Annotated in this window: 36 protein-coding genes and 1 pseudogene (1 of these 37 running past the window's edge); 18 read left to right on the top strand and 19 right to left on the bottom strand. The window is 63.8% G+C overall.

Annotated features, from left to right (window positions below):
* On the top strand, positions 1-270 hold a 270-nt coding region (locus V7116_RS06835; protein ID WP_324391147.1), incomplete at its 5' end, for a citrate/2-methylcitrate synthase.
* A gap of 180 nt (positions 271-450) precedes the next feature.
* Here the strand turns inward: V7116_RS06835 and V7116_RS06840 are convergent.
* The 7 genes from V7116_RS06840 to V7116_RS06870 form a co-directional block, all read right to left on the bottom strand.
* Positions 451-1,461, bottom strand: a complete 1,011-nt coding sequence (locus V7116_RS06840) for a sugar phosphate isomerase/epimerase family protein (RefSeq protein WP_324391148.1) — start codon at positions 1,459-1,461, stop codon at positions 451-453.
* 260 nt (positions 1,462-1,721) lie between these two features.
* Positions 1,722-2,804 (bottom strand): Gfo/Idh/MocA family protein, encoded by a 1,083-nt coding sequence (locus V7116_RS06845; RefSeq protein ID WP_324391149.1) that lies wholly within the window; start codon positions 2,802-2,804, stop codon positions 1,722-1,724.
* Positions 2,805-2,846: 42 nt separating this feature from the next.
* The gene (locus V7116_RS06850) at positions 2,847-3,821 is read right to left on the bottom strand and encodes an ABC transporter permease (protein WP_324391150.1); all 975 of its coding nucleotides are present in this window, start codon (positions 3,819-3,821) and stop codon (positions 2,847-2,849) included.
* The gene (locus tag V7116_RS06855; protein WP_324391151.1) at positions 3,818-4,786 is read right to left on the bottom strand and encodes an ABC transporter permease; all 969 of its coding nucleotides are present in this window, start codon (positions 4,784-4,786) and stop codon (positions 3,818-3,820) included. Before V7116_RS06855 ends, V7116_RS06850 begins: the two co-directional genes overlap by 4 nt.
* On the bottom strand, positions 4,773-6,278 hold the full coding sequence (locus V7116_RS06860) for a sugar ABC transporter ATP-binding protein (protein ID WP_324391152.1): 1,506 nt from the start codon (positions 6,276-6,278) through the stop codon (positions 4,773-4,775). The genes V7116_RS06855 and V7116_RS06860 overlap by 14 nt, the downstream gene beginning before the upstream one ends.
* 4 nt (positions 6,279-6,282) lie before the next feature.
* Positions 6,283-8,400, bottom strand: coding sequence for a substrate-binding domain-containing protein (locus V7116_RS06865; RefSeq protein ID WP_324391153.1), 2,118 nt, complete (start codon positions 8,398-8,400; stop codon positions 6,283-6,285).
* Positions 8,401-8,494: 94 nt separating this feature from the next.
* Positions 8,495-9,733, bottom strand: a complete 1,239-nt coding sequence (locus V7116_RS06870; protein ID WP_324391154.1) for an ROK family transcriptional regulator — start codon at positions 9,731-9,733, stop codon at positions 8,495-8,497.
* A gap of 542 nt (positions 9,734-10,275) precedes the next feature.
* On the opposite strand from V7116_RS06870, the gene V7116_RS06875 reads away from it, so the two are divergent.
* Together V7116_RS06875 and V7116_RS06880 are read left to right on the top strand one after the other, a co-directional pair.
* Entirely contained in the window at positions 10,276-25,707 is a 15,432-nt protein-coding gene (locus tag V7116_RS06875) for a DUF7948 domain-containing protein (protein WP_324391155.1), read from the top strand.
* Between the two features lie 127 nt (positions 25,708-25,834).
* Positions 25,835-27,346, top strand: coding sequence for a M1 family metallopeptidase (locus V7116_RS06880; protein ID WP_324391156.1), 1,512 nt, complete (start codon positions 25,835-25,837; stop codon positions 27,344-27,346).
* 76 nt (positions 27,347-27,422) lie between these two features.
* Here V7116_RS06880 and V7116_RS06885 read toward each other — a convergent pair whose 3' ends face one another.
* A complete protein-coding gene (locus tag V7116_RS06885; protein ID WP_324391157.1) occupies positions 27,423-27,668 on the bottom strand; it encodes a hypothetical protein in 246 nt (81 codons plus the stop codon).
* Positions 27,669-27,856: 188 nt separating this feature from the next.
* Positions 27,857-30,511, bottom strand: coding sequence for a LuxR C-terminal-related transcriptional regulator (locus V7116_RS06890; protein ID WP_324391158.1), 2,655 nt, complete (start codon positions 30,509-30,511; stop codon positions 27,857-27,859).
* A 334-nt stretch (positions 30,512-30,845) separates the two neighbouring features.
* On the opposite strand from V7116_RS06890, the gene V7116_RS06895 reads away from it, so the two are divergent.
* Positions 30,846-33,956 carry an alpha-mannosidase gene (locus tag V7116_RS06895; protein WP_324391159.1) on the top strand — a complete coding sequence of 1,037 codons (3,111 nt, stop codon included), beginning with the start codon at positions 30,846-30,848 and terminating at the stop codon, positions 33,954-33,956.
* Positions 33,957-34,093: 137 nt separating this feature from the next.
* On the opposite strand, the gene V7116_RS06900 is transcribed toward V7116_RS06895, so the two are convergent.
* Positions 34,094-35,020, bottom strand: coding sequence for a DUF5996 family protein (locus tag V7116_RS06900; RefSeq protein ID WP_324391160.1), 927 nt, complete (start codon positions 35,018-35,020; stop codon positions 34,094-34,096).
* Between the two features lie 64 nt (positions 35,021-35,084).
* Positions 35,085-35,378 carry a ubiquitin carboxyl-terminal hydrolase 14 gene (locus V7116_RS06905; RefSeq protein WP_324391161.1) on the bottom strand — a complete coding sequence of 98 codons (294 nt, stop codon included), beginning with the start codon at positions 35,376-35,378 and terminating at the stop codon, positions 35,085-35,087.
* Between the two features lie 169 nt (positions 35,379-35,547).
* On the opposite strand from V7116_RS06905, the gene V7116_RS06910 reads away from it, so the two are divergent.
* Positions 35,548-35,865, top strand: a complete 318-nt coding sequence (locus tag V7116_RS06910) for a putative quinol monooxygenase (RefSeq protein ID WP_324391162.1) — start codon at positions 35,548-35,550, stop codon at positions 35,863-35,865.
* A 119-nt stretch (positions 35,866-35,984) separates the two neighbouring features.
* On the opposite strand, the gene V7116_RS06915 is transcribed toward V7116_RS06910, so the two are convergent.
* The 4 genes from V7116_RS06915 to V7116_RS06930 form a co-directional block, all read right to left on the bottom strand.
* Positions 35,985-36,968, bottom strand: a complete 984-nt coding sequence (locus V7116_RS06915) for an SDR family oxidoreductase (protein WP_324391163.1) — start codon at positions 36,966-36,968, stop codon at positions 35,985-35,987.
* A gap of 75 nt (positions 36,969-37,043) precedes the next feature.
* The gene (locus tag V7116_RS06920; RefSeq protein WP_324391164.1) at positions 37,044-38,162 is read right to left on the bottom strand and encodes a serine hydrolase; all 1,119 of its coding nucleotides are present in this window, start codon (positions 38,160-38,162) and stop codon (positions 37,044-37,046) included.
* Positions 38,163-38,354: 192 nt separating this feature from the next.
* Entirely contained in the window at positions 38,355-39,050 is a 696-nt protein-coding gene (locus tag V7116_RS06925; RefSeq protein WP_324391165.1) for an SDR family oxidoreductase, read from the bottom strand.
* A 135-nt stretch (positions 39,051-39,185) separates the two neighbouring features.
* The gene (locus tag V7116_RS06930) at positions 39,186-39,812 is read right to left on the bottom strand and encodes a metalloregulator ArsR/SmtB family transcription factor (protein ID WP_324391166.1); all 627 of its coding nucleotides are present in this window, start codon (positions 39,810-39,812) and stop codon (positions 39,186-39,188) included.
* Between the two features lie 170 nt (positions 39,813-39,982).
* Here V7116_RS06930 and V7116_RS06935 point away from each other — a divergent pair, with 170 nt between their 5' ends.
* The 12 genes and pseudogenes from V7116_RS06935 (at position 39,983) to V7116_RS06990 (ending at position 52,006) form a co-directional block, all read left to right on the top strand.
* Positions 39,983-40,222 carry a hypothetical protein gene (locus V7116_RS06935; RefSeq protein ID WP_324391167.1) on the top strand — a complete coding sequence of 80 codons (240 nt, stop codon included), beginning with the start codon at positions 39,983-39,985 and terminating at the stop codon, positions 40,220-40,222.
* A 192-nt stretch (positions 40,223-40,414) separates the two neighbouring features.
* Positions 40,415-41,632, top strand: a complete 1,218-nt coding sequence (locus V7116_RS06940; RefSeq protein WP_324391168.1) for a response regulator — start codon at positions 40,415-40,417, stop codon at positions 41,630-41,632.
* 509 nt (positions 41,633-42,141) lie between these two features.
* Positions 42,142-42,501, top strand: a pseudogene (locus V7116_RS06945) (histidine kinase dimerization/phospho-acceptor domain-containing protein); the annotation flags it as partial.
* A gap of 172 nt (positions 42,502-42,673) precedes the next feature.
* A complete protein-coding gene (locus V7116_RS06950) occupies positions 42,674-43,756 on the top strand; it encodes an ATP-binding protein (RefSeq protein WP_324391169.1) in 1,083 nt (360 codons plus the stop codon).
* 348 nt (positions 43,757-44,104) lie between these two features.
* Entirely contained in the window at positions 44,105-45,544 is a 1,440-nt protein-coding gene (locus V7116_RS06955) for an extracellular solute-binding protein (protein WP_324391170.1), read from the top strand.
* Between the two features lie 110 nt (positions 45,545-45,654).
* A complete protein-coding gene (locus V7116_RS06960) occupies positions 45,655-46,533 on the top strand; it encodes a carbohydrate ABC transporter permease (RefSeq protein ID WP_324391171.1) in 879 nt (292 codons plus the stop codon).
* 29 nt (positions 46,534-46,562) lie between these two features.
* The gene (locus V7116_RS06965) at positions 46,563-47,405 is read left to right on the top strand and encodes a carbohydrate ABC transporter permease (protein ID WP_349258461.1); all 843 of its coding nucleotides are present in this window, start codon (positions 46,563-46,565) and stop codon (positions 47,403-47,405) included.
* Positions 47,406-47,409: 4 nt separating this feature from the next.
* Positions 47,410-47,694 carry a DUF2160 family membrane protein gene (locus V7116_RS06970; RefSeq protein WP_324391173.1) on the top strand — a complete coding sequence of 95 codons (285 nt, stop codon included), beginning with the start codon at positions 47,410-47,412 and terminating at the stop codon, positions 47,692-47,694.
* Between the two features lie 59 nt (positions 47,695-47,753).
* A complete protein-coding gene (locus V7116_RS06975; RefSeq protein ID WP_349258459.1) occupies positions 47,754-48,791 on the top strand; it encodes an NAD(P)-dependent alcohol dehydrogenase in 1,038 nt (345 codons plus the stop codon).
* Positions 48,792-48,806: 15 nt separating this feature from the next.
* The gene (locus V7116_RS06980; protein ID WP_324391175.1) at positions 48,807-49,904 is read left to right on the top strand and encodes a zinc-binding dehydrogenase; all 1,098 of its coding nucleotides are present in this window, start codon (positions 48,807-48,809) and stop codon (positions 49,902-49,904) included.
* Positions 49,905-49,938: 34 nt separating this feature from the next.
* Positions 49,939-50,952, top strand: coding sequence for a zinc-dependent alcohol dehydrogenase family protein (locus V7116_RS06985; RefSeq protein WP_324391176.1), 1,014 nt, complete (start codon positions 49,939-49,941; stop codon positions 50,950-50,952).
* Between the two features lie 247 nt (positions 50,953-51,199).
* Positions 51,200-52,006 (top strand): SDR family NAD(P)-dependent oxidoreductase, encoded by an 807-nt coding sequence (locus V7116_RS06990; protein WP_324391177.1) that lies wholly within the window; start codon positions 51,200-51,202, stop codon positions 52,004-52,006.
* An 80-nt stretch (positions 52,007-52,086) separates the two neighbouring features.
* Here the strand turns inward: V7116_RS06990 and hcp are convergent, their stop codons facing one another.
* From hcp to V7116_RS07005, 3 genes are all read right to left on the bottom strand, one after another.
* Positions 52,087-53,745 (bottom strand): hydroxylamine reductase, encoded by a 1,659-nt coding sequence (gene hcp, locus V7116_RS06995; protein WP_324391178.1) that lies wholly within the window; start codon positions 53,743-53,745, stop codon positions 52,087-52,089.
* A gap of 21 nt (positions 53,746-53,766) precedes the next feature.
* Entirely contained in the window at positions 53,767-53,994 is a 228-nt protein-coding gene (locus V7116_RS07000) for an ATP-binding protein (RefSeq protein WP_324391179.1), read from the bottom strand.
* 117 nt (positions 53,995-54,111) lie between these two features.
* A complete protein-coding gene (locus tag V7116_RS07005; protein WP_324391180.1) occupies positions 54,112-54,765 on the bottom strand; it encodes a Crp/Fnr family transcriptional regulator in 654 nt (217 codons plus the stop codon).
* A gap of 334 nt (positions 54,766-55,099) precedes the next feature.
* Here V7116_RS07005 and V7116_RS07010 point away from each other — a divergent pair, with 334 nt between their 5' ends.
* Positions 55,100-56,275, top strand: a complete 1,176-nt coding sequence (locus V7116_RS07010) for a sensor histidine kinase (protein WP_324391181.1) — start codon at positions 55,100-55,102, stop codon at positions 56,273-56,275.
* A gap of 10 nt (positions 56,276-56,285) precedes the next feature.
* Here V7116_RS07010 and V7116_RS07015 read toward each other — a convergent pair whose 3' ends face one another.
* On the bottom strand, positions 56,286-57,671 hold the final stretch of the coding sequence (locus V7116_RS07015) for a serine/threonine-protein kinase (protein ID WP_324391182.1). It continues 1,734 nt past the right edge of the window; 1,386 of the gene's 3,120 nt are visible here — the last part of the coding sequence; its start codon lies off the right edge, out of view; it ends in the stop codon at positions 56,286-56,288.

A 57,671-nucleotide genomic window follows, 5' to 3' on the forward strand; every position in this document is an offset into this window, starting at 1 on the left:
GGGCAGGGTGTCGCGGCGGTGCACGCGCTGGCGGCGGCGCTCGAACGGCAGACCGGGCGCGCGCTGCCCATCAACGTGGACGGCGCGATCGCCGCGCTGCTGATCGATCTCGACCTGCCGCCGGAGATCGCCAACGCCTTTTTCATTATGGCGCGCGTGCCGGGCCTGATCGCCCAGATCCACGAAGAACAGACGCGCGAGCGACCCATGCGCGCCATCCACCCCACCGATCACGGCTACGACGGCCCGCCCCCGCGCGCGCTGGAGTAACTGCGGGCGGCTGCGCCGCGCCGATGCGTTACAAAATGCAGGGCGGGTTAGGAACCCGCCCCCACACAATCCTCGGTAATTTTGCTTGTCTCCCCTCTCCAACCTGGATTGGAGAGGGGCCGGGGGTGAGGTCGCGGTGATCCCTTAAACCGCATTAACCTGCCCGTTTTTGGCTGTCCGCTACCGCCCTTGCTGCTTGGCGAACGCCGCGTCGAACGCCACGGCGGACGGCGTGAAATCGGCCTTGCGCACGAACTCGACCGCCTCCGCTGCGCCGTGCTCGCGGTCCATACCGCTGTCTTCCCACTCTACCGAGAGCGGCCCGGCGTATCCGATCCGGTTCAGCGCGCGGATCAGCCGGTCGATGTCCAGGTCGCCATGCCCCAGCGAGACGAAATCCCACGCGCGCCGCGCGTCGCCAAAGTTCAGGTGACTGCCCAGGATGCTGTTACGTCCATCCAGGTGTACGCGCGAGTCTTTGACGTGGACGTGGAAGATACGGCCCGGGAAGCGTTCGATGAACGCCACCGGATCGAACATCTGCGGGATGAAGTGGCTGGGGTCGAAGTTGAACCCAAACGCCCCATGCCCGCCGACCGCGTCCAGTGCCATGTCCGCCGTCACGATGTCGAACGCGATTTCGGTCGGGTGCACTTCCAGCGCGAACCTGACGCCCTGCGTCTCGAACGCGTCCAGGATCGGCAGCCAGCGATCCGCGAACTCGCGGTAGCCCGCCGCGATCATCGCGTCCGAGGTCGGCGGGAAGCGGTACAGCATATGCCACACCGGGCTGCCTGTGAAGCCCGTCACCACGGATACGCCAAAGCGTTTGGCGGCTTCGGCGGTGCGTTTCATCTCGTCCGCGGCGCGGCGGCGCACGCCTTCGGGATCGCCGTCGCCCCACAACCGGTCCGGCAGAATCTCGCGGTGGCGCGCGTCGATCAGCGCGTCGGCCACGCACTGCCCAACGAGGTGATTGCTGATGGCGAAGCACTTCAGCCCGTAGCGATCCAGCAGGTCGCGCTGTGCCTGGACGTAACCGTCCTCGTTCAGCGCCCGCTCGACGTCGAAGTGATCGCCCGAACAGGCGATTTCGAGGCCGTCATAGCCCCAGCTGGCGGCCTTCTGCGCCAGCGTTTCCAGCGGCAGATCGGCCCATTGGCCGGTGAATAACGTGATCGGTCGAGACATATCTCGCTCCTTGCTGCATTCAGCGAACAGCGGTTAGCCGTTAGCGATTAGCCCATGCAACGATTCAAGCCACGCCACGCCAACCGGAGCCTGCGCAGACCCCCTCACCCCTGGCCCCTCTTCAATCGGATTGGAGAGGGGAAAAGGGGCCGGGGGTTAAGGGGTGAGGTGAACGTGCTCACGCTTATCCCACCCCCTGATAATCACCAAACGCTCTTGCGCTCACTAACAACCAACAACTGAAAACTAAAAACTGTCTTTTACGCATTCAGCCACAGATCGACCGGCTTATCGACCTCCGGCGGGGTATACGGCCACTCGATGCGCCGCCCCTCGCCCGCCGACTGGTACGCCGCGTAGATGATGCGCAGCACTTCCAGGCCGTCCTCGCCGGTTTCCGTGGGTTCTTCCTTGCCCTGCACCACGTTCACGAAATGGCGCATCTCCTGCGGGAAGCCGTGCGTCCATTCCTCCTCGAAGCCAGTGAACGTCCAGCCCATCGTGCTGTCGGCCTTTTCGACCGCGTAGCCATAACCGACCTTGCTGTGCGTCCGTAGGCCCACGCCTTGCACCAGATCCGCGCGCGTGTTGCCCAGCGTGCCGTAGATCTCGCAGCGGTCGTCGATGCCGCCCGTCTTCGCCCAGCTATTTTCGGCCATGGCGATTGCGCCGTTCTCGAACTCGATCACGACGATGCTGTGATCCTCGCCCAGCGTCTTTTCCGAGTGCATGAAGCGCCCCAGCGTCGCCTGCACGCTCTTGACGCGCGGACGGTCCAGGATCCAGCGCGCGAACTCGATGCTGTGGCAGCCCATGTCCAGCAGCACGCCGCCGCCGGAGCGATTCACGTCCCAGAACCAGGGCGAATGCGGACCGTCGTGTTCCTCGCTTTGTTTCACCAGGAACACCTTGCCCAGCGCGCCTTCCTGAATCAGCTTCTTGGCCCGCACGTACTTGGGCGCGAAGCACAGCATCTCGCCGTACACCAGCTTGACGCCCGCCGCATGGACCGCCGCCATCATGCGCTCGCCTTCCGGCAGGCTGCGCGCTAGCGGCTTTTCGCACAGAATGTGTTTGCCCGCCTGCGCCGCCGCCACGACGACTTCTTCGTGCAGGTCGTTGGGGATGCCCACCGTCACCGCGTCGATGTCGTCGCGCTTCAGGATCGCCTCGTAATTATCGTAAGCATCGGGGATGCCGTGCTCGTCCGCGAACTGGCGCGCAACTTCCGTGGTCAGACTCGCCACGGCCACCACATCTGCTTCCGGCACGAGATGCAGGCTGTTCACGTGCAGGTTCGAGATGAAGCCGCTCCCGATGACGCCGATACGAACCTTATCCATTGTTGAATCTCCTTAGCTCGCAAAAAATTCTCTATCGTGCGTTTACTGCCGCAAGCTGGTCTGCCGCCCATAGATGGAAATCAGCGCCAGCAGAATGATGCCCACGATGATGAGTTGGTACGCCTCGTCCAGCTCCATCGCGCGCAGCAGGCTGTCGATCAGCGTCAGCACCAGCGCGCCGGACATCGTGCCCCAATAGCTGCCCATGCCGCCCGACAGCAGCGTGCCGCCGACCACCACCGCCGCGATGGACGGGAACAGGTAGCTGTTGCCCAACTGCAAAAACACCGTCTGCGAAAAACCGAGCAGGATGAACCCGCCGAAGCCCGCCAGAAGCCCGCTGAGCATGTATGTCGCCACCACGATGAACTGCACGCGCACGCCCGAAAGCCGCGCCGCCGTGCGGTTCGTGCCGATGGCGAACAGGTACTTGCCGTACGTGGTCCGGTTGAGCACCAGCCACATCGCCACGCCCAGCGCCAGCCAGATGAAGATCACGCCGGGGATGCCCAGCACCAGCGGGCTGGCGATCCATTTCGCCATCAGGCGCGGAGTCGCCCCCAGCATCTCGCCCTGCGTGACGACCAGTACCGTACCCTGCACTACGCCTGTCATGCCCAGTGTCATCACCAGCGGCGGGATGCGCAGCAGCGACACCCCCAGCCCGTTCAGCAGGCCGATCAGCAGACCGGAGCCGCACGCCAGCAGCAGTCCCAGCGGGATCAAGTTATTGTCGCCGTCCGTGAAGCGGAACGTGAGCATCGCGCCCAGCGTGACCACCGCGCCCACGGAGAGATCGATGCCCTCGCCGCCGCTGATGATCACCAGCGTCTGCCCCGCCGCGATGATGCCCAGGAACGCCGCCAGCCGCACGATGTTCGTCGCCTGGTCCAGGTTGACGAAGTTCGGCTTAACCAGCCCGCCCGCGAAGAACAGCACCACCGCGAGCAGCAGCGCGATCAGCGGGGGATTCAACGTGCGTCGCACGCGTAGAATACGGTCGCTGCTGGCGTTCATTTGTTCACCACCCGCCGTATCAAACCGACCAGCCCCGGCCCCGCCAGCGCCGCGATGATGATCAGCGCGTTCACCAGCGTTTGGGACCACGTCGGCACGTCGGCAAAAAAGATCACGTTGCGAATGACGCGCAGGATCATCACGCCGATGATGGCTCCGGCGATGCCGCCTTTGCCGCCGCTCAGGCGCGTCCCGCCCAGCACCACCGCCACGATCGAGTCGAGCGTCATGTTATCACCGATGTTCGCCTGCCCGGACCCGGTCGAGAACGTCAGTGCGGACGCGGCCAGCCCCGCAAACACCCCGGCCCAGATGTACGTCGTCAGCCGGATGATCTTGACCGGCACGCCGGTCGTATAGGCCGCCTTGTCGTTGCTGCCCGTCGCAAACAGGAACTGCGCGTAGCGCGTCGAGCGCAGCAGCATCCAGACCAGAATCAGGATGCCGATCACGTAAAAGGCCAGCGGGATGCCGTTGGGCGTGCCCGCATAGAAGCGGCGCAGCTCGGTCGGGATCTGCCCGCCGGGACGCGGCAGCAGCACCAGCGCGACGCCGGAGAAAATGAAGCTGGTCGCGTAGGTCGTGACGATCGGCTGGAGCCGCAGCACGGCCACCATCACGCCGTTCAGCGTGCCCGCCAGCGCCCCGACCCCACACGCCGCCAGCACCGCCAGCACGATATCGGTACTGCTCGACTCGGCGTCGATCAACTTGACCAGCACCGCGACGAGCATCGACACCATCGTGCCGACCGACAGATCGATCCCGCCCCCGATGATCACCACCGACTGTCCCACCGCCAGCACGATCAGCGGCAGCAGCGTGCGCATCGAGTTGTTCAGAATCCGCAGCTCGAACAGGTTATCCTGCAGCGAATAGTTCACGCTCAGCAGGATCGCCAGCAGGAGCAGTGAAAACAAATAGGTGTTGCGCGCGAAGAAATAGCGCGCTCTAGTGTTTACCATGACCCGTCCCCAGACTGGCCGCCACCAAATTCGAGCGCGTCAAACGGTCGCCGCTGAGTTCGTCGCGCACCAGCCCATCTTGCAGAACCAGCACGCGGTTGCACAGGCCCAGCAGCTCGTCGTCGTCGCTGCTGTAGAACAGGATCGCCGTACCCTGCTGCGTGAGCTGCTTCAGCAGGGCGTAAAACTCGCCCTTCGCGCCCACGTCCACGCCCTTGGTGGGATCGTTAAGCAGCAGCAGCTTCGGTTCGCGCAGCAGCCACTTGCCGATCACGACCTTCTGTGCGTTGCCGCCGCTCAGGCTGCTGGCGGGCGCGTCCAGCGTCGAATACACCAGCGAGAGATCCTCCGCCGCGCTCGACGCCGCGCCGCGTGCCGCCTGTACGTCGTGAATGAGTCCGAAGCGCCGCCACGACGGCAGCAGGAAGTTTTCGAGGATCGAGCGCGACAGCATCAGCCCTTCCGAGCCGCGATCGCCGGGCACGAACGCTACCTCGCTGCGCATCGCGTCGCGCGGGTGGCGGAAGCGGATCCTGCGCCCGGCCAGCGTCACCGTGCCGGTATAGGGCAGCGCGCCGAACAGCGCCAGCAGCAGATCCGTCTGCCCCTGACCTTGCAGCCCGCCCAGCCCCAACAACTCGCCGTCGCGCAGCGTCAGATCGACCCCGCGCACCCGTCCCGCGTGCAGCCCGCTCACCTCCAGCCTGACCGGTGCGGACACCTCGACCGGCGTCATGCGGATGTCGCCCGGCGACGATGCGCCCTCGATCATCATCTGCACGATCTCGCCCTCGCTGGTCGCGCCGATGTCCACTGTGCCGACTGTCTGCCCGTTGCGCATAACCGTTACGCGATCCGCCACACGGAAGATCTCCTCCATGCGGTGCGTGATCAGCACGATCGCCATGCCGTCCCGCTTCCACTCGCCGATCAGGTCGAACAGGCGATCCACCTGCGCGCTGTCCAGGCTGGCCGTCGCTTCGTCGAAGATCACGAGGCGCGGCTGGTTGCTGATCGCCTTCAGGATTTCCACGATCTGCCGCTCGTCGGGCGGCAGCGTATTGACGAACGTATCCGGCTGCAGCCGGGGCGATACCGTGCCCTCGAACAGCGCCAGCAGATCGCGCGTGCGCCGCCGTATCTCGCCCCCACGCACGCCCAGGCCCGCCCGCAGCGGTTCGTGCGACAGCCAGATGTTTTCGGCCACGGTCATATCGGGCACGAGGCTCAGTTCCTGGTACACCGCCGTGATGCCGAGTTTTTTGGCTGCTTGCGGGCTGGCAAAGTGCACTTCCTTGCCATCGAGGAGGAGCTGCCCCTCATTAGGGGCAGCCACTCCCGTGATGACCTTGCTGAGCGTACTCTTGCCGCTGCCATTCGCGCCGACAAGCGTGACGACCTCACCGGAGGTGATGCTCAGGCTCCCGTCGCGGACGGCGATCACGCCGCCGTAGCGTTTGACAATGTGGTTGGCAAAGAGTGTCAGCGCCATGCGATTACTCCATGAAGGCGGCAGCCTGTTCCTGGGTGATGAAGCCGTCCAGGGTGTAGGACGCCGGGAAGCCGCCGTACTGCGCGTAGTAACTGGCGAAGTCTTCCGCCGTCACCGCGTAGGGGATCGGCACGTACAGCGAGTTGCCGAACGGCCCCGCCAACTGCGCCGCATCCACTGTGCCGCCGCAGAGCTGTTCCATCGCCACGCGCACGCCGTCCGCGCCCACGCCCGGCGGATTCACCACGCCGATCGAGCGGAAGTCCGGCTGCTCGGCCAGCACTTCGTTCCAGAGCTGCAGGTAGCCGCTGCGCGCCTCACCGCTGACCACCGGCCATACGTCCGGGTTGGCCGTACGGACCGCCGTCAGCACGCCGAACGCCATGCCGTCCTGCGTCCACACGCCGTCGATGTTGGGCAGGCTCGCCAGGAAGTCGCTCATGACCTGCTGGCCCGTCGCCTGATCCCAGCCGCCGCTCTCACGCCCGACGATGTTGATGCCGGGGTACTGGTCGAAGATCTCCATCGCGCCGGACATGCGCGCTTCGTTCGCCGGATGGCCCACGAAGCCCTCGATCAGCACGATGTCGCCTTCACCGCCGAGTTCCCGCACCAGCCAGCGCGCGCTGATCCGCGCCCATTCCGTCTGGTCGATCACCACATTGGTCACGCCCTGCGCGCCGATCTCCTGGTCCACCGCGATCACCACGATGCCCTGTGCTGCCGCGTCTTCCAGGTCGAAGTTCAGCGCCGACTGGTCGCCGGGGTTGATAATGATCGCGTCCACGCCGCGATTCACGAGGTTCTGGATCTGCTGCTGCTGGCCCGCCACATCCGTGTCGGCGCTTTCGACCACCAGCTCGACCTCGATCCCCGCCGCGTTATATTCCGCGACCACCCCCTCGATGTTCTGGATCATCTGCGTGCGCCACTCGCTTCCGACGAAGCTGTTCGACACGCCGATCGTGAATGGCCCGGAACACATTCCGGCCAGTTCGGCCAGCCGCGTGCCGGACGAGAAAGTCGAGCTGCTGATCACCGGGCCGTCATCGTCCGCCATGAACGCCGACGCCTGTTCCTGGGTGATGAAGCCGTCCAGGGTGTAGCTGGCCGGGAAGCCGCCGTACTGCGCGTAGTAACTGGCGAAATCTTCCGCCGTCACCGCGTAGGGGATCGGCACGTACAGCGAGTTGCCGAACGGCCCCGCCAACTGCGCCGCATCCACTGTGCCGCCGCAGAGCTGTTCCATCGCCACGCGCACGCCGTCCGCGCCCACGCCCGGCGGATTCACCACGCCGATCGAGCGGAAGTCCGGCTGCTCGGCCAGCACTTCGTTCCAGAGCTGCAGGTAGCCGCTGCGCGCCTCACCGCTGACCACCGGCCATACGTCCGGGTTGGCCGTACGGACCGCCGTCAGCACGCCGAACGCCATGCCGTCCTGCGTCCACACGCCGTCGATGTTGGGCAGGCTCGCCAGGAAGTCGCTCATGACCTGCTGGCCCGTCGCCTGATCCCAGCCGCCGCTCTCACGCCCGACGATGTTGATGCCGGGGTACTGGTCGAAGATCTCCATCGCGCCGGACATGCGCGCTTCGTTCGCCGGATGGCCCACGAAGCCCTCGATCAGCACGATGTCGCCTTCACCGCCGAGTTCCCGCACCAGCCAGCGCGCGCTGATCCGCGCCCATTCCGTCTGGTCGATCACCACATTGGTCACGCCCTGCGCGCCGATCTCCTGGTCCACCGCGATCACCACGATGCCCTGTGCTGCCGCGTCTTCCAGGTCGAAGTTCAGCGCCGACTGGTCGCCGGGGTTGATAATGATCGCGTCCACGCCGCGATTCACGAGGTTCTGGATCTGCTGCTGCTGGCCCGCCACATCCGTGTCGGCGCTTTCGACCACCAGCTCGACCTCGATCCCCGCCGCGTTATATTCCGCGACCACCCCCTCGATGTTCTGAATCATCTGCGTGCGCCATTCGCTTCCGACGAAGCTGTTCGACACGCCGATCGTGAATGGCCCCGTGCAGCTTGGCTGCGCGGCGGCGCTGTCAATGCCGCTAAACGTGAATACGGTGGAAAGGAGTAGGACTAATGCGAGCAAGAGGTGTAATTTACGCATGATTCGTTCTCCTAAATAGTTATCGGTGTTAAGTGGGGAACATTCCAGGCAGTTCGCCGTGATTACTTCCCGAATAGAACCTCCTTCGTGGCTGCTAAAGTTTGCCGACAAAGATATGTTCAATCGCCAGTGCGACCGCGCCGATGACTCCGGCGTCTTCGCCCATAGGGGAGTAGTCGATCCGCAGGTGTTGGGTTGAAAGTGGCAGCGAGCGCGACAGGATGCCGCGCCGGATCGTCGAAAGAAACTGCGTCCCGATGTTGGCGACGCCGCCGCCGATGAGGATCAGGCTGGGGTTAAAAAAGTTCACGACACCGGCCAGCACTTCACCGATCAGCGTGCCGCTGGTTTTAATAAGTTCCATGGCGACCTTGTCGCCCGCGTGCGCCGCCATGCCGATGTGCTCCGCCGTCAGCGACGTCACCCCGGCGGCCAGATATTCGGCCAGGATCGGGCTGCGACCGCTCTGCGCGGCCTGCATCGCCTGCCGTGCCAGGGCGCTGCCGGAGGCCATCGCCTCGACGCAGCCGACGTTGCCGCAGTGACAGATCGGGCCGTTGCGGTCAGCCTGGATGTGCCCGATGTCGCCCGCGCAGCCGTTGCTGCCGCGATAAATCCCGCCGTCCACGATGATCCCCGCGCCGATGCCCGTGCCCACCTTCACGAAGATGAAGTTATCGACGCCTTTGCCCACGCCGGAGCGCAGCTCGCCCAGCGCCATCACGTTGACGTCGTTATCGACCACCACCGTCGCCAGCGGAAACGTCTCTTGAATCTTGGTGCGGATTGGGTAACGTTCCCAACCGGGCATGATCGGCGGCATACTCAGCACGCCGTTGAGGAAATCGACCGGGCCGGGCACGCCGATGCCGATCGAGCGCACCTTGTCGTTGGGGATTTTCGCCTGCTGGATCAGGTCCTGCATGATGGTCGCCACGCGGTCCAACACCGGATCCGGCCCCTGCTTCACGTCGATAGGTTCCCGGTGACGCAGCAGAAGCTCGCCGCGAAAATCGGCCAGGGCGATGTCTACGCTCGTCGCGCCCATATCCACGCCGATCACGTATGCGAAGCTGGCGTTGAAGTCGAGGATGCGCGCCGGGCGTCCGCCGGTTGATTCGGCGTCTGCGATTTCTCGAATGATGGTGCGGTCGATCAGGTCTTTCACGAGGCCGGTGATCGTCGCGCGGGAATAACCGAGCTGCCGGGCGAGGTCGCTGCGCGACAGGCCGCCCGTCGAGCGCATCAAGTCCACGACTTTATACTGCTGCAGGGGCAGCGTGAGGCTGTTGCGATAGAAAGTGAGTGCGGACAGCGGATCGTGATGGTTCATAAGGTTACAAGTTTTAAGGCGGACCAAACAACTCTAAGCGAACTTATTTTTAAGAATACGTTGGTTTGAATGTAATTTAGCATACTTTGTTCACTTTTTGTAAAAAGATTCCGTTGACTTAGAGTTGTCAGCGTCAATAATCCGCACTGGCGCAAGACCGCCGATCAGCGTAGACTTCTCACTACCGCACGACAATCGGGGTGTTTTCCGCACTGATAGGCGAAAGCACCGTCCTTCTTTATCCATATAATAAGGCTCTGACCGTAGGGTCATTTTGCCAGCCGGCCAATGGTAGTACGTTAGTCACGAAACCGACGGCACGGCTGCAAATGGCGATACAATACAATATCGACAATAGTATTTAATTCTTCCTTTATTCCGCCGACTATAACGCGAGCGGGTTGAAAGATGCGCTCAATCGGCTTGCCAACTCGACCATGAGCGGCATGAAGCGGGGGACTCAGATGTTGAAGCGATCTTATGGTTTCATGATACTCGTTGTTTGCGCGCTTGTTCTTGGCCTTGCGTCCGGGCCACAGTTTTTGAACAACGCAGCGCAGCCCGTATCAGCAGCGGCCAGCGATGCCGGCCAGCGTATCGCCACCAACGAGGCGGCACGCGATGCCTATGGGGTGCTCCCACTCGCTTTTGAGCCGAACGTCGGGCAGGTAGGCGCAGACGCCGAATTCATCGCGTCTGGCGCGGGCTACAGCCTCGCCCTTTCCGGCGGCCAGAGCGTGTTGGTGCTCCAGCAGGCAGCCGGAGCCGATCCGGCAGTGGTCACGATGCGGCTGGTGAATGGCAGCGCCGACGCGCAGGCTTCCGCGGAAGCCCTGCTGCCGGGCGTCAGCCACTACTTCATCGGCAGCGATCCGGCGCAGTGGTATACGGACATCGCACACTACGGTCAGGTCCGCTATACCGGCGTCTATCCCGGCATCGACCTGCTCTACTACGGCAACCAGCGCCAGCTCCAGTATGACTTTATCGTCGCGCCGGGAGCGTCGCCCGACGCCATCCGACTCGGCTTCGACGGCATCACAGGGCTGCACCTGGACGCAAACGGCGATCTCGTGCTGCAAGTGGGCAGCGGGGTCTTGAGACACAAAGCCCCATACACCTACCAGAACCTGAACGGCAAACGGATCTCAGTGGAGAGCCGTTTTGTGCTGTTAAGCGATGGTGAAGTCGGCCTTGTTGTGGGCGAATACGACCACACCCAGCCGCTGATCATCGACCCGACCCTGGTCTACAGCACCTACCTGGGCGGCTCGCTGAACGACAGCGCGCGCAGTATTGCCGTCGATGGCACGGGCGCAGCCTACATCACCGGCTACACCACCAGCACGAACTTCCCCGGCGCGTCCGGTACGCCGCCCGCGGGTCAGAACATTTTCGTGACGAAGCTCGACCCGGCGGGCGCACTCGTGTACACCACCATCATCGGCGGTACAAGCAACGACACTGGGACGAGTATTGACGTCGATGCCGCGGGCAACGCGTACGTCGCGGGCTACACCAGCTCGACCGACTTCCCCAACACGGGCGCCTATCAGGCTGCGTCGGGCGGCGGCAGAGATGCGATCTTCGTCCGCCTCAGCGCGGCGGGCGTGCTGAACTACGGCACGTACCTCGGTGGCGCGGGCACGGATGAAGCCGCCGACATCGCCTATGACGGAACGGCAGCGTACCTTGTCGGTACGACGACCTCGACGTCTTTCGCAGGCCAGACCCGCGCATCCGCCACGCCGAGCGATGCATATGTGGTGCGGATCGCTCCTGGCAGCGCCCCCACGTATGTCACGATCCTGGGCGGCACGGATCAGGAAATCGGGTTTGGCATCGCCGTGGATGGCGCAGGCAGCGCCTACGTCACCGGCTCGACGCTCTCTTCGAACTTCCCCACCACCATTGCGGGCAACGCCTCGCATGGCGATTTTGACGTCTTCATCACCAAGCTCGATGCCGCCGGTACGTGGACCGGCGCGGGAGCGTACAGCCGCCTCTGGGGTGGCAGTCAGGCCGATGACGGCTTCGGCATCGCCGTTGACGCGTCGGGCAGCGCCTACGTCGTCGGTACGACGATCTCGAGCGATGCTTACTCGTCGGGCGCGCTGACCTACGACACGACGCTAGCCGGGTCGAGCGATGCCTTCCTGCTCAAGCTCAATGCTAGCGGCAGCACGGTCCTTTACAACACCTATCTCGGCGGCGTCTCGGGCGACATGGCCGAAGATGTCGCCGTCGATACGCTGGGCAACGCCTACATCGTTGGTATGACCAACACGCTCGGCTCCACGCCCAGCTTCCCGCAGAAGAATCCGCTGGTGCTGTCGCCCAACGTACAGCGCGGCGCGGATGACGCCTTCGTCACCAAGATCGATACGACCCTGGGCGGCACGCAGTCGCTGGCCGAAAGCACGACCTACGGCGGCGCGGGTGCCGATCACGGCTACGGGATCGATGTCGATGCCAGCGGCAACATGTACATCGCGGGCGAGACCTCCTCCACGCTGATCGACCTGCTGGCCCCCGCCGATGGCAGCGCGACGCCGCCGGAAGGTTTCGTCGCCAAGTTGAGCGTGCCGCGGCAGGTGATCATCACCCGCACGTCAGGCTCGGTGGATGTGCGTGAAGCCACGCCTTCGACCAGTCTCGACCAGGACACCTATGTCGTAACCCTCAGTGCCCGGCCCGCCTCGGACGTGGTCATTGACCTGTCCACCGGGACGCAGCTTGAAATCAGTACGAACGGCTCAACGTTCGGCACCACCGCGACCGTAACCCTGACTTCCTCCAACTGGAGTTCAGGCGCGCAGGTGTGGGTGCGCGCCGTGGACGATGCGGCGATCGAAGGTCCGCACACGTCCACCATCACGCACACCATCAACGCGGCGGCCACGGACGACAGCTACGACGCGGCGACCTTCCAGGTAGACGCGCAGCCGCCGGTTGCGGGCCCGCTGGACCTGACCGTTTCGATCACCGACAACGATCTGGCCGCGGTCATCATCAACCCGACCAATCCGACGGTCGCTGAGCCGAACGGCTCGCAGAACGTCACCGTCACGCTGGGCAGCCAGCCCGCTGCTGGCACGGATGTCACCGTAACCTTCACGGCCCCGGTGAGCAATCCGGCCTGCGAAGTCACCGCACCCGGCACCGCCGTGCTCGACAGCACGAACTGGAACACCGGCGCGAGCATCACCGTGACGGCCATCGACGACAGCGCGATCAACCCGAACGGGTTCCGTGACTGCCTGCTGACTACCTCGCTGACCAGCGCCGACCCGAACTACTCAAGCATCGATCCCGACGACGTAACGGTCACCGTCACCGACAATGACGGCCCCGGCATCGACGTGCTGCCCACCACGGTCAGCGTGATCGAGCCGAACGAAACCGCGACCTTCATCATCCGTCTGCGCAGCCAGCCTGCCGCCAACGTGACCGTGCCGCTGACCACTGACCCGACCAGCGCCTGCTCGGTCAGCCCGGCATCCGCCGTGATCTCGAGCACCGGCACCGCGTGGCAGACCGGCGTCTCCGTCACGGTAACCGCCGTCGATGACAACAGTGTCAACACCCCGGATCGCACCTGTACCGTCATCACGGGTGATCCGGCCAGCCCCGACGTGAACTATAACGCCCTCGTGGCGGCGGATGTCGCTGACGTGACTGTGACCGTAGTCGATAACGACACGGCGGGCATCGTCGTCAGCCCCACCAGCATCACGGTGAGCGAATCGGGCACGTCCAGCAGCTTCACCGTCTCACTGACCAGTCGGCCCACCAATCCGGTGACGGTCCCGCTGTCCACCAGCAATACCCAGTGCGCCGCGCCGACCGAGGTGATCATCCCGGCGGCGAGCTGGCAGGCGGGCGTCGGCGTCACGGTCACCGCCGTCAATGACGACATCGACGATGGCGATCAGCCCTGCACGGTCATCACCGGCGATCCGACCAGCACCGATCCGGACTACGCCGATCCCGCGCTCAACCCGGATGACGTGGACGTGACCGTCGAAGACGACGACACGTCTGGCTTCACCGCCTATCCGCCCACCGTCACCGTGGACGAGCCGAACGGCAGCGCGTCCTTCAATATCCAGCTCAACACGGAGCCGACCGCCGACGTAACGGTCAGCTTCTCCTCGACCGATACCACCGCCTGCACGGTCAGTCCCTCGACGGCAACGTTCACCGCTGCCGACTGGGACACGCCGCAGTCGATCACCGTGACCGCCGTTGACGACGACGCGGTGAACGATCCGGCCCGCACGTGCACCGTGGCGATCGATCCCGACACGACCACGGCGGACGCCACCTACAACGGTCTGGACCCGGACGACATCACCGTGACGGTGACCGACGACGACCAGCCGGGCTTCACCGTAAGCCCCACGGCGATCTTCCTCGTGGAATCGGGCAGCGGCTCGACCGATGACTTCACGGTCCGCCTCAACAGCCAGCCCTCGGTGGATGTCACGATCGCTGTGACCCCGTCCGACACGAGCATCTGCACCATCAGCGCCGCGTCGCTGACCTTCACGAACGCGACCTGGGATACGCCGCAGATCGTCACCGTGACCGCCGTCGATGACGCCGCGGTAAACGGTGCGCCGCGCGTGTGCCAGGTAGTTCTCGATCCGCCCACCCTGCCGACCGATCCCGCTTACGAATCGCTCGATCCGGAAGACGTGACCGTCACCGTGACCGACGACGAAGCGGCGAGCGTCACCTTGAGCCGCACCACGCTCACCGTGACCGAAGGCCAGCCGGGTGCGCCGTTCACCGTGCGCCTGAACACGCAGCCGACCGGCGACGTGACCATCAGCCTCGCGCCGGTGGGCAGCGACTGCACGGTGAGCACGAACACGCTCACCTTCACCGACACGACCTGGAACGTGGCCCAGTCTGTGACCGTAACCGCAGTGGACGACTCGTCCATCGAGCCGACCGAAACCTGCATGATTACGACCACGGCAGCCAGCACCCTTGACACGACCTACAACGGCATCGCCGTGCCGGACGTGACGGTCACCGTGCTCGACAACGACACGCCGGGCATCATCCTGCCCTCCGCGCTGACGATTGCCGAGCCGAACCTGGGCGGCAGCTTCAACGTTCATCTGGCGACCCAGCCCACCAACACCGTCACCCTGGCGATGCACTCGTCCGATACGACGATCTGCACCGTCCCGGCCACGGTCACCATCCCCGTGGGAAGCTGGCAGACCGGCGTCCTGGTCCCGGTGACCCCGGTGGACGACTCGCTGATCAACTCGCCCGCGCGGACCTGTACCGTCATCACGGACGGCGCAACCAGCCCGGACGGCAACTACAACAATATCCCCGGCAGCGAAATCGGTGACGTGACGGTAACCGTCACGGACAACGACAGCGCCGGTGTGACGCTGAACAAGACCGACCTGACCGTGGTCGAGCCGACCGGCTCCACGACCTTCACCGTCGTGCTGACCAGCCGCCCGACCGCCGATGTGAGCTTCAACATCTCGACGGGCGCTGACTGCACCGCGAGCCTGTCCACGCTCACCATCGCGCCCGCGTCCTGGAACACGCCCCAGACGGTGACGATCCAGGCCGTGAACGACAGCATCATCAATGCGGGCGGCCAGCGCACCTGTACCGTAACGACCTCGACCACCACCAGCACGGACGGCAACTTCAACAGCCTGCCGGTGAGCGATGTCACGGTGCACGTCATCGACGACGACGTGGCGACGATCAACGTTCAGCCCGCGTCCGTCACGGTCAGCGAACCCGCCAACACCACCACCTTCACCGTCACCCTCGGCAGCCAGCCGATCGGCGCGGTGAGCGTAGGCATCACGTCGTCCGACACCACCGCCTGCACCGTCAGCCCGGCCAACGTCAGCCTCGACGACACGACCTGGCAGACCGGCGCGCAGGTCACGGTGACGGCAGTCGATAACAACATCCTGGATAACCCGGCGCGCACCTGCACCATTCAGACCGCCGCCGCCACCAGCACCGACACGAATTTCGCGGGCATCGATCCTATCGATGTCGCCGTGACGGTGCTCGACAACGAAGCCGCCTCGGTGATCATCCCGATCACCGAACTGACCATCAGCGAGCCGAACGGCTCCGCCACGTTCACCATCCAGTTGGGCAGCCAGCCGACTGCGCCCGTCACCATCGCGCTCAGCCGCTCGGACTCGTCCGAGTGCTCGCTCGGCCCGATCGGCGTGCCCACGACCTCCATCACCATCCAGCCCGCCGAATGGACGGGCAAGACGGTGTTAGTCCGCGCTGAAGACGACGTGCTGATCGACGGGCCGCAAACCTGTACCGTCATGACCGGCACGACCACCAGCACCGACGTGGCCTACAACGGCCTGACCGTGGATAACGTCGTGGTCACGTTGAACGACAACGACGCCGCCGGGCTGGCCGCCAACGCGACGACCCTGGGCGTCATGGAACCCAACGGCTCGACGCAGTTCTACATCCAGCCGCTGACCCAGCTCACCGAAGACGTAACGGTCCCGCTCGAAACGGACGATCCGACGGTCTGTACCGTCAGCCCGACCGACGTGGTGATCCCGGCCTCGGCGTGGGCCTCCGGTGTACCGGTCACCGTCACCGCCGTGGACGACGAAATCCTGAACGCGGGCGGCACCCGGACCTGCGTGGTTCGTTCGGCTGGCCCCTCGACCAGCCCTGACACGAACTACGAAGGGCTGACGATCGGCGACATCACCGTGACGGTGTACGACAACGACCTCGCGCAAGTGATCGTCGATCCGACCGATATCATCGTCTTCGAGCCGAACTCGACCAACACCTTCACCGTCCGGCTGGCGAGCCTGCCCACGGGCAACGTCTCGATCCCGCTGTCGACCAGTCCGGCATCAGGCACCTGCACCATCTCGGCCACCAGCATCGAGCTGAACCCGACGAACTGGCAGACGGGCCAGACGGTCACTGTGACCGCCGTGGACAATGCCACGACCGACGCGGGCGGCCAGCGGCTCTGCACAGTTGCGACCGGCGATCCGTCCGGCGAAGACGCGAACTACGCGGCGCTCGGCGCAGGCGATGTGGATGACGTGGCGGTTACGGTCATCGACAACGAAACGCCGCAGGTCGTCGTGAGCCGCAGCACGGTCACGATGAGCGAGAACAACGCGACCGCGACCTTCACCATCCGGCTGACGAACACCCCCACCGCCAACGTGACGGTTGGACTGAGTTCGTCCGATACCTCAAGCTGCACCGTGTCGCCCTCGACCGTGACGCTCACCCCGACCGATTGGGACGGGTCCGGCGCGGCCTCCCTGGTGACGATTACCTCGGTGGATAACTCCATCGACGATCAGCCCAACCGGAGCTGCACCATCATCACCGGCAACACGAGCAGCACCGACTCGAACTACTCGAACAAGGTCGTGGGCGACGTCACCGTGACCCTGACCGATGACGATGTGGCCGCGTTCGTTGTGGCGCCGACCACCATCAACATCAACGAAGGCAGCCCGGACACGACCTTCACCGTCGCGTTGGGCAGCCGCCCGACCGCCGACGTCCAGGTGACCGCAACCTCGCCCGATCCGACGCTGTGCAGCGTCAGCCCGGCGAGCACGATCATCACGCCCGCGAGCTGGCAGACTGCCGCCACCTTCACCGTCACCGTGCCCGATAACAGTACGTTCGACGGCACGCGGCACTGCCTCATCGACGTGGCGCGCACCAGCATCGACCCGGTTTACAACACCCTGGCGATCTCCGACGTGCTGGTGATCGTCAGCGACGACGAAACCGCCGACATCCTGGTAGCTCCCACGTCGCTGTCGCTCTCCGAGCCGTCCGAGAGCGGGACGTTCACCATCAGCCTGACCAGCCAGCCGACCGCCGGTGTGACCATCAACATGTTCTCGATGGACACCACCGAGTGCACCGTCTCGCCGAGCGCAGTCACGCTCGACGACACGACCTGGACCGGCCAGTCCGTGACCGTCACCGCCGTCGATGACTCGCTCGTGGATGGTCCGCAGACCTGCACCATCCAGCTTCAGAGCGCGATCAGCACCGATCCGAACTACAACGGCGACAACCCGCCGCAGGTCAGCGCGACCATCGCCGACGACGACGCGGCAGGTATCACCGTCAGCGCGCCCACTCCTGCAACTGTGAGCGAGTCGGGTACGCAGGCGACCTTCACCATCGCCCTGACCAGCCAGCCGACGGCGTTCGTCAACATCGCCGTGACTTCCTCGACGCCCGACGAATGTACGGTCGTCAGCACCAGCCCGGCCCACCTCGACGCGACCAACTGGCAGACCGGCATCACCATCACGGTGCGCGGCGCCAATGACACCGAAGTGGACGGCACGCAGACCTGTACCATCACGACGGGAGACGCGGTCAGTACCGACACGGTCTACAACGGCATGACGGTCGCTGACGTGACGCTCAGCGTCACTGACAATGACACGGCGGGCGTTGTGGTCGATCCGACGACCCTGACGATCGATGAAGGCAGCACGGGATCGTTCAACATGCGCCTGACCGCGCAGCCGACCCAGCCGGTGACCATCGCCCTGGCGACCTCTAACAGCCAGTGCGCGCTGGACACGGGTGTGTCCTCCGTCACGCTGACCGGCACCAACTGGATGACCGGCGTCTTCGTCAACGTCAACGGCGTCAGCGATGGCGTGGTGGACGGCAACCAGACCTGTACCGTCACGACCGGAACGGTCGTCAGCGGCGATCCGAACTTCAGCGGCAACCCCGCCGATGTGGTGGTCACCGTTAACGACACGGACACGAGCGGCACGCCCGGCACCATCACCCCCGCGCCCGCCAGCCTGACGATCACCGAAGGCGGCAGCGCCAGCTTCAACTTGGTCATCGGCAGCGCGCCCACCGCCAACGTCACCGTCCCGCTGGGCCTGACCGGCGATCCGGCCTGCTCGCTGGGCGGCGTCACCTCGGTGCAGTTTACGCCGAGCGGCGCGACCAACCTGCCGGTTACGGTTCAGGTCGCAGACGACTTCATCTCGAACCCCGGCGGACGGACGTGCAGCGTTGTCGTTGGCGCGACAACCAGCACCGATCCTACTTATAACGGAGTCAACCCGGCGGACGTAACCGTGACGATCAACGACAACGAAGTGCCAGGCGGCACGGACGTACAGATTGATAAGACGGCGAGCACTGCCACTGCCGATCCGGGCAACCCGGTGACGTACACCATCGTCGTGACCAACAACGGACCTTCCGACGCGACCAACGTCACCGTGAGCGACGTGCTGCCCGCAGGCGTGACCTACACGAGCAGCACCGCCACCACCGGCACCTACAACTCCGGCACGGGCGCATGGCCGATCGGTGGCCTGACGGCGGGCAGCAGCGCGACGCTCACCATCCAGACGTCGGTTGCAACCGGTGCCTCGGGGACCATCACCAATACGGCGTCGGTCACGCTCACCGAAACCGATACGAACACGGCCAACAACTCCGACACGGCGGCCTTTGCGACCAGTGGCGGCAGCACCACGCTGACCATCACCAAGCAGGGCATCGACGTGAACGGCGACATCCTGGAAGAAGGCGACACCGTCGCCTGGATCATCTGCGTCACCAACGCCTCGGCGTCTACGGTGAGCGGCGCGGTCGTCACCGACACGATCGACACGTCCGTGCTCAACGCACCGGCGACGCTCTACACCGGCGTCCTGTCGGCGTGCCCCTCGACGGCCACGACGACCGGGCTGACGTCCCAGACGAATACTATGGGCGCGAACCTCACCGTTACGCTGCCCGACATCCCCGCCGGACAGGTCGGCGTGTTGTACTTCGAATCCGTCGTCCCACCGGGCATCACCGCCATCCCGACCACCGGCTACGCGGGCCTCGGCTTCGGCATGGTCCTGCCGCTGCTGGGCCTGGGTGGCCTCAACCGCCGCCGCGCGCGCCGCTGGCTGAGCCTGCTGATCGTGCTGGCGCTGTTCGGTGGCCTGCTTCTGGCCCCGGATGGTAAGCTGTTCGCGCAGGGTGGCGAAGAGGGCAGCGACCCCACCGCCACCCCCGAGCTGCCGTTCACCGAGCCGACAGCCCAACCACCAGCAGCGGAGCCAACCGCCCTGCCCCCGGCGGAAGAACCTCCGGCAGAACAGCCGCCCGCGGACGAACCGCCTGCGGAAGAATCCCCGGCTGCCGTTTCCACGGAAATGGCGACCGAAGCGGTAGACGAGCCGCTGGTCACCGAGGAGCCAACCCTCGAAACCGCGACGAGCAGCCCGACGCCGGTGCCTGTCGAGCCGGGCAGCCAGATGGAAATCTGGGTCGGCTTCGAGCTTTCCGAGCAAACCGGCACCTGGAACGGCTTCTGGGCCGAGTACGACTGGCCGCAGGCGTCGCAGGGCACTTACCTCTACTCGGTCGATGGCGATGCTTCCCTGACCTACGGCTTCACGGGCAAGGGCCTGCGCCTGACCTACCTGCGCGCGCCTAACCTCGGCATCTTCGACGTGTACGTTGACGACCAGTTGGTCGATACCATCGACGCATACAGCGACCAGATGGAAGTCAAGACCAGCCAGGACTATCTGTTCGGGCTTGGCGCGCACATGCTGCGCGTTCAGAACAAGGGCACAGCCAACGAAGCCTCGCAGGGCACGATGATCGCCCTCGACACGGTAACCGTGCTCCAGGTGCTGCCGAGCGCGCCCACAGCCACGCCGACAACGACGCCGACCCCGCTCCCGCCCGTGGAGGGCGAAACCCAGGCGCCTGCTGAAACGCTCGCCCCTGGCGAGACGGTGGAACCCACGACCGCGCTGGGCCTGATGACCTTCACGCCCGTGCCGACCGTCGTGCCGCCGACCAGCACCCCGACGGTCGAACCGTCGCCCACCCTGCTGCCGGATCTGGCCGAAGGCTGGTCGCGCTACGAGATCAGCTCGACGACGGTCCAGTTCGGCGGCCTGTGGGAAGAAATCCAGTCGTCCTTTGTCTCGTCCGGCAACTACGTCTACTCGCAGGACGGTCAGGCGAACGTCACCTTCCGCTTTGAAGGCGACTCCTTCCGCCTGCACTACCTGCTGTTCTGGAACTTCGGTTTCTTCCAGATCTACGCCGACGATCAGTTGATCGCCACGGTGGACAGCTACAGCGCCCAGAGCGAGCTGCTGACCACCGCCGAGTACAATCTGGCCTCTGGCCAGCACACCATCCGCATCCAGAACTCAGGCGGCGCGAACGAGCTGTCGCAGGGCCACATCATCGCCCTCGACGCGATCGACGTGCGCGGCACGCTGATCGCCCCGTCGCCCGCTACCCCTACGCCCACCCAGACCGACGAAGGCATGGTCGTTGTGCCGCCGACGGAAGTGGTCACCGAACCGGCAGTCACTGAGCCAGCCGGTGAGCCGATCACGCCTACGGCCACGTTCACCAGCACGCCGATGAGCGGCATCGATCTGGAAGATTCGGGCGTGCCGGAAGGCGGCTGGACGCGCTACGAAGTCGGCAGCGAGCAGGTCGCGCTGAGCGGCCTGTGGCAGTCGGTCGACTCCCCGAGCGTCTCCGGCGGTGCGTACTACTACTCCGAAGGTGCCGACGCCAGCGCGACGCTGAACTTCACCGGCGACGCGGCGCGCGTGAGCTACCTGCTGTACTGGAACTTCGGCATCTTCCAGATCTCCATCGACGGTGAGCCTGTCGCCATGGTTGACAGCTACCGTGAAGACGTGGCCGACGCGCTGAGCGCGACCTTCCACCTCGACGCCGGGCCGCACACGCTGACTATCCAGAACACCGGCCAGACCAACGCGTCTAGTGAGGGCGTGGTGCTGGCTCTGGACTACATCGACGTGCACGACGTCGTGGTCACCGATATCCCGAACCCCTCCGCGCCGCCCACCGAAGAAGTGGCGGGCGACGTGACACCGGAAGCGACTCTCGAAGCCACGGCAGAGGTCACCGCTGAAGTGACGGCAGAAGTCACCGCCGAGGCGACCGCGGAAGCCACGGCGGAGGTCACGCCGGAAGCGACCGAAGCCCTCGACCTGTTGCAAATCAGCGGCACGATCTGGATCGACGCGGACGCGGACAACCAGATCGGCGCAGGCGACCTGCCCGCCGTGGGCTACACGGTGAATCTGTACGTTGATGATGGCGACGTTGCCTTCGACCCGGCGCTCGACCTGTTGGCCGACACCCTGGTCACAGGCGACGACGGCCAGTATCTCTTCGACGTAGCGGAAGGCATCTACTGGATCGACCTGCCCGATTCGACCAATCCCATCTGGCAGCCGCTCCTGGTGTTCGCCCCCGGTGGCGAAGACATCCTTGAGCCGCTCGCCGGTACGCCCGAACAAGAGGCCGCACCGGGCGATCTGGTCGGTCTGGTCTTCAACGACAACGACGGTAACCGCCAGTGGGGCGGCGACATCGAATCGGGTATCCGCAACGTGGACGTTTACCTCTACGCGGATAACGGCGACGGGGCTTTCGACCGCGCCACCGATACCGAAGTCGGGCACTCCGTCGTCGGCCCGGACGGCCAGTACGACTTCCCGAACATGGAACCGGGCGTTTACTGGATCTGGCTCGACGAAAGCACCCTGCCTGCCAACTACATGGACACGGTTGCCACCGGTAACCACGGCAGCCAGAACCCGTCCCAGATCGTGATCGAGTCGGTCCCGGCGGGCGCGGACACCGCGACCCCGGTCCCGGCAGCGACCGAAGAAGCGGGTCCGATGGTGCTGCAAGTCGCCACCGCCGAGCCTGAAGGCGACGGCGCGGCGACCGGGCCGCAGGTCCTTGAAGGCCCGAGCTTCGCCTACACGGTGGACACCGACCACGACACGTCCCCGGACGGCGTGGAAGGCATCGGCGACCGCAACGACAACGGCACGCCCAACTATCTCGACCCGTTTGACCCGAGCGGTATCGTCTACGTGGGCGCGACGGGTGATCCGGTTGCCAACGCCCAGATCCGCCTTGTTTACTACCAGGGCGCGACCGCAGTCCTGGCCGATACCATCCAGGCCAACCCGCAGCTCACGGGCACCGACGGCAGCTACCGCTTCGACATCACGAGCGGCACGACCGACGGCGTTCCCGCCAGCGGCACACGCGAGTTCGTGTTGGAGCTGGTTCCTCCGCTGCCGACCGGGTACGACTTCCCGTCGGTGGATTACCCGCCGCAGGCTGGTGCGTTCGATGCCAGCCCGGTCGTGGGCAGCGGCCAGATCTCGGCGTCCAGCACGCCGCCGACCAGCCCGACCGATCCGCACGACTTCTACATGAACTTCATCATCGAGGCTGGTGACGACGCGATTGTGAACAACCACATCGCCATGGACGAGACCCTCGTGGCAGCCGCCATCACCACGATCAGCAACACCGCGTGCGTCAGCATCGGCGGTGTGGATCAGGGCTGCGCGACGGGTAATCTGGCCTACAACTCGGCGGTCACGTTCACCTTCACGCCCGTCAATCTGAGCCAGTCGGTGACGGCAGGCGCATCGTACACCTACACGCACACGCTGACCAACAACGGCACCGACCCCGACCAGTACATCATCGACGTGGTCGGCAGCACGGCGGGCTGGACCCAGACCGTCACGGTCAGCAGCGGCGGTACGGCGCTGACGACGCTCACCTCCGGCAGCGCGCCCTACACCACGCCGAGCGTGGCCGCGGGCGGCTCGCTGACCATCAGCTACCACGTGGTGGTTCCGGCGGCGTCCGGCAGTGTCACGGATGTCACAACCATCACAGCGACCAGCGTCGCGGGGACCAACCTGACCTCGTCGGTGACCGACACGACCACCGCCGTACCGACCACGGGCGGCTGCCTCCAGGGGCAGGTGTTCGCGGACGACAACGGCAACGGCACGCTCGACGCAGGTGAAGCCGTCTTCGGCAACACGCTGGTTTACATCTACAGCGGCGGCACGCTGATCACGACCGCGACGACCGACGCCTCGGGCAACTACAACGTCGCCAGCCTGTCCGCCGGGAACTACACGCTCCAGGTGAGCCAGGTGACTCTCAGCGGCGCGATCCTCTTCGACCCCGGCACGCAGCTCAAGACGGTGACGGTCGGCGTCAGCGGCGGCTGCGCGAGCGGCACGATGGGTCTGGTCATCACAGACCCGGCGGTCCTCAAGTCGGCGTCCGTAAGCCAGGCCGCGCCGGGTGAACAAGCCACCTTCTACATCTCGGTGAGCAACCCGTACGCGTCGACCATCAACAACGTCGTGATCGTAGACCCGCTCAACAGCACGTTCGTCTACGTCTCGTCCACGCAGTCGCAGGGCACGTCCGCCTTCGACGCCACGACGAACTCGGTCACCTTCAGCCTGGGCTCTATCGCCCCCGGCACGACGGTCTCGATGAGCATCACCGTCAGCATCGCCACGACCGCCGCGCCCGGCAGCACGATCAACAACGTGGCGCAGATGAACTACGCGGGCGGCGCAGCCCAGACGTCGGCAGCCGCGTCGGTAGCCATCATCGCGCGCGTGACCAGCGTCACGCCGACGCCCACGGTCGCGCCGACCGCCACGGCAACCGGTCCGCTGACGGTCGCGGGTGGCAGCGGCTACGGCAGTGGTCCGAGCCTCCTGCCCAGCACCGGCGATCAGCCTCATTTTGACCTGGTGCTGCCCACCCGCGCCGCTGGCGACGGGAACGGCTCCGGCGCGCGGACCGTCGCAATGGTGCTGGCCCTGATCGTCCTGGGCGTCTGCATCCTCTGGGGCGCTCTGCAGGTCCTGGCCGAATATCGCAGCGACCGCCTTGCGGAAATCCTGCCCAAGCCCCGCCGCTGGATGGTGGGTCTGGTCAGCCTTGTGGCCGTCGCATCCCTCGTCATCGTCGGGGTGCTGCTGGTCACGGGTGGATCGGACGACAACCAGCCCGCGAACCAGGGCGACGAACAGGTTTCTCAGCAGCCGCAGCAGTCTCAGCCCTCCGATCAGGCGCAGCAGCCGGACGGCGCGGAATCCGCGCCCGACTACAGCGCGCCCGTCGGGACCTGGGCCGATCTGCCGGTCGCGTGGGAAAATGATCAGGGTGAATCCGGTGCGGATAAGGTGGGGCACTTTGCCCCACCCGATATCCCGGCCCAGCGCCTCATCATCCCGCGCATCGGCATCGATACCACCCTGGTGGATGCGCCGGTCGTCGGCCACACCTGGGACGTTTCGACCTTCACCAACGAAATCGCGCATCTCGACGGAACGGCCTATGCGGGCACGGTGGGTAACGCCGTGTTCGCCGGGCACATCTATCACGGAACCGGCCCCGGCCCGTTCCGCAATCTCAACCAGCTTGAAGTCGGTGACCTGATCGTCGCGCGCGGCAAGGGTGTGGAATACACCTATGTCGTGTCCTCGGTCCGCGAAGTGGACCCCGACGCGGTAGAAGTCACCTATCCGAGCAATCAGGCGATGGTCACGCTGCTGACCTGCGCGGACTGGGACAGCGACACCTGGACCTACGGCCAGCGCCTCGTCGTGCGCGCGAAGTTCCAGAGCTGGCGCAAAACCGGTGACGAACAGCTCACCGCGCCGCCCGCCGGAAGCTGGACCCGCTACGAAGTCGGCCAGAGCGGCACGAAGATGAGCGGCGACTGGGAAAAGGGCCTCTCCGAATACACGTCGAGCGGCGACTACTACTTCAGCACCGAGAAAAACGCGAGCGTCACGCTGAAGTTCGACGGCGAGAAGGTGCGCCTGCACTATCTCGACTACTGGAACTTCGGCACGTTTGAAGTCAGCATCGACGGTGAGACCGTCGCCACGATCGACAGCTTCAACAACGTGAGCCGCATCGAGCAAAGCGATATCTTTTTCGTGGAGCCGGGCGAGCATACGCTGAAGATCAAGGCGACCGGCACGGCCAACGCCTCGTCGCAGGGGCATGCCGTCGCCATCGACTCGATCGACGTCTACGCGTCGAAGTAATCTCCGCAGCAAGCAGTACAACAGGGGGCGTGCCAAGTGTGACACGCCCCCTGTTTTTGTTTCCCCCGGCGAGGCACCTATAATGGAATAGCTTGAACGGCGTGGCGCGCGTGAGGAGGCTCAAGGGATGGTGCGGCGCAGTCTAGGGGTTTGGGTCGCGCTCGTGTGCGTGGTGACGCTGCTCGCCGCCGGTCCGCGCCCGGCAGCCGGACAGGGTGGCAGCGCGGCGGACTGGACGGCGGATTTTCACCCGGCGATGCTGCCCGCCTACGAGGGCGACATGAAGTTTTACAGCGCCGCCCCACGTTACGCCATCGCGCTAAATATCGCACCCGGCGAGGATGAAACGCTTGTCAGCGGCCAGCAAACCGTCCTCTACACCAACAGTCTCTCGCAGCCGCTCGACACGATCGTGTTCCGCCTCTATCCCAACCTGAACAGCTACGGCGCGCAGATGTCCGTAGGCGAGATCACCACCGACGGCGGCGCGGCGATCAAACCCGCCCTGGACGACACGCGCACCGTCCTCACCGTGACGCTGCCCGCCGCGCTGCAGCCGGGCGCGCAGATCACATTGACCATGCCGTTTGCCATCACGATCGCCAACGACTCGCGCGACCTGTACGGGCAGTTCGGCGTGCTGGGCGGCATCCTCGCCCTGCCCAACGCCTACCCCGTCCTGTCCGTTTACGAGCCGGGCAAAGGCTGGTGGCAGGAGATCGATCACCCGCGCGGCGATGCCGTATTCAGCGAAACGGCCTTCTACGACGTGCGCGTTACCGCCCCCGCCGATCTGATCCTGGCCGCCAGCGGCTCCGAGATCGACCTCACCGCCAACGACGACGGTACGCTGACGCACCGCTTTGTCGCGCCGCTCATGCGCGATTTTTCGCTGTCGGCCAGCGCGCGCTACGTCACCCTGACCGGCGAGCAGGACGGCGTGCTGATCCGCCTGCTGTACGATCCCGCCCCCGACGGCGCACTGGCCGCCACGCAGCACGGGATGCAGATCGCCCGCGACGCGCTGCGCATCTTCAACGAGGTATTCGGCCCGTACCCCTTCGCGGAACTGGACATCGCGCAGACGCCCAACTCGGCGGGCGGGCTGGAATACCCCGGCCTGATCGTCCTCAACGGCGATGTGTGGGCGGCGGATACGGACTATTTCACGTTCCTGATCGTGCATGAGGTCGCGCACCAATGGTGGTACAGTCTCGTTGGCAACGACCAGATCCGCCATCCGTGGATCGATGAAGCGATGGCGCAGTATTCCGTCGCGCAGTACATCCTGGCGACCGAAGGCCAGGACGCCTACGATGCCGCGCTGGAAAGCTTCCGCACGCAGTACGAGCTGTTCGCGGAGACGGCGGGCGACAACCCGATCGGCCTGCCCGTCTCCGCCTATCCCGATCAGGAAACGTATTGGGCCCTCATCTACCAGAAGGGGCCTGCGTTTTTTGCCATGCTCGAAGACCGCTACGGCCACGACGCCATGATCTCGTCGCTGCGCACCCTCTTTGCCACCCACCGCTACGGCATCGCCACGCCGGAAAGCGTGCAGTCCACCTTCGAGCAGACGCTCGGCGTCGATCTGGACGCGGCATTCGCGGAATGGGTAGGTGGCTTTCCGGTCGGCTGAGATGGGAATCAAAAGCGGGCGAGCCAAGATTGCTCGCCCGCTCGCCTGGTTTACAAAGGCCCCGCCTTGCGGCCCGTTACGCGTCCGCGTTACGCAGCATCGGCGAACAGCCCGCCGTGCCGCACAGAGAATTTGCTTCCGCGCGGGAAGCGCTCGTTTTTACGGCAGCAGGCTCAGCGGTGAGCCGCTCGCGGCGCGCACCCGTCGTGCCGCTGGTAAATACCTCGCCGGTGAGCATCATAGACACCGGCTGCTGAAGCTCACCATCCACCATTTTCAGCCACTGCCCCGCCTTGCGATCCAGTTTATCCAGCATTTTCATCGTCCGTCCTCGCTGCCAGTCAATGATGACACCATCATAGATCGCGGGCGGTGGTAGCCGGATCACCCCAAAGTGGTAACTTGAATGTTTTACGGGGGGTATTCCAAAGTCGGGTTTCCCTCTCTCCAACTTGATCGGAAAGGGGGATGCAATGCAGGGGCTGAGGTCTGCCCCTGCGTTTCGTTCCCTTACAGCAAATTGAACTTTGCCGCTTGCGCCAACGCCTGCGTACGGCTGTTGACGTCGAGCTTGCCGTAGATGTTGCGCGTGTGCACCTTGACCGTACCGACCGACAGCGACAGGCGCTCCGCGATCTCGCGGTTGGACAGCCCCTGCCCGATCAGGTCCAGCACTTCCAGTTCGCGCGGGCTGAGGGGTTCCACCAGCGGCTGGTTCGCAGGCTCCATTACGCGCACGCTGTCCGCCTCGCCCAACAGCATTCGGACCGTGCTTTCGAGATCCAGGTGGCTGCCCCGCTCCTGGGCCGCCTGGAAGGCGGCGGCCCCCAGATGCGTTTCCAGATCGGCGCGCAGGCGGTTCAGCAGCGCCCAGTGGTGAAGCCACCCGTTGGTCCACTCCGGCTGGCCGAACGCCAGTCCCAGCAGTTCGGCGGCGGAGTCGTACGCACCCTCGTGTGCCCGTGCCGCCGCTTCGAGCGCCAGGATCACCGACGCCGGACCGGGATCGTCGCGTCGCTCCCAGCACAGCGACGGGTAGCTGGCGCGCATCGCCTCGTACTGGCCCAGGCCGCACATCGCCGCCGCACGTCCCCAAAGCGCAGCCACGTCGTTGTAGCCGAAAAACGGCTCCAGCGAGATGGCATAGTTTTGCAGCGCGAGTTCTTCTCCGCAAAGGTAATCTTCTTCCATCACGCTGTGCATGAAGGCCAGAATCCCCGTAGAGAGCATCTTGGCGTCCAGGCTGCTCGTTTCGTGCGCCAGCTCGTACATTTCCTCGGCCAGCGCGCGCGCTTCGTCCAGGTTGCCTTTCAGCATTTCCAGCGCCGCCATTTTGAACAGCGCCTGCAAAATACCTTTCAGGCTGCCGATCTCGCGCATCAGCGCCAGTCCCTCGCGGATGTACTGCTCGCACGTCTGGTAATCCAGATCGGTCAGCATCGCCTCGGAGAGGTTGAGCATGATCCACGCAATCCCGTTGCGATCCCCGATCTCGCGCCGCAGTTCGAGATTGCGCAAAAGAATTTCCGTGCCTTTGACTCTGTGGCCGTCATAGATCGAGGACGACCCCTGCCATACGTACGCTTCCGCCATGTAGAACGGATCGTTCAGCGTCTCCTGAATCTCGTAACTTGCCCGGAAAAACGCATCAGACTCGGCTTGAGCGTCACAGCAGCCCAGGTTCGATTCCCACACGCTGACGATGCCCGCTGTCAGCAGGCAGAACCCGGTTTCGGCACGGTCTCCCCGCTCGCGGGCGGCGCGCAAGCAGTCATCGATCTCGGCGCGCGGATCGATGTCGATCCGCATGTTTCCCAGCATGATCAGGCGCACCAGCCGCGCGCGAACGCGATCCCGCGCCCGCACCTGTTCCGCGCCCGTTTCCGGGGCCAGATGTGCGATCGTCGCGCGGAGCAGCTTCACGACCTCGTGATAGCGCCCGCGCATATCCGCGAAAAAGTGCAGCGACTCCACTGCGCGGTCCTGCGCCGCAACATAGCCCTGTTCCTCGGCCAAGTGCCACGCGTGGCGCACGTTTTTGAAATCGGCCTCGATCAGATTCAGGGCATTGATCTGCCCGTGAGACTTGATATCCGGCTCAAGCTTGTGCAGCATGCCGAGGTAGTAGTCGACGTACGCGCGCTGCACCGTCACTGTCTGGCCGGAGGCATCCAGCTGTTCCGCGCCATACTGCCGCAGAAGCTCGTGCACGCTGTACCGGCCCGTCTCGCTCAGCCGCACCAGCGACTTATCGACCAGCCCGGCCAGCCCGTTCAGCGACGCCCCCGCGACCACTTCCGCCGCTTCGCGCGTGAAGCCGCCGCGAAAGACCGACAGCTTGCGGAAGATGTCGCGCTCGTCGTCGTGCAGCAGCTCCCACGAGTGGCTGAACACCGAGCGAATGCTGCGATGCCGCTCCGGCAGGTTGCGCGAGCGCGTCGCCAGGATATCCATGCTGCGCCGGATCTCCTGCACGATGCCGTCCGGCTGAAGGGTCTTCAACCAGCCCGCCGCCAGTTCGATCGCCAGCGGCATGCCTTCCACCAACCGGCAGATCTCGGTCACGACCGGGCCATCTTCCGCCAGATCGAAGTCCCCGCGCACCCGCTGCGCGCGGTCCACGAACAACTGCACGGCGCTGTAACTTTCGAGCGGCTTGCCGTTCCCGCGTTCGGGATAGACCAGCCCCACGATCTGCCGCACCCATTCTTCCTGCAAATTGAGCGCCTCGCGCGACGTGGCAAGGATCTTCAGGCCGGTCGTCGCCTCCAAAATGTCGGAGACGAGGTCCACGCCGTCGAGCAGGTGCTCGAAGTTATCCATCACCAGCAGCATGCGCTTCGACTGTTTGTCGCGCAGATAGCTGAAGAACTGCTCGCGAGGATCTTTTGCCTCCGCCTGGAAGCGAAACGGGGTCGCGTCCGCGATAGCCGCCAGGATATCATCGGCGCGGCTCAACGCGGCCAGCGGCACGAAATACACGCCGTCGGGAAACACGTCGCTGAGGCGCTCGGCAGCTTCGATCGCCAGACGCGTTTTACCGATGCCACCCGGCCCCACCAGCGTCAACAAGCGGCAGGACGGGGTTGCCAACAGCGCGCCAATCTCGTCAATTTCCTGTGCGCGACCGACAAACGAAGTCGGCGGCAGTGCAAAACGGTGCATCCCAAAGCCCTGCCTTGAATACGAACACCATCTACAATTATACGGCAAAACCAGCGGCACGGAAGGGGAGAATTAAAACTTTTGTTCTAATTTTACAAGCTCGTTCTCGTTCGAAGGGTATCGTTTGTCGCTGGCGACATGAGAAGGAAAGCGGCAGTAGTGCGCGAGACCCGCGCCTGCCCCTGCCTCTATTGTCCTCGAATTTCCGCGCGCCGCAAAACCTGCCGTCCCGGGATCGGCTTTTGCTCGCGGGGGATGGTAAACTCTTGCACCGTCCCCGGACGCACCCGGTCTCCGGGCTTTTATCAGATACGCATCATGAAGGTCAGTCGTGATGAACCATACCGTCTATTGGACGTCCGAAAAACTTCACCGGCGTCTGTCTTTGATTGAGCCGCTCGTTTACCGTACCCGCCGCCCGCTGTCTCCGTTCCGCTATCAGGTCCTGTCTTCGCCGTCAGATCTGCCACCGGTTGGCGTGGAAGTCGATGACAGCGCGTGGCCCACAATCGCGCCGCACGACTATTGGGCCACCCCCGACACGAACTTTGTCCTGCGCACGGTGTTCGAGATCCCCGCCGAGTTCAGCGAGGGGGAGCCCGTCGCGCTGTTCCTGCCGCTGGGTGAAGCGGGCGATTTCAGCCACCCCGAAACGCTGGTCTTTATCGACGGCGAGCCGCTGGCGGCCAGCGACCGCAACCACCAGGAGGTCCGTCTTCCGGCCCGCTACTGCACCGGCCAGCGGCACGTCCTGGCCCTGCACGGCTGGTCCGGCAGCATCCACGGCAGAGGGCCGGAAACGCGCCTGCAAATGCGCCCCTGTGCCGTGGTGCGCATCGATCAGGCCGCGCGCAATTTCGTCGCCCTGACGCGAGTCGCGCTGGGCATTGCGGACCAGCTCGACGCGAACGATCCGGTCAAAAGCGCGCTGCTGAACGCGCTCGATGCCGCGTTTAAGATCCTCGATACGCGCGAGCCGTTCGGCGAGGCGTTTTACGACAGCATCCCGGCAGCGTACGCCAAGCTCAACGTTGGCATCTCCGCGGCGGGCGCGCCGCTGGACGTCTCGATCTCTGCCGCGGGCCACGCGCACATCGACGTCGCGTGGCTGTGGACCCTGGCGCAAACCCGCCGCAAGACGGGCCGCACCTTCCACACCGTCGCCCACCTGATGAACCAGTTCCCCGGCTACCACTTCACCCAGAGCCAGCCGCAGCTCTACGACTACATCCGCCAGGACTACCCCGCCCTGTTCGAGACGATCAAACAGCGCGTGGCGGAAGGCCGCTGGGAACCCATCGGCGGCATGTGGATCGAAGCGGACTGCAACCTCAGCGGACCGGAGTCGCTGGCGCGCCAGTTCCTGTTGGGGCGCTCGTTCTTCCGCGACCACTTCGGCCCCGACGCCGAATCGCCGGTGCTGTGGCTCCCCGACGTCTTCGGCTATACGTGGTCCCTGCCGCAGTTGATCAAGCTCGCCGGGCTGGACTATTTCTACACCATCAAGCTCGGCTGGAGCCAGTACAACCACATGCCCTACGACAGTTTCTGGTGGCAGGGCATCGACGGCACGCGCGTCCTGACGCACTTCAGCCCCAACGGCAACTACAACGCCGAGGCCACCCCGCGTGAGATCTTCGAGACGTGGCGCAAATTCCAGCAGAAAGCCGAGTCCAACAAGCTCCTGCTCTCCTTCGGCTTCGGTGACGGCGGCGGCGGCCCCACGCGCGAAATGCTCGAAAACATCCACGAGATGCAGAACTTCCCCGCCACGCCGCACACGGAATACGACACGGCGGGATCGTTCTTCGCGCGCCTCGAAGCCGAAGACGGCGAGCGCCTGCCGCTCTGGGATGGCGAGCTGTACCTCGAATACCACCGGGGCACCTATACCACCCAGTCCCGCAACAAGCGCGCCAACCGCAAGAGTGAATTCCTGCTGCACGACGCGGAATTTCTGGCGTCCCTCGCCAGCATCGCCGCGCCCGGCTACGAGTATCCCGCCGAGGCCCTGCGCGGCGCGTGGGAGACGGTATGCCTCAACCAGTTCCACGACATCATCCCCGGCAGCAGTATCCATGACGTATACGTAGATTCGCAGGCGCAGTATGCCGGGATCGCGCAGACCGGCGCGGACGTGCGCGACGCGGCGCTCGAAGCGCTGGCGGCGCAAACAGGCGGCGACGTGCTGCTGGCGAACCCGACCGCCTTCGAGCGTAACGATCTCGCGTGGTGGCCGGGCACGCTCCCGGCACGCCATCGCCTCGAAACCGCTGACGGCACGCCGCTGCCAACCCAGAGCGCAGAGGGCGGCACGTGGATCGCACCCGCCGCGCTGCCGCCCTTCAGCGTGACGCCGCTGGTGATCGCCCCCGGCGAGCCGCCCGCCGCCCCTGGCGATCTGGTCGCCGCACCGGACTGCCTCGAAAACGCCTATGTGCGCGTGGAACTCAACCCCGAGGGCGACATCACGCGCATTGTCGATAAGGTGGCGGGCCGCGACGTGCTGCCGCAAGGCGCGCTCGCCAACCAGTTCCAGGCCTTCGAGGATCGCCCGCTGAACTGGGATGCGTGGGACATCGACATCTTCTACGAGGACAAGCAGTGGACTGCCGATCCCGCCACATCCGTTGAGGTCGTCGCCGGTCCGCTTCGCGCGACGCTCAAGATCACCCGGCGCATCCTGCACAGCGAGTACACGCAGTGGATCTCGCTGGACCACAACAGCCCACAGATCCGCGTCGAAACGGACATCGACTGGCGCGAGCGCCACATGCTCCTCAAGGTCGCGTTCCCGGTCGAGATCCTCGCGCCGCAGGCCACCTACGAAATCCAGTGGGGCAACGTCCAGCGCCCCACGCACCGCAACACGAGCTGGGACTGGGCACGCTTTGAATCCGCCGCGCAGAAGTGGTCCGATCTCAGCGAAGGCGATTACGGCGTGAGCCTGCTCAACGACTGCAAATACGGCTACGACATCCACGCCAACGTCATGCGCCTGAGCCTGCTGCGCAGCCCCACCATGCCCGATCCCGAAGCGGACCAGGGCCGCCACCGCTTCGCGTACGCGCTGCTGCCCCACGCCGGATCGTGGCAGGGCCAGACGCCGCGCGCCGCCTACGCGCTCAACGATCCGCTCATCGCAGCAACCGGGCGCGGCGGCGCTCCCACGCCCCTGACGCCGCTGCTGGCTGTGGATGCGCCCAACGTGGTCATCGAAACGGTCAAGCGCGCCGAAGATGGGAACGGCCTCATCGTGCGCCTGTACGAAAGCCAGCGCCAGCGCGGCACGATCACGCTGACGGCGGGCTTCGATCTGCGCTCGGCGGCGATCACCAACCTGATCGAAGACGATCAGGCGGCGCTGCCCTGCGACGGGCGGCAGGTCACGCTGCCGGTCAAGCCTTACCAGATCGTCACGCTGCGCCTCGTCGCGGCACAGTAACGGACGCGAGAGGGGTGGGCGCACCCCGCCCCGTTTGTCTTTTCTCCCGCGTCCCAACCGAAACGGCCCCTCAGACTGAGTCTGAAGGGCCGTTTCAATGAGCGTGTTCACGGCTGTTCCGCCCGCTTGCGGCGGCGCTAACGCTCCAGCGCGGCGCGATCCCAGTTCCCCGGCACCGCCGCGGCTTCGTACGTCGTCTGTAAAAACGACATCAACATCTCGTCCGGCGAGGCCGCGCGGCGTACCGCCTCATAGGGCAGCAGGAATTCCCCGAACGCCGCATCATACGACGCTTCGGCGGGCTGGACCGGGTACGTCTTGAAGCCGTCCGGCTCCGGGTAGGCGTACGCGTAGAACGTCGGCGCGCCGGTCCCCGCGCCCGGCCAGAATCCGCACGAGCTGACCTCGTGCGAATACGCCTCGCGCATGACCCACGCCGCGACGTTCGGCCCGCCGGGATGCACCGGGGCGCGCCGTCCCGAAAATCGCGTCACGGCCAGATCGAAGCTGCCCCAGAAGAAGTGCACCGGGCTGACCTTGCCCGTAAACCGCGCGCTGAACGCCTTCAGAACGCGGTCCGCCTGCACGAGCACCTGCCAGTGCCGCCGCGCATACACGGGATCGTAGGCAGCGTGCGCGTAATCCTCGTCGAACGGCGTACGATCTTCGATCTCCACCGGCACGGGCCAGATCTCCACTTCGATCCCCAGCGCGCGCAGTTCATCCATCAGCGTGCGATAAAACACCGCGACTGCCATCGGCTGCAGCTCGAACGCGCGCCGCGTGCCCTCGCTGGTCGAAATCCGCAGCGCGTGATCGGTGAAATCGAAGTCGATCTCGAAACACCGCTCGCCGTAGGGGATCGGTGAGGTGGTCAGGCCGCGCGGCGTCACGTAGAGCGGCACCTGCCACCAGTGATTGCGCATCGGCGTCAGCGCCATGCGCACCTTGCCCACAATCTGAGTCCAGCGGTGCAGCGTCTCGTAGGTATCCTGCCACGCGTCCAGCGGAAGCGCGGGCCACAGTTCATCGTTAGGCGTTGAAACCGGTAGGGTGTCTGGCATGCAAATCCTCCGAATCGGCGTTCTCGACATGAAACGTTCAGGTGATAGGCAGGGTCAGGCGCGCCTAACGCGGCCTGTGGTAAAGCGGGCGTCCCGGGTCCATTGCCACGTCGTCCACGTAGCACCAGATCCAGGTTTCGCGCGGCTCGAAGGACTGGATCAGCGGGTGTTGTGTCGCGTGGAAGTGCTTCGTCGCGTGCTTATTCTTGGAGTTGTCGCAGCAGCCCACGTGCCCGCAGATCAGGCACACACGCAGGTGTACCCACGTATCCCCCATTTTCAGACACTCCTCACAGCCCAGCGTCCCCGCCGTAACGTCCTGAATCTCGTCAAGGTGCGTACACGTCACACTGCTCATCGCGGTTCTCTCCCATGAATGCACACGCGAATCACCATCGCATATTGATTATAGCCATCTTGTATATTCCCGGTGCCCCTTGTGACTGCTAAAGTCTGGATATGTGTTTTCGCCGGGGCAGTCGGCACGAGGCGTTCCGCCCATCAGCGGAAGAAGCGAGGGGAAACGAATGTACGGACGACATGGCAAGCTGCGCGCGCATCCCGGCCAGCGGGACGCGCTGGCGGATCACCTGCTGCGGGCGGCGGAGCTGCTCGGCGCGATGGAAGGCTGTTACCTGTACGTGGTCAGTGCCGCGCCGGACGATCCCGACGCGCTCTGGGTGACGGAGGTCTGGCGCACCCAGACGGATCACCAGGCGTCGCTGGGGGACGCTGCGATCCGTGCGCTGATCGCTGAGGCGCGCGGCCTGATCGAAAGTATGCCGGACCAAACAGAGTTGGAGCCGTTGGGCGGCAAAGGTCTGCCCGCCTACGGGATCAAGTGAAAAACACAGCGCGGAAGTGAAACGCCGAGAAGAGTCAGCGGAAAAACCTCACCCCTGGCCCCTCTCCAATCGGATTGGAGAGGGGAAAAGGGGTCGGGGGTTAAGGGGTGAGGTGAACTCTATCCGCCTGCCGCCGCGAGGATACGTTCCATCTGGTCGTGATCCTCCGCGCTGACCTGCATGCGGCGCTCGTCGGCCTGGAACCATGCCAGCGTGCGCCGGATACCCAGGTGGAACGGGATCGTTGCCACGTAGTCCGGCACGAACTGTTTGATCTTGCTGTTATCGAACACCGCGCACCACATCTTATCCCCCAGCAGCCCGGCGCCGGTGCCGGGATCGACGCGCGCGATCACCTCGGACGGGATGTGCACGATGTTCGGTTTGACGCCCAGCGCATCCCCGATCTGTGAATAGATCTGGTCCCATGTCAGCACGAAGTCGGACGTGATCTGGAAGGCGTGCCCGATCGCCTGTGGGTGCCCCAACAGCCCCACGAATCCTTTGGCGAAGTCCTCGGAATGCGTCAGCGTCCATAGGGACGTGCCGTCGCCGTGCACCACGATCGGCTTGCCGTCCAGCATACGCTGCGGGATCAGATAGCTGGCCCAGTTGCCCACCGCCACCGGCACGTACTTGTCGTACGTGTGCGACGGGCGCACGATGGTCATCGGGAACCCTTCGTCGCGGTAAGCCCGCATCAACCGTTCTTCACAGCGGATCTTGTCGCGGGAATACTGCCAGTAGGGGTTCGCCAGCGGCGTCGATTCGGTGATGGCGGAGGTGGTCAGCGGCTTCTGATAGGCCGATGCCGAGCTGATGAAGATGTACTGCCCGCACCGCCCGCGAAACAGATCCAGGTCGCGCTCGATCTGCGGCTCGACGAACGCGATCCAGTTCACCACGGCGTCGAAATGGCGATTCCCCAGCGCCGCGCGCACCTGCTCCGGCTGGCTGATGTCCGCGACGATCGTCTCCGCGCCGTCGATCGACACGCCCTGCTGCCCGCGATTGAGCAGCGTCAGCTCGATCCCGCGCGCCACTGCCAGCTTGCTAACCGAAACGCTGATGTTCCCCGTCCCGCCGATAAATAATACTTTCATGTCCGGCTGCTCCTCGCCGCAACTAAGCCTGCACTGTCCCCAGTATACCCGAGGCTGCTCCCGCCTGCGCGGCGCTCAGTAGGATTGGTTGATCGCCTCGACCAGCCCGGTGCACACGTTGAAGTTCATCCAGTGCGCCAGCTCCCCGATGCTGTCGTCCTGCCGCATCTGCCGGTAGATCGGGCGCGGCAGGTTGCGGAAAAACGTGGCCGAGATCACCGGCCTGCCATACAGCGGTTGGCCGTATGCCACCAGCGTCAGCGTGCCGCCGGAGTAAAAGCCCAGCTTCGACCCGTATTCGGCGTACATGCCGTCGATATACTCGTTGTTGTCCCAGCGCAATGCCGAGCGCGCCAACTGCTTGACCCGGTCGGAGAGCGGGCTGTTCGCGCCGTAGATCGCTTCCATGATCTTGAGCCAGTCCTGCGGCGTCCCGGTCACCGTGTACTTTTGCAGGATCAGCGCCTGGGCTTCCCAATCGGAGGGAACCTGCTGCCGCGCCGAGTGATACGTGATTTCCGCCGCGCGCCAGGAATCGTCCGTCAGGTACAGGTCGAAATCCGTCTCCGCCTGCTCCACCGACAGCGACGGCACGTCCGCCAGCGTCACCTGCCCCGTCTCGTGATTGCCCATCAGCATCGCAATCACGCCAAAATACATCGGGTAGCCGGTGTTGGTCAGGCCCAGCGAGTCGTACAGGCTGCCCCAATCCATGGGTTGAAGCCGCGCCAGCATATAATCGGCGGCGGCGTTCGAGCTGTACTGCACCATGCCCTTCGCGGCGATAGCCCACAAACTGATCGAGGTAATGTCGGTCGGGTATTCTTCGAGGAATCGGTCGTGCGCGCCGCTGTTTGTAGCCGGGACGTCGTAGCGGTTCAGGTCGTCTAGCGGCACCATTTCGCTCAGCGTGAGCGTGCCGTCGTCCACGCGCCGCGCGTATTCGAGCAGCACGAGCAGCTTCGACACGGACGCCAGCGGAAAGACTTCCGTCTCGTTGTAAAGGACCATCCCGGACGGATCATCAACGGGCATACAGGCCACGCCAAAATCGTTGGGCTGGGCGTGCACCTGATCCCATAGACGCGAGAGGGGCGTGTCATCGTCGTCGGACTGCTGCGCAATCACGCCCGCAGGCGCAATACCGAGGCTCACCACGAGCACAAATACCAGTAGTTTCAAACCCTTCGTCATACTCGGCTACCTCCACAAGACGGCTTCTACTTTGCCCAATGCAGGCCGTCGTCGCAACATCTTGTCGCCGCCGGACGCCTTACAATTCAGACACCTGCCCCTCTTGCCGCGCCGGAACACGATCGAAAACGCTCCGCGAGCGGGCGCTGGCGGAGCGGGGCAAATCGCGTCGAGCATGGACCGTACCGCGTTCTACCAGGGGACTTCCGAGCCGGAATAATGGAAGAAGTGCCCGCTCTGGCTGGGCGTCAGGTGATCCACCACGTTGAGGATGCCCTTGACCGACTCGTCCGGCGTGATCCATGCGTTCGGCCCGCCCATGTCCGTCTGCACCCAGCCCGGATCGATCACGATGCTGACGATGCCATACGGCGCGACGTCGTAGCTCAGGTTTTTGTTGAGCATGTTCAGCCCGGCTTTGCTGGCCGTATAGCTGTACATCCCGCCGTGCTCGCGCGTGCCGATGGAGGAAATGCCCGTAGACAGGTTGACGATCTTCTTCGCGCCGCCTGCGCGGAGCAGGTCGAGATACTGCTGCGCCATGAGGATCGGGCCTGCCGCGTTTACGCGGTAATTTTCCAGCAGCTTTTCCTGGGTGACGCGGCCCAGCGGCTCCGAGCCTGCCGAAATGCCCGCGTTGTTGATCAGCACGTCCAGCGCGTCCGCATGCTGCCGGACGAGATCGTAGCTCGCGGCGATGCTGGCCGGGTCGCTCACGTCCAGCGGCACCAGCACCAGGCGCTCGCCGTATTCCTCCTTGAGCGCTTGCAGCGCGCTCGCCCGTTCCGGCGCGCGGCACGCCGCGAAGACCTGTTCGCCGCGCCCCAACAGTTGCCGGGTGAGTTCCAGTCCGATTCCGCGATTGGCTCCCGTGACAAGATAACGCATAACAGCTCCTTGCGTGGTGAAATGGTGGATTTTCTCCATTGTACCGCGCCGCGCCGGGACCGCGCCCAGCCGCTAACACACAGGGCCGCACAACATGTGCAGCCCTGTGTTCACCGTCTCGTGACGTTTATCCGCTCAGGCGAGCGTAGTTTCCTCGACCGGGGCCAGCCAATACCTGCCCCCGCCGCGTTCGCGCCGCAGGTATCCCATATCGATCAGGTCACGCCGCAGCGCCACGTAATCTTCCTCGTAAACAGGCTTGAGGACCTCGTTCACCTCGGTTTCAGTGTAGCGGCGATCCGGCTCGAACAACGTCGCCAGCCAGCGCAGGATGACGATGCGCTTCTTTTCCTTGCTTGGCAGGCGGACGATCTGCCCGTTGGCCGTATGGGCGCGCAGCACCTGCCGGTCTTCCTCGCTCCACTCCGGACCAAGCGCCTCGATCCAATCGTTGTCCACTTCCACAGGCTCCGGCGCCGGGGGTATCTGCTCGATCTCCGCCGCCAGCCGCTTGAAGCGCGCCAGCCCCGATTCGTTCACGCGGTAGAAGCGCTGGCTGCCTGCCATGCGCAGCGTCACCAATCCCACGTTGCGCAGCCGCGCAAGGTGATGCGAAACGGTCGGTTCGCCCAGGTCCACGCACCCGGCCAGCTCGCCCACGGTATATTCGCGCTCATTGAGCAGGCGCAGCAACGAAAGGCGGCTCTCGTCGGCCAGCGCCTTCAGCATTTCCAGGATGTTCTCACGATAACGCTCGTTCATGGGGACCTCACTTCACACCCATATTTCGATATACATCGAATTCGATTATCGTCAAAATAGCCATATTGTCAAGGGTCAAAAACGGCGTATCCGGGGACTACCGCGCACCGTTGCCCACACTCCCGGGACCGACTATACTTCGCAGCAATTGGCCCGGAACGGAGATCGTCGTGGACGACAGGCGCGGCAAACTAAACGACGAGGTTTTTACCTACCGTCTCACCAAAGATGGCAGGGTAATGATCGCGTGGCGCAACCGTCACGTCGTCACGCTCAAGGGGCTGAACGCGCAGAAGTTCATCCGCCAGATCGAGGGCCTCGATCCGCACGCCGCGCAGCTGGTCATGGCGCGAGCGACCGGCAACTTCAAGCGAGGCAACGAGCACGGAACACCAGAAGGAAGCGCATAAACCCACGGCGGATCCTCGCGCCACGTCGTTGTTCTGTCGAATCAACGAAGTCTGATACAATGAGAGCATCTTTAAGATAAGTTTACAGTAGCATGTTATTCGGTCGTCCCTCTTTCCAATCGTCCGCCAGCAGGTTTACAGCACGACCTTTCCCGTTGTCGTTCGGCAAACTAGTCTTTACGGAAGCGCCTGATGGAAGCCAGAGACGAAAAAGCAGTTCAACTGCCGTACTCCCAGGACGTATTTTTGCAGCTTACAAAGGACGCGCTCGAACACTATTACGATCTGACCCACCTGCAAAACCACCCCTTCACCCAAAAAGTCCGGCGCAGCGACGACACGTCGAAGGAAACGCGCGGCCACCTGCTCCAGCGCGACCTGTCCCGCGCGATCGACATGCTCGATTTCAACCAGCCGCGCGCCTCCGGCTCCAGCCCGTCGCGGCGCTACAACGTCATGCGCCTGCGCTACGTGGACCAGCTCACTATCCAGCACATCGCGCATGAGCTGAGCATCTCCGAGCGCCAGATCTACCGCGATCTGCGCCACAGCGAAGAAGATCTGGCAACGATCCTGTGGTCCTGGTACATGGAAGAAGCCGCCGAGGAAGAGGTCGAGCCGGACTTCGACGAACCGGCCTTCTTTGAGATCGAGCAGCTGCAAACCAATTTCCAGAGCATTGACATCAAGCGGCTGATCTTCTCCGCGCGCTCGTCCATCGAGCAGTTGATGTCCAAGCGCAACGTCGAGATCATCCTCGACATGCCCCAGGAGCCGGTCATGATCTCGACCGACTCGTTCATTGCCAAGCACATCTTCATCAACCTGATGAGCGTCGCCGTGCAAAAATCGGAAGGCAAGTCCGTCCGCATCACAGTCAAAGCCAACGAGAACAAAACGGTGCTCAACCTGTCGCTGTTCGCCCCGTCCAGCAGCAGTCAGAGCCTGCTCAACGACATCACGCTGGCGCTGCTCCACCGCATGAAGTGGGAGATCTCCCAGGACGTCTGCAAAGGCTCGCGGCGCAACATCCAGCTCTCGTTCGGCAAAAATATGCCGACCGTGCTCGTGATCGATGACTTCGAGGGCCTCAGCCGCCTGCTGAAACGCTATCTGGCGGGCTACCAGTGCCGGGTCATCGCCGCGACGGATGGCATCTCGGGACTCGCCCTCGCGCGCGAGATCCAGCCCAACGCCGTGATCCTCGACGTGATGATGCCCGACATGGACGGCTGGGAGGTTCTTCAGCGCTTCCAGAACCATCCCGATACCCAGCATATCCCGGTCATCATCTGCTCGGTGTTCAACGATCCCGAGCTGGCGTTCGCGCTGGGCGCGTCGTCCTTCCTCTCGAAGCCGGTCAAGCGCGACGAAATCGTCAAAGCCTTGCATATGGAGAGCGTCCTTTAGCCATGTTTCTGTCCGCGCCGTCCGTCAATGAGGCTAAGCTGGACGACCTGCTGTGGGAAATCACCCGCAGCGTGGCCCTGCTGATCGTCGTCGCTGGCGCCACCATCTGTTGGGTCGTCATCTTCGAGGACATGTTCAACGGCGAGACGCTGCTGATCACGCTGGCTCTGATGACCGTCGAAGGTCTGGTCTACCGGCACGGCGTCCGCTATCAGCGGTTGGCGCGCTACGTGTTCATCTGGGCGATCACCATCTGGCTGACTGCCGTGCTGGTGCTCAACCCCGAATCGTGGTGGATCTTCCTCGGCCTGCCGACCATCATGGCGAGCATCATCCTGCTGTCAAGCGGCGCGGTCCTCAACGTGACTCTGTTCGTCGCCACCGTCGCCGTCCTGACCGTCAGCGGCGAGCGCGACTATTCCCTGCCCGCCTTCATCGCGTTCTCGTTTTTCACCGCCGTGCTGTCGTGGGTAACCGTGCAGACGATCTACGTCACGCTGCACTGGACCATGCTCAGCGAAAAGCACGCCAGCGCCCTGCTCGAAGAAACGCGCAAGAACCGCGAAGAAATCCTCGTCACGCTCAAATCGCTAGAGCGCTCCAATTCGGCCCTGCGCCGCGCCGAAATCGAGCTGCGCAACGCCTACCGGGAAGCCGAAAACGCCCGCCAGCTCAAGGAACAGTTCGCCGCCAACATCAGCCACGAGCTGCGCACGCCGCTCAACCTCATCCTGGGCTTCACCGAGGTCATGCACCTGACGCCCGAAGTCTACGAGGCGGAAGACTGGCCCTCCACGCTGCAAGGCGACATTTATCAGGTCTATCGCAGCAGCTGCCACCTGCTCGAAATGATCGACGACATCCTCGACCTGTCGCGCTTCCAGATGGCTGCCTTCAAGCTCAACCGCGAGCCGACTCCCGCGCTGGAAATCCTCAACGAAGGCATCGACATCGCCAAAGATCTCTTTCGCGGGCGGCAGGTGCAGTTTCTCGTCAGTCTGGCGGACGACCTGCCTATCGTGGAAAACGCGCATCCGGCAGGTGATCCTGAATCTGATCAACAACGCCTACCGTTTTACCGAAGCGGGCCACGTCGAGCTTTCGGCCTGGGCGGACGCGCGCAAGGTGTACATCAGCGTCAGCGATACCGGCCCCGGCATCCCCATCGACAAAATCCCGTTCATTTTCGAGGAGTTCTATCAGGCTGACAGCTCGCTCAACCGCAGCCACGGCGGGACCGGCCTCGGGCTGACGATCTGCAAGAAGTTTGTCGAATCCCACGGCGGCGAGATCACCGTGAGCAGCCAGGTCGGAGCCGGATCGACGTTCACCTTCACGATCCCGATCATCGAAGACGGCGCGGCGGCACTGCCCCAACCGCCCGACGAAATCGAGAGCGATCAGGAAAACGAAGTCAAGCCCGTGGCGCTGGTGGTTGATCCCGATCCCGCTGTCGCAGCGCTGGTCCAGAACCAGTTAGGCCGCTATGAGATCGTCCAGGTGGAAGGCGCGACCACCATCGATAGGGCCATCAGCGAGCACTATCCCGACCTCGTGATCGTGAATTCGATGCCGCACGCGCAGGGCAAAAACGGGAATACGCTGCCGATCTCGGTTCCCTACATCGAGTGCTCGCTGCCCAGTCGCTCATGGATTCTCACCGAGCTGAACGTCGCGGCCAGCTTCATCAAGCCGATCAACTCGCGCGAGCTGATCCAGGCCGTGCGCGATATCGGTCCCGTGCGCGACGTGCTGATCATCGACGACGATCCGGGCTTCGCGCAGTTGGTGGAGCGCATTCTGCAATCACAGGGGACCGACTACACGATCCGTTCGTTCCATGCCAGCGACAGCGCGCTCCGGCAGATGCGCCTCAAGGTGCCCGACGTGCTGCTGCTGGACCTCACCATGCCCGATATCAACGGCATGCGCATCCTCGAATTCATGCACGGCTGTCCCGAGCTGGCAAAGGTCCCTGTGATTCTGCTCAGCGCCACCAACTTTGCCGAGGACCTGCTGTCGAATCACGGCAGCCGCGTGATGATCCAGCATCGCAGCCGGATCTCGACCACCCAGGTGCTCGACTATATCCGCGCGCTCAGCGAGGTGGTCCGCCGCCCGTAACACGCAGGCCATTCCTTGTGGGCGCGCTTCCGTGTCCCTTTTCCCGACCTCGTTTCTCTATCTCATAATCCCTGCCTGTCAGGATCGTGGCAGGGTTTTGGCAGTCCCACCAGCGCGACCTATCGTACAATGGAAAATGTCAATTTGTTTAATTTTATAGATTTGGTTCCACGTCAGCATTTCGTTTCTTAACCGCACAATCGTCTCAACCGTTCACCAAACATCCTGCTGCACACGTTCTCGCCGGGTTATCGCATGGAGGTGACGATACAGACAGATTCCCCTCAACAAGTCTTTCGGCTCAAAGCGCTTAGGCATGCCAGAAAGTCATTTTAGGGAGAAAGACACATGAAAAAGCTGGTTACGATCATTATTCTGTTAGCCGTTCTGAGTGGCTCTGCCCTTTCCGTCACCGCCCAGGGCGACGAAGAGTGGTGGGCTGCGGCGGCGGAGCCCTATCAGGGCGTAACGATCCGTGGCATTTCCGAGAGCACCCCGCCCTCCAACTACGTGGCGGACGTGTTGGCTTCCCAGTTCGAGGAACTGACCGGGATCAAGGTGGAATTTGAGCCGACGTCGTGGGACCAGATGTACGACAAGGCCATCAAGGACATGGAAGCCGCGACCGGCATCTATGACTTTGTCTACATCGAGCAGGACATCATCTACGGCTATCTGGCGCAGGACTACCTTGTTGACCTCACTCAGATGATGGATGACAACCCCGACCTCGTGTCGCCGGACTTCCACATCGAGGACTTCACCTCGTTCATCGACTACTTCATCAAGCCGGAAAACACCCACCTGTACGGCGTGCCGATGGAAGCCTTCATCAAGCCGTACCTCTATCGCACCGATCTGTTCGAAGATCCGGACATCATGGCTGCGTTCGAGGCGGAATATGGCTATCCGCTGGCCCCGGCCACCGATCACCAGCAGTATACGGACATCGCCAAGTTCTTCACCGAGTACGGCGAAGCCAACGACATGGACCTGTGGGGCAGCACCGTTCAGGCCGCCTCCGGCCATCCCTCGTCCTTCTACGAAGTGTTCGAGAGCGTGATGCCCACGTTCGGCATCTACAACTGGGGCATCAACCAGGAAACCTGGAAGGCCACGGTTGAAAACGGCGGCGAAATGAACAGCGACACCGCCAAGGCCGCCCTCCAGTGGTGGCTGGACCTGCTCCAGTACGCCCCGCCGGAATCCACCAGCAGCACCTGGGACGAGGTTGCGGCGACCTTTGCCGCTGGCCGCGCCGCTCAGGGCCTGGTCTACGGTGAAAACGCGGCCTGGATCGCCTCCGACACGGAGCGGTCGCAGGTGGTGGGCGAAGTCGGCGTTGCGCTGCCTCCTCTGGAGCCGGGCGTGATGGAAGCGGCTGAGGCCGGTGACGGCTACATCGGCTACTACGACGGTGGTGCCTTCGGCATCCCGCACTCCTCGAAGAACAAAGAAGCGGCCCTGCTGTTCCTGCAGTACATCGGCCAGCCGGCTGTTCAGGCGGACTGGGCTGCGGCAGGCTCGCGCATTGTCCAGACCGCGACGTTCGATGACCCGATCGTGGTTGCCATGGACGAGCAGACCAACGGCTACTACACGCTGATGCAGGACGAAGGCTACCTGTTCGCAGGCGCGCCGCCGTTCCCGTTCCACCCGCAGGTGCGTGAAGTGGTAGCGCCCTTCATCTATCAGGCCATTGCCGGTGAAATCACCGCGGCAGAAGCGCTCGATCAGGCGGCTGTCGCCGCTGAGGAAGAGCTGGTCCGCCTCGGTTACGGCGAGTAAGCTGTCGTAGTGGAAAAAGCGTGGGGTGGCCCCGAACTGGGGCCACCCTCCCTTTAACCAGCCGTAAACTAATCCTCTTGTTCGACAATAATTAAACCGGACAATACGCTATGCGCGAAAATCGAACCGGGTGGCTGTTTCTGTCCCCTTCACTGATTATTCTCTTTATTGTGGGCATGCTCCCCTTCTTTTACATTATGTATGTTGGATTCTTCAACTGGAACGTGTTCTCGGTGAACCCGGGGCTGCACTATGCGGGATTGGACAACTACCGCCGCCTCGTCTTTGACAAAGACTTTCTCAAGTCGCTGGAACTGACGATCAAGTTCGCGGCGTATGCCATCCTGTTCCAGCTCGTCATCGGGTACTTGCTGGCGAACATGCTCGCCATAGAGTTTCCGGGTAAGTCCATCTTCAGGATTATCCACACCATCCCGCTGATGATCGCGCCGCTAGCCGTTGGGGCCACGTGGCGTCTGCTGACCATCCCCGGCCTCGGTCCGGTGCCGTTCTACCTGGATCGCTGGCTCGGCTTCGACTACCGGCTCTCGGCCAACGCCGATCAGGCCTTCTGGACGACGGTCATCATGGACGTGTGGCACTGGACGCCCTTCGTCACCCTGACCATGCTCGCCGGGCTGGTGTCGCTGCCGCAGGAGCCGATGGAGCAGGCGCTGGTGGACGGCGCGAACCGCCTCCAGGTGTTCTGGTACGTCAAGCTGCCGCTGCTGCGTCCGGTCATTCTGAGCACGGTGTTCATCCGGCTCATGGACGCGCTGCGCACGGTTGACGAGGTGTGGATGCTCACCGGCGGAGGTCCGGGCGCGGCCACCCGGTACACCGGGCTGCACATCTGGCGCATTGTCTTTCCTAAAACCGACTACGGCTATGGGGCCGCGACGTCACTCTTGACCCTCTACTTCACGATTGTCCTGTCGTGGCTGCTCTACACAGCCATCGGCCAGCAGCGGCGCGGAGGAGTCAACTAGCCATGCAGCAACAGACAAAACGCAACAAGATGCTCCGCAAAATCGCCCGGTATGCGTCGGCCTATGGCGTCTGGATTGTCGCCTCGCTCATCACGCTGGTCCCGATCTACTGGATGATCATCGTGTCCTCGCGCAGCCGCGTGGAGCTGTTCGACCGGCCCAATTTCATCATTCACACCTTCTTCGAGCAGAACTATACCAACGTCATTTACGACTCGACGTTCCGGGGTTATATGTTCAACTCGATCATCATCGCCACGTCCAACGCGGTGCTGGTGACGGTCCTGGCCCTGCTGGCGACCTATGCCCTGTCGCGCTGGCGGCTGGCCGGGGCAGACAACATCTTCTTCTGGACCATCACCAACCGCATGGCCCCGCCCGCCGTGTTCCTGCTGCCGCTGTTCCTGCTGTTCACGAAGTGGTTCAAGATCGGAGACTGGATGCTGTTCGACACGCGCACGGGGCTGATTCTGCTCTACTGCGTGTTCAACTTACCTTTCTCCATCTGGGTGCTGCAAGGCATGATCGACGGCATCCCGGTAGAACTGGACGAAGCCGCGATGGTGGACGGCGCGGGCACGGGCATGATCCTGCGCCGCATCATCATCCCGCTGGCCGCGCCGGGACTGGCGATCACGGCCATTCTGAGCTGGATCTTCGCCTGGAACGAGTATCTGTTTGCCGCCACGCTGACGAGCGTTCACGCTCGAACCATTACCACCGGCCTCGCGGAGTTCGTGACGGTGACGGGCACGAACTGGGGCGAGATGGCCGCCGTCGCTACACTGACGCTGATCCCGTCCCTCATCTTCATCTCGTTCGTTCAGCGATACATTGTGATGGGCTTGACGTTCGGGGCCGTAAAGGAGTAGCACCGTGCACGATGAAAGCTTCTATGACACGACCGAGGTCGAGCAGGAAGCCGAAATCCCGAGCGTCTTGCCGTCCAGCCTGCCGGGCAAGCTGTATGCCCAGATTCACGGCAAGCGCCGGGGCTTCTTGCCCTTCGAGACCAACCCCTGGGACCGAATCTTCATCGGCCTCCTGCTGACGGTTGCGATACACTTACTCTGGATGCGATTCCTGGAAGAGTACATTACCCTGACGATAGCGACGATCCTGTCGCTGATCATCATGGTGATTCTCTTCGTCAGAGGATAGTAATCCGCAGGGCACGTTTGTGCCCTGCCATTCATTTTTAATTGAAAGGAATTAGGACCGTGGAAGCGCTGGTGTTAGAAAAGGCAAAGGAACTAAGTTTACGCGATATCGAGATCCCTGAGACGCTGGGACCGCACGATGTGCGCATCAAGCTGCATACGGTTGGCGTGTGCGGCAGTGACGTGCACTACTACGAAACGGGACGCATTGGCCCGTTCGTGGTCGAAGCGCCGATGGTTCTGGGGCACGAGGCCGCCGGGACGATCATCGAGATCGGCAGCGAGGTCAAGCACCTGAAAGTGGGCGATCGCGTCTGCATGGAACCCGGCATCCCCGATCCGAACGGCAAAGCGACGCGCCTGGGCATGTACAACCTCGACCCGGCGGTGCGCTTCTGGGCCACCCCGCCCATTCATGGTGTGCTGCGCCCCACGGTCGTCCACCCCGAAGCGTTCACCTTCAAGCTGCCCGATAACGTCAGCTTTGCCGAAGGCGCGCTGGTGGAGCCGCTCGCGGTCGGCATGCACTCCGCGACGAAAGCCCGCATCAAGCCCGGCGACATTGCGATCGTCATGGGCGCGGGGCCGATCGGCATGGTCACCATCCTGTCGGCGCTGGCGGGCGGCTGCGGGCAGGTCATCGTGACGGACGTGGACCAGCCCAAGCTCGATCTGGCGGCGACCCTCGGCCCGGTGACGCCGGTCAACATCAGCAAGGAAAGCCTCGTCGATGTCGTCAACGAAATGACCGACGGTTGGGGCGCGGACATCGTGTTCGAGGCCAGCGGCAACCCGCGTGCTGCCGCCAGCGTCTTCGATCCGCTCGCCCCCGGCGGCTGCGTGATCTACATCGGCATGCCCAACGACCCCATCGCCTACGATGTCGTCGCCGCGCAGATCAAGGAAGCGCGTGTGGAGCACATCTTCCGCTATGCACACGTTTACCCGAAGGCGCTCTCGCTGATGGGCGGCGGGCGGCTGGACGTCAAGCCGCTGATCACCGACAAATTCGACTTCGCCCACAGCATCGAAGCGTTCGAATTCGCGTCGCACATGCCGCCAACCTCGGTCAAGGTACAGATCGAGCTGCCACAGTAGCCTACGAGGGCCGCCATGGACTACGAAGCGAATGAGCCCCTACCCGACACGATGTGCGCGGTAGTGTGCCACGGCCCACGGGATTACCGCCTCCAGCGGTGGCCCGTGCCGCAGCCGGGGCCGGAAGAAGTCGTCGTCCGCGTGCAGGCAGTGGGAATCTGCGCCAGTGACCTCAAGTGTTACCAGGGCGCGGAAACGTTTTGGGGCAATGGAGAAACGCCCGCCTACTGCCAGCCCCCCGTCATCCCCGGCCACGAGTTCGTCGGGGAAGTCGTGGCGCTGGGACCCGGCGCGGCGGAAAAGTACAACCTGGCCCTGGGCGACCGGGCCGTTTCGGAGCAGATCGTCCCCACCTGGGACGACCGTTACGCGGCGCGCGGGCAGTACTGGCTGTGCTCGGAGCACAACGTCTACGGCTTCCGCCAGAAGACGTTCGGCGCGATGGCCGAGTACATGAAGTTCCCGTTCGGCGCGCTGAACTACAAAGTGCCCGACGCGATCCCCGCTGCCCACGCCGCCTTTATCGAGCCGCTGGCGTGCTCGATCCATGCGGTGCAGCGCGGCGAGATCGAGCTGGATCACGTCGTCGTAATCGCGGGGGCGGGGCCGTTGGGGCTGGGCATGATCGCCGCCGCGCGGCTGAAGAATCCGCGCCTGCTGATCGTCATCGACTACAACAATCACCGCCTCAACGTGGCGAAGGCGTGCGGCGCGGACATCGTGCTCAACCCGCAGCATACGCAGGTGGTGCAGGCCGTGCTCGACCTGACGGACGGCTACGGCTGTGACGTCTACATCGAAGCGACCGGCCATCCCGCCGCCGTGCAGCAGGGCCTGGACATGATCTGCAAGCGCGGCACGTTTGTGGAATTCAGCGTCATGGGCCAACCGGCCAGCATCGACTGGTCGATCATTGGCGACCACAAAGAGCTGAACATCCACGGATCGAGCCTCAGTCCCTATACCTACCCGATCGCCATCGACATGATCGCCAAAAAGCAGCTTCCGCTCGACCAGATCATCACGCATGAGCTGCCGCTGGCGGAACACCAGAAAGGTTTCGATCTGGTCGCGGCAGGCGATCAATCGATCAAAGTGGTTTTGAAACCGTGAGTCAAACACATCCTATCGTGAAGTGAGAAACGCGATGAAAGCAGGAAAGATCGAACAGCCCGGACGGGCAGGATTTTCCAGCGCCCCGGTGCCGGAGCCAGGCCCGGATGACGTGCTCATCCAGGTGCACGCGGCGGGCATCTGCGGCACGGATATCCACATCCTCAAGGGCGAGTACGAAGCGCGTTATCCTCTCATTCCGGGCCACGAGTTCAGCGGCGTGGTCGTGAGCGTGGGCGATAACGTCACGCGCTTCAAAGTGGGCGATCGCGTCACCGCCGACCCGAACATCCCGTGCAACCGCTGCCTCGCCTGCCAGCGCAACGAGCCGAACCAGTGCGAAAACTTGCAGGCGGTCGGCGTCACGCGTGACGGCGCGTTTGCGGAATACGTGGTCGTGCCCGAAGGCAACGTGTTCGCCATCGGGGAGATGTCTTTCGCGGCGGCGGCGATGGTCGAGCCGCTGGCGTGTGTCGCGTGGGGGCTGGAACGCCTCAGCATCCCGCCGGGAGCCAGCGCGCTGGTCTTTGGCGCGGGCCCGATGGGCTGCCTGCTCTCGCAGGCCCTGCACGCGTCGGGCGCGGCGCGCGTGGTCGTGACCGATGTCGTGCCGCACCGGCTGGCTCTGGCCGCCGAGTTGGGCGCGACCGAAACGGTGCTTGCCGACGACCAGCAGGATCGCAAGCTCCGCAGCATCGAGCCGGGCGGCTACAACCTCGTCGTGGACGCCACCGGCATCCCCAAAGTGCTCGAAGCCGCGTTCAGCTATCTGCGCGCGCGGGGCACGCTGTGGGTCTTTGGCGTCACGCCTAACGATGCGCGCGTCACGTTCCCGTCCTATGAGATCTTCCGCCGGGATCTGGCCATTCTGGGCAGCTTCGCCGTCAACCGGACCTTCCAGGAAAGCATCTCGATGATCCGCAGTGGTCGCGTGAAGGTCGAGCCGCTGATCTCGCATACTCTGCCGCTCGAAGACTTCGCGCAGGGGTTCGAGCTGGCCCAGTCCGATCCCCGGCGCATGAAGGTGCAGTACCAGATCGGATCGTAGCTCCTGGGGAGCGTTTTGAGTGGCGGAACGAGCCCCGGCAAAGGCTTGTTCCGCCCGCCCCTCTCGCCGCTCGTGTGCGGCAAGGGAAAACCATACAGCATTCAGCGCCGTTTCTGCCCCTCGCCAGTTGGGGGTGACGAGGGGCAGCGCGATAAGTATCGGTACGGCGGATATTTTTGTTGTCTGTTCCACTCGTCAGGTTCTGACAGCCTCTTACTAAAACTTACCCAAGAGAGGAAGGTTCTTTATGGCCGATGTCGTTTTGGAATCCAAAGGAATTTTAGAGCGCTTCAAGCTCGACGGGCGCACGGCGCTGGTGACCGGAGCAGGCCAGGGCATTGGCCGGGCCTACGCGCACGCGCTGGGCGAAGCGGGCGCGAAGGTCGCCGTGGTAGACATCGGGCAGGCGTTTGCCGATGAAGTCGCACACGAGCTGGCGAACAAGGGCGTGGATGCCATCGCCATCGCGGCGGACGTGACCAAACTGGACCAGATTCAGCGCATGGTGGACACGGTGGTGCAAAAATGGGGCGCGCTGACCATCGGCGTGAACAATGCGGGCATCGGCAACTGGACCGCAGCCCTTGAGGTGGACGAACACAACTGGGACAGCATCAACGCCTTGAATCTGCGCGGCGTCTTTTTCTGCGCCCAGACCGAAGCCCGCGTCATGACCGGGGCGGGTTACGGCAAGATCATCAACACCGCGTCTATCTCCGGCACGATCGCCAATACGCCCCAGCAGCAGGTGGTCTACAACACGACCAAAGCGGGCGTCGCGCACATGACGCGCACCCTCGCGGGCGAATGGGCGCCGCTAGGCGTGCGGGTCAACAGCATCAGCCCCGGCTACACGCGCACCAAGCTGGTAGACGATCTGCTGGCGACCCCGGCGGGGCAGAAGGTGCTGCCCACCTGGATGGCGATGACGCCCCAGGGCAAGATGGCCGAGGTCACCGACCTGCAAGGCGCGGTGGTCTATCTCGCGGGCGAAGCGTCCGACTTCATGACCGGCCACGACATGATTATCGACGGGGGCTACTGCGTCTGGTAAAGCGCGCAGCGCCCGCACACACACAAACAGGCCGGAGATGCTCCGGCCTGTTGCGTTTTCCGTATCAGGATCGCGCGGGGTTACATCCCGGCGGCGATAGCGACCAGATCTTCCTCGACCGTGGCCTTCGGCTTGATGTCGAATGCGCTGACCAGCACGTCCAGCACGCCGGACGACACGAACGCGGGCAGCGTCGGGCCAAGCCGGATGTTGCGCACGCCCAACGACAGCAGCGCCAGCAGCACGATGACCGCCTTCTGCTCGTACCACGCGATGTCGTAGCTCACCGGCAGGTCGTTGATGTTCTCCACGCCGAACACCTCAGCCAGCTTCATGGCGATCACCACCAGCGAGTACGAGTCGTTGCACTGGCCAGCGTCCAGCACGCGCGGAATGCCGCCGATGGTGCCCAGGTCGAGCTTGTTATAACGGTACTTCGCGCAGCCCGCCGTCAGAATGACGTGATCGGCAGGAAGCTGCTGCGCCAGCTCGGTATAGTAGGCGCGCTCCGCCTGCCGCCCGTCGCACCCGGCCATGACCACGAAGCGTTTGATCGCCCCGCTCTTGACCGCTTCCACGACCTTATCCGCCACGCTCAGCACCGCCGTGCGGGCAAAGCCGGTCGGGATCACACCGTCTTCGAGCGGTTTGGGGCTGCCCGACCGCAACGCGGCCTGAATGACCGGGCCGAAGTCCTTCTGCTGGCCCGCCTCACGATCCGCGATGTGCGGCAGGCCCGGCCACCCGACCAGTCCGGTGGTGAAAATGCGATCGGCGTAGCTGTCGCGCGGGTGAACGATGCAGTTGGTGGTCATCAGGATCGCGCCGCCGAACGCCTCGAACTCAGCGGGCTGGTGCCACCACGATCCGCCGTAGTTGCCGACGAGGTGCGGGTACTTCTTGAAGGCCGGATACGCATGGGCGGGCAGCATTTCGCCGTGCGTGTAGACGTTGATGCCCAGGCCCGCCGTTTGCTGGAGCAGCTCGTCCAGGTCGCGCAGATCGTGCCCGCTGACCAGGATCGACGGCCCGTCCTTAACGCCCGTGCTGACCATCGTCGGCTCCGGGTGGCCGTACGTGCCGGTATTAGCCTCGTCCAGCAGCGCCATCGCCTTGACGCCCATCTCGCCGCACTTCAGCACGGCGGCGGTCAGATCGTCCGCCGTGGCGCTTTCGTCCGCCGCGATCAGCAGACCCGTCTGCAAAAACGCCAGCAGTTCGTCGCTCGTGCGCTCCAGCACGTAGGCATGATCGGTATACGCCGCGAGCCCCTTCAGGCCGTAGGTCAGCAGTTCGCGCAGGGAGCGCACGTCGGCGTTCAGCGCCGCATCCGCCATCACGCCCACCAGACGGCCTTTCGCCAGGTACACCGCTGGCGTGTCATCGACGGGGGTCCAGGTGGCCGCTTCGGGCGCATGGCCGTTCGCGTGCGCCGCCTCGACCTGCTGGCGCAGACGGCTCCGCAGACTCACCGTGCGGCGGTTGACCGTCACGAAGTAATCGGCGTCGAAGTTCACGTTGGTGATCGTCAGGAACAGGCCCTCAGCGACGAACAGATTGACTTCATTGTCTTCAATGCCCAGCGCGCGTGCCTTCACCGCCCAGTACGACAGGCCCTTGAGCTGCCATACCAGCAGATCTTGCAGCGCGGCGACTTCGGGCGATTTGCCGCACACGCCGACCATCGTGCAGCCCTGGTTGTGCAGCGATTCCTGGCATTGAAAGCAAAACATAGACATGATCGTATGCTCCTCAGCAAATTAGTCTTTGGGACGCGGGGTCGCGGGTGGACGAATCTCGTAGGACAGCGCGATGGCGTTCGCCGGGCACATCTCTTCGCACTGGCCGCAGTAGGCGCAGTCGCCCGGTCGGACGATCACCGGAGCGCCATCGACCATCTCGACGGCTTTCGTCGGGCAGTAGTCCACGCACAACCCGCAGCGCGTGCACGCCGCCCTGTTCAGATCCGGTACCAGCCAGTCATCCATCGCGTTGAGCGTCCTCCGTTCATCCGCAGCACACTGTACAACACGCGCCGCCGGAAGAATGTGACTAAAGTCACAAACGGAGCAAAACGGAAAAATGGGAAAGTAGTGAGGGGGAAATTACAGCTCGGCGAGGACTTCGAGCGCGTCTTGATCCAGGATCGTGATCTGGTGGCGGTGAATGGCGATCAGCCCCTCTTTGGCGAAGGCGCGCAGCGTCCGGCTCACCACTTCGCGCACGGTCCCAATCTGCGCGGCGATTTTTTCCTGCGTCCACCGTCCGGGGTCGCCCGCGCCCATCTCCACGATCAGAAAGTTCGCCAGCCGCGCCCGCACGCTGCGCAGGCTGAGGTCGTGCGTCAGGTCGGTGAAGTGGTGCAGCTTGGCCGACAGCACGCGCATCACGGCCAGCGCGATGTCGGGCGTTTCGGTCGCAATGCGCACGAAATCGTCGGGCGGCACGGTCAGCAGCGTGGCCGGACCCACCGCCGCCACCGTCGCCGGGGACCGGCGCGGCGACAGGAACGCAGTCGGCAGATTGAACACATCTCCGGCCTCCAGCCGCGTCAGAAGCTGTTCGCGCCCGTCGAGGTTGGTGCGAAACACACGCAGCTCGCCCGCCACCACGAAAAAAACGTGGCCGTTGGCTTCGTCTTCCAGCAGAACCAGCTCGCCGTCGTCGTAATGCGTCCGCTGTGTCGCCGCGTCGAGCAGCGCCAGACTGGTCTCGGATAACCCGGCAAAAATGGGGACGTCGTGAAAGAGAGAGCGCATATTGCTCATGCGGGGAAGGCAGCCAATGAATGTGTGTAATGCGAGCGCTGTGCGTTTGATGCCGCCGCGAGATTGTAATCCAAATCGTGCCGGGGACCAACCCGCGCGGACCGCTAATCAGCCTCAAGCCCCTTGCGCGTCAGCTCAATCACACGTAAGCTTACTGTATAGGCTCGTAACTATGGACATGCCTTCCAATTATGAGATCCCCTTTTGGACGTTTTTCCAAAATACGTAAGTTTGACCGTTAAACAGAGTGTTTATGCGATACAATCTGCACTCATCGGACTGCTAAGAGTCCACATCCAAAAAGCGGGGACAAATCAAATCAAAGATGGACACGCCTAGACCAGAGAATCACAGTGAAGTCGAAACTCTCCAGCAGCAAATCGCGGCGTTGGAGAAAGAAAAACAAGAACTGTGCGATGCTCTGCGTTCTTATCAGGACCAGTTCACCGCTGTGTTCGAGCACGCAGGCGATTCGATTTTCGTGGTCGATCCGGTTTCGCTGCAAATTCTGTCTGCGAACGCGTTGGCGGAACACCGGTTTGGGTACAGCCGCGACGAGTTGCTGTCGCTCGGCCTGGACAAAATCGAAGTTCAGCCGAGCGACAACGGGAACGGCGGTCTGGTCTGGGAGTCCAGTTTCAGCGGCACGCGCGTCTACGAATGCCATTACCGGCGGAAAGACGGATCGTTGGTATCCGTCGAAGTCAGCAGCCGCTTCGGCGCGTTTGGCGAGCAGAACGTCCTCGTCAACTTCGTGCGCGACAACACCTACCGCAAGAAGATCGAGGCCGAGCGCGAACAGCTCATTGCCGAGCTGGACGCCTTCGCGCACACGGTCGCGCACGACCTCAAAAACCCCCTGGGCATGATTCAGGGCTACGCCAACATGCTCTCCACCGAGTTCGAAGACCTGTCTCTGACCGAAATCATGCAGTACCTGGAACACATCGAGTTGGGCGTCGACAAGATGGTGACGCTCATCGACGAGCTGCTGCTGTTCGCCAGCGTGCGCCGTCTCGACACGGTGCCGTCCAACCCGCTTGAGATGAAGCCGATCGTAGACGAAGCGCTCGCCCGGCTGCGCTGGATGATCCAGGAATACGAAGCGGAAATCGTCGTGCCCGACATGTGGCCGATGGCCTGGGGCTATCCGGCGTGGATCGAAGAAGTGTGGACCAACTACCTCAGCAACGCCATGAAGTACGGCGGCAGGCCGCCGCGTGTGGAACTGGGGTCAACCCCGCTGCCCGATGGCCGCATCCGCTTCTGGGTGCGCGACAACGGCGACGGTATCGCGGAAGACGACCTGTCGCGCCTCTTTAAGCAGTTCTCGCGCCTGGGAGATATGCGCGTCACGGGGCACGGCCTGGGGCTGTCGATCGTGTCCCGCATCATCGAAAAGCTGGGCGGCAGCGTTGAGGCCGAAAGCACGCCAGGACAGGGCAGCACGTTCAGTTTCCTGCTCCCCGCGCATTCCAGGTCCGATCAAAGCCTGAACTAGTGCAAACTGGCTAGGCGCCCGTCAGGCGCTGCTCGTACTCCGCCAGGATATCTGAGACGATCGTATCCACGTTGGCCACATCGAGTTCAACGGACGCGGCGGCGTACGCTTCTTCACCGATGCGAGTGACGATCCGCTCCACGATAGGCTGCGCGATCAGCACCTTCGTTTCGGCAGACACGGACGGATGCCGCAGCACCAGCCCGACCAGCGCCGCCGCGCGCTTCGGCGCGTCCTGGTAGGCCAGGATACCGGCCAGCCCGGCGAGCGCCTCCAGCATCATCATTGTGTACTTGAAGCGCACGGTGGCATCCAGCGCGCCCAGGTAATATTTCTCCGCCAGATCGAGATGCTGCATTGCCGACGCCGCGTGTCCCAGGTTGAGCGGGACCGCGGTGAGCGCATAACGATGGCCCGCTTCCTTGTAAACCCGCAGAGCCTCTTCGTAGTAGGGCGCGGCCTCTTTGAATCGCCGCGAATGCCGCAGGTTTTCCCCCTGGGCATTCAGCGCCCGCGCCAGAATCAGGGGGTTATGCGTGTCCTGCCGCGCCAGTTGCAGCGCTTCCGACAGATACGCGTCGGCTCGCTCGTGCTCGTGCCCGATCACCGACAGCGCCCCCAGCCAGATCAAGATATCGCTCACCACCGCCGTTTCGCCCAGCGTACGCGCCAGGGATAACGCCTCGGTCAGCCGCTCGTGCGCGGTGTCAATTTGCCCCTGCCGCAGCGCGATGGACCCCAGCAGCGTGAAGACGTCCACCACGCGTTTTTCGTTATGCTGTTCGCGCGCCAGCCGCAGCGCCACGTCACTGACGCGCAGCGCCTCGTCGAACGCGCCCTGGTTCATACAGGATCGCGCCATCTCGAACTGATCGTCCAGGTAGCGCGACGGCTCGTCCAGCCCCAGCCGCTCGTACAGCTCGATCGCGTGCTTGAGCATGTTCAGCGCTTCAAGGTACGATCCCATCTCGGCGGCATAGTGCCCGGCAAGGCTGGCGTATTCGGCTTCCTTGTGCGCGTCCTGCGCGATCTGCCAGTGGTGCATCAGCGCCGAGGCATAACTCGCACGGTCCTCAAAGGCCGCTTCAATCGCTTCCGCCGCCTGACGGTGCAGCCGGACGCGATCCGCCTCTGGGAGCTGGTTCAGGATCTCCTGGCGGATCTTGTCGTGCGTGAACCGCCACTTGCCGTCACCGATCTCGATGATCGCCGCGTTCGAGCAAATGCTGAGCCACTGTTCGAGATCCTTGCGTACATATTCCTGGTTGTGGTTGACGACGTAAGCCAGCAGGCCGAGATGAAGCTGCCGCCCCATGACCGAAGCCGCCCGCAGCACCTGCCGGTCCGGCTCGTTGATGCCGCGCAGGCGGCGCTCCACGATGCCCTGCACGCCGTG

It is taken from the genome of Aggregatilinea sp. (assembly GCF_036822615.1).
In the GTDB taxonomy this organism is placed as follows: domain Bacteria; phylum Chloroflexota; class Anaerolineae; order Aggregatilineales; family Aggregatilineaceae; genus Aggregatilinea.

Excerpts from the sequence above, each read along its gene's own strand:
- V7116_RS06940 (WP_324391168.1), top strand. The coding sequence starts at position 40,415 with ATGGAAGCCAGAGACGAAAAAGCAGTTCAACTGCCGTACTCCCAGGAC.
- V7116_RS06960 (WP_324391171.1), top strand. The coding sequence starts at position 45,655 with ATGCGCGAAAATCGAACCGGGTGGCTGTTTCTGTCCCCTTCACTGATT.
- V7116_RS06965 (WP_349258461.1), top strand. The coding sequence starts at position 46,563 with ATGCTCCGCAAAATCGCCCGGTATGCGTCGGCCTATGGCGTCTGGATT.
- V7116_RS06870 (WP_324391154.1), bottom strand. The coding sequence starts at position 9,733 with ATGAACCATCACGATCCGCTGTCCGCACTCACTTTCTATCGCAACAGC.
- V7116_RS06850 (WP_324391150.1), bottom strand. The coding sequence starts at position 3,821 with ATGAACGCCAGCAGCGACCGTATTCTACGCGTGCGACGCACGTTGAAT.
- V7116_RS06930 (WP_324391166.1), bottom strand. The coding sequence starts at position 39,812 with ATGAACGAGCGTTATCGTGAGAACATCCTGGAAATGCTGAAGGCGCTG.
- V7116_RS06955 (WP_324391170.1), top strand. The coding sequence starts at position 44,105 with ATGAAAAAGCTGGTTACGATCATTATTCTGTTAGCCGTTCTGAGTGGC.
- V7116_RS06895 (WP_324391159.1), top strand. The coding sequence starts at position 30,846 with ATGAACCATACCGTCTATTGGACGTCCGAAAAACTTCACCGGCGTCTG.
- V7116_RS06885 (WP_324391157.1), bottom strand. The coding sequence starts at position 27,668 with ATGAAAATGCTGGATAAACTGGATCGCAAGGCGGGGCAGTGGCTGAAA.
- V7116_RS06910 (WP_324391162.1), top strand. The coding sequence starts at position 35,548 with ATGTACGGACGACATGGCAAGCTGCGCGCGCATCCCGGCCAGCGGGAC.
- V7116_RS07010 (WP_324391181.1), top strand. The coding sequence starts at position 55,100 with ATGGACACGCCTAGACCAGAGAATCACAGTGAAGTCGAAACTCTCCAG.
- V7116_RS06925 (WP_324391165.1), bottom strand. The coding sequence starts at position 39,050 with ATGCGTTATCTTGTCACGGGAGCCAATCGCGGAATCGGACTGGAACTC.
- V7116_RS06905 (WP_324391161.1), bottom strand. The coding sequence starts at position 35,378 with ATGAGCAGTGTGACGTGTACGCACCTTGACGAGATTCAGGACGTTACG.
- V7116_RS06900 (WP_324391160.1), bottom strand. The coding sequence starts at position 35,020 with ATGCCAGACACCCTACCGGTTTCAACGCCTAACGATGAACTGTGGCCC.
- V7116_RS06855 (WP_324391151.1), bottom strand. The coding sequence starts at position 4,786 with ATGGTAAACACTAGAGCGCGCTATTTCTTCGCGCGCAACACCTATTTG.
- V7116_RS06990 (WP_324391177.1), top strand. The coding sequence starts at position 51,200 with ATGGCCGATGTCGTTTTGGAATCCAAAGGAATTTTAGAGCGCTTCAAG.
- V7116_RS06880 (WP_324391156.1), top strand. The coding sequence starts at position 25,835 with ATGGTGCGGCGCAGTCTAGGGGTTTGGGTCGCGCTCGTGTGCGTGGTG.
- V7116_RS06985 (WP_324391176.1), top strand. The coding sequence starts at position 49,939 with ATGAAAGCAGGAAAGATCGAACAGCCCGGACGGGCAGGATTTTCCAGC.
- V7116_RS06915 (WP_324391163.1), bottom strand. The coding sequence starts at position 36,968 with ATGAAAGTATTATTTATCGGCGGGACGGGGAACATCAGCGTTTCGGTT.
- V7116_RS06840 (WP_324391148.1), bottom strand. The coding sequence starts at position 1,461 with ATGTCTCGACCGATCACGTTATTCACCGGCCAATGGGCCGATCTGCCG.
- V7116_RS07005 (WP_324391180.1), bottom strand. The coding sequence starts at position 54,765 with ATGCGCTCTCTCTTTCACGACGTCCCCATTTTTGCCGGGTTATCCGAG.
- V7116_RS06865 (WP_324391153.1), bottom strand. The coding sequence starts at position 8,400 with ATGCGTAAATTACACCTCTTGCTCGCATTAGTCCTACTCCTTTCCACC.
- V7116_RS06920 (WP_324391164.1), bottom strand. The coding sequence starts at position 38,162 with ATGACGAAGGGTTTGAAACTACTGGTATTTGTGCTCGTGGTGAGCCTC.
- V7116_RS07000 (WP_324391179.1), bottom strand. The coding sequence starts at position 53,994 with ATGGATGACTGGCTGGTACCGGATCTGAACAGGGCGGCGTGCACGCGC.
- hcp (WP_324391178.1), bottom strand. The coding sequence starts at position 53,745 with ATGTCTATGTTTTGCTTTCAATGCCAGGAATCGCTGCACAACCAGGGC.
- V7116_RS06845 (WP_324391149.1), bottom strand. The coding sequence starts at position 2,804 with ATGGATAAGGTTCGTATCGGCGTCATCGGGAGCGGCTTCATCTCGAAC.
- V7116_RS06980 (WP_324391175.1), top strand. The coding sequence starts at position 48,807 with ATGGACTACGAAGCGAATGAGCCCCTACCCGACACGATGTGCGCGGTA.
- V7116_RS06890 (WP_324391158.1), bottom strand. The coding sequence starts at position 30,511 with ATGCACCGTTTTGCACTGCCGCCGACTTCGTTTGTCGGTCGCGCACAG.
- V7116_RS06860 (WP_324391152.1), bottom strand. The coding sequence starts at position 6,278 with ATGGCGCTGACACTCTTTGCCAACCACATTGTCAAACGCTACGGCGGC.